We start from the raw sequence: 57,671 nt of genomic DNA on the forward strand, positions 1-57,671 counted from the left end.
GAGCCGGATGCGGCGAAAGTCGCACGTCCGGTTCTGAAGGAGAGGTGCGCCGCAGTAATGTGGACATCGACTCTAACGGATTCAAACATTAACACACTAGATGGTGGATAACTTGACTGAATGAGGATTTACGCAACCTTCTCGTGCAGAGCCGTGGCAATTCCAAGAGCGCTTGGGGCTACGCGGCCTGCTGGGGGATTGCCACGGCTCTCCCTAAATCCTATTAATTCACTATGTAGGCGCTCCGGCCCGCTCTCCTATTTGTAAAGTTTTTTATAGATCCGATCGCACAGCTTGTATTTAACGGATAATGTCTGTTTATTTATTTTTGTCCCCCAGCGATCGCCCTAGCAAAGTATTTACTTTTCTTTACAAAAAGCAGATCAAAAAACGGCGCGACAGGTAAAAATTTCCTTGCAGACTTCAAATGCGTCGCGCGATCGACTAGAGTAAAAAAAATGGCTTTATCCGTTTATTCATCGCAAAGGAAACAAAGCTCATGGTTCAACGCGGTTCTACAGTTCGGATTCTCCGCAAAGAATCCTTCTGGTATCAAGAAGTGGGCACCGTTGCTACGGTAGACCAAAGCGGCATTAAATACCCAGTTATCGTTCGCTTTAACAGCGTAAATTATGCAGGCGTCAACACCAACAACTTCGCCCAAAGCGAATTAGTGGAAGTGGCAGCACCCAAAGCAAAAGCGAAAACAGGGACTCCAGTAGCTTCCGGCGGCAAACAAACCACGCTGGACGAGAAAACGCGCAAAACCGGCAGCGGTGGCGCCCCCCAGCAGCCGAAAACTTCGACGGACAGCAAACCGGGCGCCGAAGTAACCGGCAGCGTCGAAGGTTCGCCAAATCAAGGAACAGAACAACGCTAATTGTGCCAGAACTGCCAGAAGTTGAAACTATTTGCCGGGGTTTGAATCAAGCAACTCTCGATCGAGAAATGTTGGGCGCAGAGGTGCTGTTAAACAGCACGATCGCCCGCTCAATCTCTGCGACCGATTTTTTGACAAAAGTCAAAGGAAAGTCGATCGCCCGCTGGTACAGACGCGGCAAATATCTACTGGCAGAACTATCTCAATGTAGGGGCGGTGCCCCCGTGCCCGCCCTCCCCGCGCCCGCCTTCTTCCCTCCTTCAAAAGCCGGCTGGTTGGGCGTTCACCTGCGGATGACGGGACAACTGCTGTGGGTGAACCGATCCGAACCCCTGCAAAAACACGCGCGAGTACGGCTATTTTTTGAAGGAAACCAAGAATTGCGGTTTGTAGACCAGCGCACCTTCGGGCAAATGTGGTACGTGCCTGCAGAAACCGAGGTTTCGAGCACAGTCATCGGTCTGAAACTCTTAGGCCCCGAACCATTTTCCGACGAGTTTACAACAGAATATTTGACCCGCAAGCTACACCGGCGGGCGCGACCTATTAAAACAGCTTTGCTAGACCAGGCACTGATAGCTGGTTTGGGCAATATTTACGCAGACGAAACTTTGTTTTTGTCGGGAGTGATGCCCACAACTCTGTGTGCAGATTTGACCGCAGAGCAAATTGGGCGCATCCATACAGCTATTATTCAAGTTTTACAGAAGGCGATCGCATCCGGCGGCACCACTTTTAGCAATTTTCTCAACGTCCAAGGTGTCAACGGCAACTACGGCGGCGTCGCTTGGGTGTACAATCGCGCTGGTCAACCCTGTCGCACTTGCTCCACAAGCATCGAACGTATAAAATTAGCAGGGCGATCGACTCATTTTTGCCCCATTTGTCAGACATAGGAAGCAGTCAATGGATTTTAGGCTTTAGATTTTAGATTTTAGATTTACCCCACGAATTGCACCCCTTTATTCCTTAGTCCGCTTGGAGTGGACTTCGTTTGTTTAGTAGCGATTTCAATCGCCGAGTGACTTTCAAGCCAAATCTAGATTAAAATTTGTATAGTTTTTTAAACTAAACAAAGCAAGTTATGGCAATCAAGAAAGGCAGTATAGTTCGCGCTGTACGCGAAAAATTGGAAAACAGTCTAGAAGCCAAAGCCAGCGACCAGCGCTTTTCCTCGTATATATTTGAAACCAAGGGCGAAGTGATGGATGTTCGCGGCGACTATGCCTTCGTCAAATTTGGCAAAGTTCCCACCCCCAATATTTGGCTGCGGGTAGACCAACTCGAAGATTTTCAGTAACTCACCAAAACTAAACATCACTGTTCTTAATGTAGCGAAGGGTGCACACCGCGCACCTTTCCCCAATTAAGTTGATTGCTAAAATCTAAAATCTAAAATCTAAAATCTAAAACCTAAAACCCAATGAATTCTCCATCAAACCGCGTATCAATTATTGGTGCAGGCAAAGTCGGCAGTACCTTAGCCCAGCGAATTGCTGAGAAAAATCTGGCAGATGTAGTATTGCTAGATATTGTGGAGGGTTGGCCGCAGGGCGTTGCTTTGGATTTGATGGAAGCCAGGGGAGTGGAACGCCACGATCGCCAAATTGTCGGTACAAATGATTATACAGATACGGCAAACTCAAATATCATAGTAATTGCCGCCGGAGTGCCGCGCAAACCCGGTATCAATCGGGAAGATTTAATTAAAATCAATGCTCGAATTGTCACCGAAGCCACAAAACAGGCGATCGAGCATTCTCCCGAAGCAATCTTAATCACAGTCACAAATCCCCTAGATATCATGACTTATTTAGCTTGGGAAGCTGCTGATTTGCCCAAACACCGAGTCATGGGGATGGGGGGAGTTCTCGACTCCGCCCGCTTTCAAACTTTTATTGCAATGGAATTGGGCGTTTCAAATGCTCAAGTCAATGCCACTGTCATCGGTTCTCATGGCGATTTGATGGTTCCTTTGCCCCGCTATTCTACTGTCAACGGTATTCCCATCAATCAACTTATGGATGCTGGGGCGATCGATCGACTCGTACAGCGGACTCGCCACGGTGGCGCAGAAATTGTAGAATTGATGAAGACTGGTAGTGCTTATTTTGCACCCGCATCTTCTGTCTGTTTGATGGTAGAATCTATTTTATTTAATCAGTCGCGACTCTTGCCTTGCTGCGTTTATTTGCACGGCGAATACGGCGTGCAAGATATCTTTTTAGGAGTGCCCTGCCGCTTGGGATCTCAGGGAGTCGAACAAGTAGTGGAACTTGAACTCAGCGATACCGAAAGATCGGCCTTTATCGAGTCGGGCAAATTGGTTGCCCAAAATATTGAGGAAGCCAGGGCTATACTGAAAACGGCTTCTTAAGCTTGTAGGAGTTGGTTGATCATAGCAGCCGATCGCTCGTCGCTTCAATATAGCCATCCTCGCATCATTTGTGAATTTCTTACTCCCTCCCCTTGATAAGGGGAGGGTTGGGGTGGGGTCAAAAATTTACGACTCCTGCAAGGATTGCTATATAGTAATTTATACTGAGTATGATAGTGCGATCGCTCTGTCGAAAGTAGGCTTCTCTGATTTAAACCGCCCTTTGATAAATATCATTGATCATGTTTGTTAGGCTGTATTTCAAACGCCGAAAAATGGGTAGCAAGGAACCGATCGATAAACATAAAATTTACTCTCAAAAACTTGCTGAAAATGCAAAAAAGGGCAAAAGTAGTTGAACTTGGTCTGCGCGACAATACCATCAGAGTTTCTCTAGAAATTCAAGCCAAAAACTGCCATCCTTTCTTTACTACTAAACCAACAGCAGAAGCAGTCGGTTTTGGATTATCTCTCACTCGCGATCTGATTGTCCAACAACACCATGGCACTTTAAAGGTAGAAAGCGAAATGCGACTTTCTACGGATTTTATTATTAATTTGCCCAAACTTTAATATTCGCGATCGCCATTTCTATTGCTCCAGCTTGAAATACCTTTACTTTCTCCCAAAATGTGATACCCTAAATATTTGTATTATCTAAAATTTTTACACTTGTCTAAAATCGCAAAAATCGGGAGGCAAAAAGTCTCCGCGCGTGCGGGCGCGTTGCGGTAGGAAATGGGCCTTGAGTTAAGCAAATTTAACCATAGTCTGCAACTACCTCAACTGTTTTACCGAAAACTAACCTCTGATTCGGTGAATTTAAATCAGTTTTAAAAATCCCATCTCTCGGATAAAATAACGAGAAGGCAAGGAAAAATATCTAAAACGTTGGCAGATCCTAAAGATTGTAAAAAATCTAATTTAGGAGAGATAAATCGAGCATTACTTAAAACTCTAGAAAAGGCGATCGCCTAAATTCAAACAAATTTTAAAATAGGCGAGCCCAACAGAATATTCCATCGCCAAAACAAGGAAACCATTAATCGGGTTTGGGGTAATAATAAAAAGGTGACAATTGAAACCGAAGGCGAGCAAAAAAAATGTCAAAATTAGTCAGAGACGCTCCTCCCGATCGCGAAATGGAACCGGGTTTCTTGTTTCCACTTTCGGAGATTCCCTGACTTGATTACGTTAATAAACCGGGTTTATGTGTAAGTTTTGTTAGCATTATTCTCAATAATTGATCCTTAATGAAGTAGCAAATTATGCCACTTCTTCAGTAAATATACGGGAGCTAAGATGGTCGATAGACCTCCAAATCTCGAAAAAATACGGAAATGCAGTGTGAGTAGCTGCTAAGTGCTAGCAGAAGTAGGAGAATAGGTTCTTTGCCTTTTTGACTTACCAGACTCAACTTGCAGAGCGCTATTGAGATGCCATCAACCTCGATACCAAACCGCAAAATAACTAAAGAAAAAGCATTATGTTTCATGAATACCTGTATTACGAAGTTTGCAACCTGCGCGAGAAACTAGCTCACCTAGAAAGAGAAACGCAGTCTCAAACCTGGTTCAAAAAGCTGCAAGCGCTGATGGGAGTGATTGGCAAAATTCGTGAATCCCTAGACTTAGAAACAATATTCAAAATCACAGCCACCGAAGTTCGGCAACTCTTAAATGCCGATCGAGTCGCCGTCTACCGATTCTTTCCCGAATCCGAATGGAATGAGGGCGAAGTAGTGTCCGAAGACGTACTGCCCCAATACAGCCCATCTTTGGGAGCAAGAGTCCGCGACTACTGTTTCGGCGAACAATTTGCCGCCAAGTATGCCAAAGGTTACGTTCAAGCTGTCACGGACATCTACAAAGCCCGGTTGAGCCCTTGTCACCTCAAAATCCTCAAGCGGTTTCAAATCCGAGCCAACTTAGTCGTACCCCTGCTGCAAGGGCAACACCTGTGGGGATTGCTGTGCATTCACTCCTGCGGCAATCCCCGCGATTGGCAAGAAGACGAAATCGAATTTGCCAGACAAGTAGGCGATCATTTAGCAGTTGCCATCTACCAAGCCGAACTACACTTGCAAACCCAAAGGCAAATAGCAGAAATCGAATCCGCGCAGCAGAAACTCCGCGACAGCGAGCAAAAATATCACCAAATTCTCGATTCGATCGCCGATATGGTATTAGTCAAAGGCCCCAAATCCAAAATTGTTTGGGCAAATCAAGCATTCCGCGACTATTACGGCATGACTCAAGAGGAACTTCAAGACATCCTAGACGCACCTTTCGCCGATCCCGACAATACCCTCCAGTACGTCAGAGATGACGCCTTCGTATTTGAAACCGGACAGACTCTGCAAATTTCCGAAGAACCAGTGACGCGCTACGACTCAGAAGTGCGGCTGTTCAGCACCGTCAAAACACCGATCCGCAACGCAGACGGCCAAATCGTCATGACTGTCGGCGTCTCCCGCGACATGACGGAACGCAAACAAGCAGAAGAAGCCGTCAAAGCCAGCGAAAGCAAATACCGCAGCCTGGTAGAAACCTCCCAAGACATGATTTGGTCGGTAGATGCTTCAGGACGCTACACCTTCGTCAACCCAGCAGTTAAGTACATCTACGGTTACGAACCAGAAGAAATGATCGGTAGGCCCTTTTCCGACTTTGTGACACCAGAACAATGCCAGAAAGATTTAGAAGTTTTCGCCCGCCTGTTTGCCGGAGAATCAATTTTCCAGTACGAAACCACCCAAATCGCCAAAGACGGCAGCATGAAACATTTGATGTTTAACGCGATCGCCCTGTACGACGAAACCGGAAACTTCCTCGGCACCACAGGTACAGCCGCCGACATTACCGATCGCAAGCGAGCAGAAGCAGCCTTACAACACGCCAACGCAGAACTAGAGCGCAGAGTAGAAGCGCGCACAGCCGAACTGCGACAGACTTTTGCCGCACTCAGTGCCAGCGAAACCAAGTTTCGGACGATCGCAGCCACCATGCCCGGAGCTCTGTTCCAGTTTTGCAACCGTGACGGAATTTGGCGCATTGACTACATGAGCGATCGCATCTTCGATATCAGTGGCGTTACAGCAGCAGAAATGATGCAAGACATCAATACATTCATTTCCCGCGTCCATCCCGAAGACTTGGAAGGCTACATCGCTTCGGTGAACCAGGCCATAGAAAACCTCTCCCTGTGGCACTACGAAGGGCAGTTAGTCAAGCCCGACGGCGAGATTCGCTGGTGGCAGGGCGACTCCATGCCCACCCGCAGCGAGAACGGCGAAATCGTATTTTGCGGCGTATTGTTCGACATTACCGATCGCAAAGTTGCCGAAACCGCCATCCGCAATAGCCAGCGGCAGCTCAAAGAAGCCCAGAGACTCGCCCACGTCGGCAATTGGGAACTCGACGCAGCCACCGAAACCCTCACTTGGTCGGAAGAACTTTTCCGCATCTTCGGACTCGAACCAGCCCCCATCGCGCCCAACCTAGCCGAACAGGTCGCTCAGATTCATCCAGAAGATTTGGAATTGTGGCAAACTCAAGTGCAGCGGGGACTCGAAGCGGGCATCCCCTTTGATTTTGACTTTCGCCTTTACCGTCCCGACAGCATCTTGCGACACGTGAACGCCGTGGGTCAAGCCGAAACCGATGTCAACGGCAAGGTGGTAAAAATGTTCGGTACGGTGATCGATATTACCGATCGCAAAGCCGCCGAAGCAGCCCTGCGGCAAGCAGCAGTCGAGTTAGAAGACAGAGTGAGCGATCGCACGGCCGAACTTTCCCAAGCAGTCACCCAATTAGAACAAGAAATTGGCGATCGAAAACTTGCAGAAGCAGCGCTGCAAGTTTCCGAGCAAAACCTGCGAACCATATTTAACAATGTCTACGATGCTATCTTCATTCACGATTTAGAAGGAAACATTCTCGATGTCAATAATCGAATGTTAGAAATGTACGGAGTGAGCCCCGAACAAGCAAAAAAATTATCAATTAAAAACGACTATTCAAGCGCCGACAATCCCATTGAACAAATGGAAGAACTTTGGGAAAGAGTATTAGCAGGCGAAACACCCCGCGTGGAATGGAAAGCGAGGCGTCCCAACGACGGTTCAACCTTTGATGCAGAAGTTGCCCTGTCGAGAATTAATCTCAACGGCAATCTCACCGTCATTGCCAACGTCCGAGATATTAGCGATCGCAAACAGGCAGAAGCAGAACTGCAACACGCTCAAAATTTTATGGAGTCAGTGCTCAAAACCATACCCGTAGGAGTGGTTGCCAAGGATGCCCAAGAACTGCGGTTTGTTCTGTGGAACCCAGTAGCTGAACAGTTACTCGGTTTCAGTGCAGCAGAAGTAATCGGCAAAAATGATTACGACTTTTTCCCAACAGAACAAGCTGATTTTTTCACCGCCAAAGACCGGGAAGTGATCGATAGCGGGCAAATTTTAGAAATCGCCGAAGAAGAAATTGAAACTAGCCAAGGAGAAACGCGGATATTTCATAGCAAGAAAACAGCAATACTCGATGCTGATGGCAAACCGCAATATCTATTAGCTGTCACCGAAGACATTACCGATCGCAAGCGGGGAGAAATTGCCTTAAGGCAATCGTCAGCCAGACTCAGACAGCAAGCCGAGCGAGAAAAACTGCTCAACAACCTCACTACTCAAATCCGCAATTCCCTCGATTTCGACAGCATTATTGCTGTCGCCGTCCAAGAAATTCGGGCTTTCATGCAGATCGATCGTTGCAACTTTAGCTGGTATCGTTGCGACGGAGACGAACCATACTGGGAAATTATTCAAGAATCTCGCACAAGAGAACTTCCAGATTTAATAGGTTGCTATAAAGCTTCTGATTTCGGAACTATAGGAGAACAGATGTTGCGTCTAGAAACGCTGCAAATCGATGATGTCGGAGCGATCGCAGACCCTATTTGGAGAAGCTCTCTTAACTCTCTGGGCTACCAATCTGTCTTGGCAATTCCCATGCAGGCACTTTCGGGAGTAGTGAGCGTTGTTACCTGCGCCCACTCCGCTGCAGTGCGACCCTGGAGTGACGACGAAGTAGAATTATTGCAAGCGGTTACAGTTCAATTGGCGATCGCCCTCAACCAAGCCGATCTTTACGCCCAAACTCGGAATAAAGCTCTCGAATTAGAAAAAACATTGAAGAAATTAACCAGCACTCAATCGCAGTTAATTCAAAATGAAAAAATGTCGAGTCTCGGTCAACTTGTGGCAGGAGTCGCCCACGAAATCAACAACCCAGTTAACTTTATTTACGGCAATCTCAGTCACGCCAACGACTATACCCAAGACTTGCTACACCTGATCGAACTTTACCAAAACCACTATCCCGATCCAGTCCCGGAAATTCAAGAAGAAGTAGACAATATTGAACTCGACTTTCTGATGAAAGACTTGCCAAAGTTGCTTTCTTCAATGAAAGTCGGTGCAGACAGAATTCAACAAATTGTTGCTTCTCTCCGCACATTTTCCCGCATGGACGAAGCGGAAATGAAAGCAGTCGACATCCACGAGGGCATAGATAGCACCCTGATGATTTTGCAGCACCGGCTCAAAGCTAAACACAACCATCCAGAAATTGAGGTAATTAAAGAATACGCTCAACTGCCCTTGGTAGAATGTTATGCCGGACAATTAAATCAAGTATTTATGAACATCTTGAGCAATGCTTTGGATGCTTTAGAAGAACGGGATATGCGCCGTTCTGCTGAGGAAAAGCGGCAAAAGCCCAGCAACATCCGCATCCGCACTGAACTATCGCCAGTCGGCAAAGTAATCATTCGGATTGCTGACAACGGGCCGGGAATACCGGAGACTGTCGGCACTCGGCTTTTTGACCCGTTTTTTACCACTAAACCTGTGGGTAAAGGCACCGGGATGGGCTTGTCAATTAGCTATCAAATTGTTACAGACAGACACAACGGGTCGCTGAAATGCACTTCTTCGCCAGGCCAGGGTACAGAATTGGCGATCGAGATTCCCCTCAAAGCTAATTGTTAATGGGGAATTGGTAAGTTGTAATTGGCAATTGCGAAAGCGTTACTGTGCGTCATTCGATTTTAGATTTTAGATTTTAGATTTTGGATTGACTTGCGCGAGATAAATGCTCTTGCTTGAGGATTTTCGATTTCCGATGTTGGATTGATTCCACGGATAAACCACGTGGCGGGTACCACCTTTGAAATTCGTGGTCAGTTTGGTAATTTTCAACCATATCAAATCCGGTAGCATCGTCCTGATATAGCAACCGCCAAGACAGTTAGGACGTTGTTAATGGCTGAAACGATTGATTATATTGCTTCTTCCTGCTTCCTTCTGCGATAAAATCCAGTCATATCAAATCCGGTAGCATCGGAATTACTCCTCTCTGTATTCTCTCCCTCTGCGTTCTCTGCGCCCTCTGCAGTTAAATCATTCCGATGCAACCGGAAACGATATCAATACTCAACAATCACGGACGGTACAACCGGAATTGAACTCATTTATCTGCGTGAATATCTGTTAATCTGCCCTCATCTGCGGTTAAAAAAAGAGAATGTATTAACCGCAGATGACAATGGATGGACGCGGATTCACGCAGATGAATAATTCCGATCCTAACAGATTTGATATCATCACCTAAAATCTAATTTTGATGCACAATTTATTCCCTGGTGCATCAGTTTTGAGATTAGGAGTTTGTAGCAAAAATGTCTTCACAGGGTGAGGCACTATTTACCAATCTGTAGCTCAATCAGTCCCTAATTTCTATATTACCGAGATTTATCAGGATTTCGGTCACGGCAGAACTGTCCAAAGGTTTAGAAAACCAATATCCCTGAGCTAATTCGCAGTCTAATTCTCGAAGCTGTGCTAACTGTTCGCCTGTCTCTACACCTTCGGCGATCGCATTCAATCCCAAATTGTGAGCCAAAGTTACGATCGCCCGCACAATCTGCAAAGGCTGACCCCCGTCGTCACCATTTTCGACAGCCCCCAAGCGGCTCACAAAAGATCGATCAATCTTCAGTGTATCCAGCGGAAAACGGTGCAAGTAACTTAAAGACGAATAGCCAGTACCGAAATCGTCGATCGACAATCGAATATTCCTACCTTTTAATTCGGCTAGCACAATATTGGCTTTTTTCACATTTTCTACGATCGCACTTTCAGTAATCTCCAATTTTAAACAGCTCGGATCGCAGCCAGTTTCTGCTAAAATTTCATCGATTTCCTCGATTAAATTCGGCATACCTAACTGTTTAGGAGAGAGATTGACGCTCATTGTTAATTGCGAAGGATCAATAATGGGTAATTTAAAATTCGCAATTGGTAGCTGGGAAGTTGTACTGAACGTAGCCGAAGAGTTGGTAATTGGGAATTGGGAATTGGTAATAGAGGAGTGGAAATCGGTAATCGGGAATTGGTAACTGGGAATTGGTAATTTTTTACCGATTCTTTCTTCCCTGTGACCAATACTGGGGCTACGCTCAGTAAAAGTTCCGTGTTCCTCATGCCCTGTATCTGTTACATCACTTAACTCCCCTACATTGCCCGTTGCCATCTTCCCTGTTGTTACCCTGAGCGAAATCGAAGCGCCTTCTTCCTTCTTGTTACCCTCAGCGACTTGCCCTGAGTGCAGCCGAAGCGAGTCGAAGGGCATTGTTCCAACTTCCATTTGACTTCTTCCCTGTTGCTCGGTTAACATTTCTTGCCAAATCCGCAATTGCTGACAAGCTTCCCGCAACACCCAGGCTCCCAGAGGCACGATCAAACCTGTTTCTTCAGCTACAGGGATAAAAGTAGACGGCGGAACTAGACCCCGAACCGGGTGGTGCCAGCGCACCAAGGCCTCAAAACCTTCGAGCGCACCGCTGGCGATCGAAACAATCGGTTGGTAGTGCACAATAAAGTGCGAACATTGATTCTTGCTCTCTCCTAATTCCTCCTTGCCCAAAATAGCCAACCGCAGGTCAGTTTCTAACTGCAACAGCGACATAGTTTGGTCGTGCATCGCCAAATTAAACACTTCGTGGCGGGCCTTACCCAAAGCTTTAGCGCGGTACATAGCGATGTCAGCATCGCGTAGGAATTCTTCCGGGTGAGTGTACGAATTTAATTCGCCACTGGGGGTGGCTTCGCCTCGACTGAAAACAATGCCAATGCTAGCGGTGGTAAATACTTCGTGCCCTTCGAGATGAAACGGCTTCGTCAGTTCTTTTTGTATCTTTTTAGCTGCGAGGGTGGCGTCGCTGAGGCTCTGAATGTGGTCTAGCAGGATCGTGAATTCGTCTCCCCCCAGTCTGGCGACGGTATCCGAAACCCGGACGCAGGTTTGCAGTCGCTGGGCGAGGGCGATTAGCAGTTTGTCTCCTAAAACGTGTCCTAAAGAATCATTAACGACTTTGAAGCGGTCTAAATCTAGGAAAAGTAAACCAAATTTGTAATCGGGGGACTGATTGGATCTGCGGATGGCTTGTCCTAGCCTGTCGATGAACAAAACCCGGTTGGGCAAACCCGTCAGCGCATCGTGAAAAGCGCCGTGCAGCAGTTCCCGTTCTACTCGCTTGCGCTCGGTGACATCTCGGATAATAATCTGGCCGGCCGTCGAGCCTTGATAAATAGCGGGGATACCGGCCATTTCAACGTCTATTATTTGTCCGTCGAGCCGCATTAGTTTTTGTTCGGCAAGGTCGAGTGGCTGATTTTCTGTCTCGACTAGCCGAATGCGCTCTGTGGCTATTTCCACATAGTTTGGATGGACGAAATGCAATATGGGAAAGCCAATCAGCGCTTCGGGAGAACTCGCACCGAGGAGTTTCGCGCCGGCAGCATTGATGTAGGCGATTTTCCCTTGACTGTGAACGGCGATCGCTTCGGGAGATAGTTCTACTAAACGGCGATAGCGTTCTTCACTTTCTTTGAGAGATACTATCAACTCGCATCGCTCTTTTTCAGCTTGCTGGCGTTCGATTTCCATTTGGTGAACCGCCAGAATTTTCCCAATACTTTGAGCCATCAATTCTATAATTTCTATTTCCTCGTACTTGAACTTTCTTTTCTTTATTTCTGGCGAACTAAAACTTAACGTACCATAAGTTTTATTGTTGACAAATATCGGCGTTCCGATGTAAGATTCTGATTTGCAGCTTAGATAAGCAGGATGTTCGCGCATCTCAATATTTGCTCCTATATGAGAATACGCAACTGTTTTGTTGAGCTTAATTACTGCGGCGCAGTAAGTATCGCTGAGGTTCAATTCTAAGCCTCGCACGAAGTATCCTAAATCTGTTTTCGCTGCCTGGACAATAAAAGTTTCGCGGTCAACTTCAGCCATGATGCCCATAGAAAGTCCAAACATCAAACAGCCGGCTGTTAGATAATCGTCAACCAGTTCTTCAAAGTTTTGATAATGATAAGTTGTAATCCGGTGCAAGTGTTTGAGATTAGCGCTAAAAGCTGCTAAAGCTTGAGATTTTAAAAATAATTCTTCTTCCGAACGCTGGCGGTCGGTAATGTCTGTTTGTACTCCAATAAAGTGGGTTAAGTGTCGCCGCGAGTTGTAAACCGGAGCGATCGACAATTCGTGCCAAAAAGGCGTGCCGTCTTTCCGAAAGTTGCGTAATATAACTTGAGCTTCTCTGCCTTCTTCAATCGCAATTCGCAATTCTTTGGCAGCGGGGCTGTCAGTGTCTGTGCCTTGCAAAAATCGGCAATTTTTGCCCATTAACTCGTCTCTGCGATAACCCGTAATCCGCTCAAAACTGGGATTGACATAAATAATCGGATTATCTGCAACGGTTGCGTCGGTGATTGCAATGCCGTTGCTGCAACTTTCGATCGCCCGTTCCATCATTTGTAAGCGCTCTTGCGATATAATCCGCTCGATCGCCGCAGCTAACACGTTGGCGATCGCTTCTACAAAATAAACGTCATCTTGACTGAAAACCCGCCCTTGGCTGGTATGAACCCCCAAAATGCCCCAGGCCTGCGAGGATGAACTGTCCGCTGGTTCTACTTGTCCCCAGTTCCTCCCCAGTCCCCGATTGCCGGGAATGATCACAGTAACGCCGCTGACAGCCCGGTGGTTATGCAGTAGCGGCAACTCGCTAAAGCGCGTTTCCACCCGCAAATCTTCGACGATCGTCGGTTCGCCCACTAGCAATGTGTAACCTGCTTGGGATCGAGCAGAAGCGGCAACAGTAGCGCTGCCGACGAGGCCCGGCTGCCAGCCAACCCCCGCTCGCAGCATAAAAGCATGACCAGAGGGCAACAGTTCTAACACCTGGCAATAATCAACGTCCAGGGTTTGAGCAATTAAAACCGCAGCTTTGTCCATCAGTGCGGACAAATCAGTTTCGGCCAGGGCCTGCTGCCCCAAGTAAGCGACGGCCGCTTGCTGGCGAGCTCGCGAGTGGATTGACGTGAGCAATTCCTGCTCCTTGGCGGCCGCTCGCTTCCGATCCGTAATGTCGGTGAACACCGACAGAACAGCTTTCCCCGATACCAATGTCAGATACCGCATCGATACACTTGCCCAAAACAGCGTGCCGTCAGCTTTTTTAAACCGGACTTCTGTCTCGCGGACGTGTCCGTTGCGGGCGAGCCGCAACAGCAATTCCTGGCGCTCTGCAGGTCTGTGGTAGAGCGTTTCGGCTTTTTGGCGGTCGATCGACTTAAATCCTGTGAACCCGAAAGCCTGACGACATAAATCGTTACTATAAATAATTGTGCCGTCCGCCAGACTGCTCACGATCAGGGGTATTGGCATCGAGTTGGCGATCGTCAGCAGTAATTCTTTGGCTCCTTGCAGCTCTTTGTACAAGTCTGGCTTGGAGGCCCAGCCGTGACAGTCTTCAGACTTTTCAGGGATAAAACTTTCCATTGTTTAATCGATCCATTAGCAGGACAACTTTTTTAAACTTGTGGTCAATCAATACTGCGGACGGTTTTTAATTAGCATTCGTAGAATAAAAGTTTCAAGGCGATTCGCCAATGGAGCTACCAACGGAAAATCAAGGGTTTCACACTACGAACTACAAACAGTCCAGACTATTGGTAAATGACGATTTCAGATGCAGAGGAGGATCTACAGTAGCCCACAACACATTAATCTTAACCAGAACTATGCAACTGAAGGCCCTAAACTGCTCGACTGAAGTTTGATACGCTGCTCTCTCGTTAAAGACCACATCTGTCTTTGGTATGAAAATCTACTGTTTTTAAAGTTGCGTTAAGTTTTGATGTATGGCGAGGTACTTTACCCAATGTGCAGCGGAAGCTCCTAATCTAAAAAGTAAAGCCACCTACTTGCCAACCACCGAATACTATCCGAGGAGAGAGGACAAATGCTTGAATCTTACCGCCGTACCGCGGCCGTTCGGGCCCATGAGGGAATTCCACCGCTGCCCCTAGACGCCCAGCAAACGTCGGAACTGTGTGAACTGCTGAAAAATCCGCCGGCAGGAGAAGAAGAAACCTTAATAGAATTATTGCGCGATCGCGTCCCCCCAGGCGTAGACAGCGCCGCCTACGTCAAAGCTGGTTTTTTAACTGGCATTGCTAAAGGCGAAATCCACAGCCCCCTAATTGCTCCCAAATGGGCAGTTTACCTGCTGGGGACAATGATGGGCGGTTACAACGTCCAATCTTTAATCGATTTGCTCAATCCTACTGCCGAAATCGCCATTCCCGCCACCGCCGCCCGGGCACTGAGCAAAACGTTGTTAGTATTCGACGCTTTCCACGACGTTATAGCTTTGTCTGATACCAATCCCTACGCCAAGCAGGTAGTCGATTCTTGGGCGGATGCCGAGTGGTTTACAGGCCGTCCTGTATTGCCAGAAGCGATTACCGTTACAGTCTTCAAAGTTCCTGGAGAAACCAATACTGACGACTTGTCGCCTGCACCTCATGCTACCACGCGACCGGACATTCCCCTACACGCTTTGGCGATGCTCGAAAGTAAGATGCCTGGGGCTTTGCAAACCATTGCAGAATTGAAGCAAAAAGGTCATCCCGTAGCCTATGTTGGTGATGTTGTCGGTACCGGTTCGTCACGGAAATCGGCGATTAATTCCGTGCTCTGGCACATTGGCAATGATATTCCGTTTGTGCCCAACAAGCGCAGTGGCGGTTATATTTTAGGAGGTGCGATCGCCCCGATCTTCTTCAATACCGCTGAAGATTCCGGCGCATTGCCGATCGAATGTGATGTCTCCAAAATGGAAACAGGAATGGTAATTACCATCCATCCATACAAAGGCGAAATCACCAACGAAGCCGGAGAAATTATCTCCACCTTCACCCTCAAACCCGACACAATTCTAGACGAAGTTCGCGCCGGCGGCCGAATTCCGCTATTAATTGGACGCACTTTAACCGACAAAACTCGCGCTGCTTTAGGACTAGAACCGAGCACTATTTTTACCCGTCCTACAATCCCAGTGGATACGGGAAAAGGCTTTACTTTAGCACAAAAAATGGTAGGCAAAGCTTGCGGTTTGTCCGGCGTTCGTCCCGGTACATCTTGCGAACCAGTCATGACAACAGTCGGCTCGCAAGATACCACAGGGCCAATGACTCGCGACGAATTGAAAGAACTTGCTTGTTTGGGATTTAGCGCCGATTTGGTAATTCAAAGTTTCTGCCACACCGCCGCTTATCCAAAACCAGTTGATGTCAAAACTCACCATGAATTGCCCGATTTCATGGCAGAGCGCGCCGGCATAGCTTTGCGCCCCGGAGACGGCATTATTCACTCTTGGCTGAACCGGATGTTATTGCCAGATACAGTGGGAACGGGCGGCGATTCTCACACTCGTTTTCCTTTGGGAATTTCCTTTCCTGCGGGTTCGGGATTGGTGGCATTTGCTGCGGCATTGGGCGTCATGCCTTTGGATATGCCGGAATCAGTTTTAGTGCGGTTTAAAGGTGAATTGCAGCCGGGAGTAACGCTGCGGGATGTTGTGAATGCCATTCCCTATGTAGCAATTCAAAAAGGTTTGCTAACCGTCGCGAAACAGAACAAGAAAAACATCTTTTCTGGACGGATTATGGAGATTGAAGGTTTGCCCGATTTGAAGGTTGAGCAGGCTTTTGAATTGACCGATGCGACTGCAGAGCGTTCTTGCGCTGGATGCACCATTAAATTGAGCGTGGAGACTGTTTCTGAGTACATTCGTTCCAATGTCGCGCTGCTGAAAAACATGGTGGCGCGGGGCTATCAAGATGCGCGGACGATGATGCGCCGGGTGGCTAAGATGGAGGCATGGCTGGCAAATCCGGTGCTGATGGAGGCGGATGCTGATGCGGAATACGTTGAAATCATCGAAATCGATCTGAACGAGATTAAAGAGCCAATTGTGGCTGCTCCCAATGACCCGGATAATGTTAAGTTGTTGAGTGAGGTTGCGGGCGATCGGGTTGACGAAGTATTTGTCGGTTCTTGCATGACAAATATCGGTCACTACCGCGCCACTGCAAAGGTGTTGGAAGGTGCAGGGGAAGTGAAAACTCGCCTGTGGATTTGTCCGCCAACTCGCATGGATGAACAGCAACTCAAAGAAGAAGGTTATTACAGCATTTTTGGAGCCGCTGGAGCGCGTACAGAAATGCCCGGTTGCAGTCTTTGTATGGGCAATCAAGCGCGGGTTAAAGATGCGACAACGGTTTTTTCAACTTCTACTCGTAACTTTAACAACCGCATGGGCAAAGATGCACAAGTTTATCTCGGTTCGGCGGAACTGGCTGCTGTTTGTTCACTGTTAGGTCGCATTCCTACAGTCCAAGAATACAATGAGATTGTGTCGAAGAGAATCGATCCTTTTGCTGGTGATTTGTATCGGTATTTGAATTTCGATCAAATTGCTGGTTTTGAGGATGAAGGACGAGTGATTGCTTTGGAAGATATGCCTCGCATTGAGGATATTTTGGGCATTCCCGATGGTGTGCTGAGCAAGTAAAAAGTGGGGCGGGCGATCGCCCGCCCTGTGTTTATAATAGGAGAGGGGTTCACGCCTGCATCTCTAATTCACGTCCCAGATATTAATCGACCTGCCCCCATCCCCTTTTCGTAAATCAATCAAACTTCATATAAATCTGAGAAAGGAGAAAAGTGATTATGCCTGAGCAAGCTTTAATTAGCGAAAGCCAAGCGACAGCAACTTCAGCGCCAGAAACTCGCATAGGTGAAGAAATTGTAGATTTTTTGCGGGAGATTCAGCAAACTCCGAGAGAATATTGGCCAAACTTACTTCAGATGATTCGGATATTTCGCTCCACAGTAACAATGAAGCCAGGAAGCCCCGATACTTCGATAAAAACTACAGACGAAATTAAGACCATCGATCCCGTACAGCAGCACGAAGCTCTGAGCAAATTGCTACAGTCTTGGGTTGACGATGGAGATGAACAGGAGCAAACAGAAACCGCTGAAGTTCTCCGCAAGGCACTAGAAGAAAACCCCGTGCATATATAAGAGCATTCCATGAGCAGAATAGTGTTGTTAGATTCTGGGCCTTTAGGAATTGTTACCAATCCCAAAGCCACCTCTCCTTTATATCAAGAGGGCAAACTTTGGCTGCAATCTTTGCCACAGAAAGGTTACATTGTAATGCTCCCTGAAATTGCTGACTATGAGGTGAGGCGTGAATTAATTCGTGCAGGTAAGGCGACAGGTATTAGACGACTTGATGAACTTAAATCGCAAATCCCCTACCGTCCTTTGACTACAGAAGTAATGCTTTTGGCTGCTCAGTTGTGGGCTGACGCGAGAATGAGAGGAAGACCAACCGCAGAAGCCAATGCACTTGACGGGGATGTGATTTTGGCGGCTCAAGCAATATTGGAGGCAAGTGAAGGAAATCAGGTGGTAATTGCTACAACAAATGTGGGGCATTTGTCTCAATTTGTGGATGCTCGCGAGTGGCGACTAATTCAGTAATCTTTAAATCGATCGCACTTAGCCAATCCCTGCTATACTTTCAACTACAGATATTTTTACAGACACCGTTAGCGAGATAAACAGCATGGTGGAAACAGTGGACACAATAGAAAAAATTGACGATCGCACACAAACCCGCTACTGGGGTCAAGTTACAGTCATAGACGCGGGCGATCGTTATAAGATCAATCGCATTGAAGTCAAGCCGGGGCATCACATCAGCACCCAAATGCACTATCACCGCAGCGAGCACTGGGTTGTCGTCTCCGGTACCGCTAAAGTTATCTGCGACGACAAAGAGACGATTCTCATGCAGAAACAGTCAACCTACGTTCCCATGAATACTGCTCACCGCGTAGAAAATCCAGGAGTTATTCCCTTGGTGATGATTGAAATCCAAAATGGTGAATACCTCGGCGATGATGACATTATCCGCTTCGCCCAAGATGCTCACGAGGCAGATTGATCCTAGATCCAAATATGAAGCAATCGCAGACGCCAAGAAAAAGCTTCGCACACCGAACAATCATCTACGCTACGCAGCGACCGGAAACAAGATAAATCCTACAATTAAAAATTTAGGGGCAATTTCAGAATTGCCCCTACCTTATTATATTAAGCTTGTTAAGCACCAGAATTTGATATAGCAAGTGGCGATCGTCCTACGGCAAAGAAGCGTTTTTCAAATCTACATTTGCCATATTGGCATTCTTTAAATTGGCACCTGTCAAGTCCGAACCGTTCAAATTTGCACCGTTCAAATTTGCATTGGTCAAATTTGCATCCCGCAAGTTGACTCCCTGTACGTCGATTCCCGACAAACTGCCACCTCTGAGGCTGACATTCGCTAAATTGGCTACAGACTGGCGAGCATTCCTCAGATTTGCACCCGCCAAATTGGCGCTTTCTAAATTAGCACCTATTAAATTAGCGCTGGTGAGGTTGGTATTTTTCAAACTCGCAATCACTAAACCCGCCAAACTCAGATTAGCGCGGCTCAAATCAGCACCCTCCAAATTAGCCCCGTGCATTTTAGCCGCAACTAAACTCGCACCTTGCAATTTAGCTTGTTTCAGATTTGCTTCATTCAGTTTGGCTTCGTTCAAATTTGCACCGTTCAAATTGGCACCGCTCAGATTCGCACCAGTCAAATCTGCCCCGCTCAGATCAATACCAGCAAGCTGCGCTCCTGTCAAGTCACATTGGCTACATTTTTTAGTTTCTAATAATTGCTTGACGTGGGATACGTTTTCGGCCTTTACTCCCGATGCCAAACCGATCGCAATTAGCACCCCTGTTGTTGTTAAAATCCCAAATTTCATATACCACCCTCAGCAATATCTCTCTGTTAATAATATCGCACATTATTAAAGAGGGTTGGGTGATCAGTCTCTTTGATAAACTGTGACAATCATCACCCTGTTGTGCACAAAATATGCAATAATTATTGACGTTTCAACTCCCCCAAAATTATTGTAAATAATTATTGCTTTTTCAGGAACCAAAAAGGAAAAGATTGCGTCGGTTCGAGACGGACTCCGGTGATGCTGTTCTGAGCAAAGGTATAGTCCTTATCCTGCCAAAGAGGGATGAAAGGTACATCTTGACCTAGTATGTCTTGAATTTCCGCAAACAGAGCTTTGCGGGTTTCAGGATTTGCTTCTTTTCGTTGCTTGTCGATCAGTTCATTGACCCGATCGTTATAATAGAACGAACCCTGACCTTGGCTAGCACCCTTTTCACAGCCCCCAGCCGCCGAACCCGTCGCACAATCTAAAAACGGCTGAATGTAATTATCGGCATCGAAAAAGTCGGCGTACCAATCCACTAAAACCGCAGGATAAATTCCCTTCTCTATGTTTTGAAACAAAGTCGGAGATTCAACGCTGTTAATTTCTACCTGCATTATCCCGTCCATTTTGAGTTTAGTTTGCGCCTCGATCAGACTCGCGACTAAAGCTCGTTTTGTGGAAGCTGAAGGATACCAAAGTTGCAGAACAAAAGGATTGGTGGCTGAGTATCCAGCTTTCGTTAAAAGTTCCTTAGCCTTTGTCGTGTTGGCATCGCCGTACAGTTCTTTAAAAACCGGTTTTTGAACGTCGAAGGTTGTAGGGATCAGACTGTAAAGCGGTTGTGCTTGTCCCCGCAGTACGCGCTCATTAATCAGGGGGCGATCCATCGCTGCTGCGAGCGCCTGTCTCACTTCTAACTTATCCAGCGGTTTAGACTTGGTATTCAGCGTCATGTAACTAACCGTACTGCTTTCCCCCGCGATTTCCTGCCATTTCCCTTGTTTTGCTCCCTCGCCCAAGCTTTGAACTTGGTCTGCATCCAGAGACAAATAAGCCACATCAACTGCACCAGTCCGAAAACTATTGAACAAATTTGAGGCACTAGAAAGCAGCAAAAGGTCAATTCCTTGATTAACTGGTTTTTCGCCCCAATATTTGTCAAACACGTCAAACTTGAGAGAATCGCTGCCGTAATTCGCCAACTTGTAGCGTCCCGTTCCCACAAACGTATCGGGTTTAAATTTACCCTCCCCAATCTCGTAGGCTTTTGGAGAGACTGCACAACTACCAGCAAATGTCAAGAGAGAAGGAAAAGCAGCAAAAGGCTTTTTCAGTTGAAAAGTTAATTCGTATTCGCCCGTCGCTTTCACAGACTCTACTGCATCGCTCAACAAGAAAGCCGGACGACCGCCATTTTTGATAAACCGCTGCAAGGAAAACTCCATTGCTGCGGCATTAAACGGTGTGTCGTCGTGAAAAATAACGCCTTGACGCAAGGGGATTGTATATGTCAATCCGTCTTGGCTAACTTTAGGCATTGCTGTCGCTAAATGGGGGACTAACTCAGTAGTTCCCGACTTGTAAGTATAGAGAGTGTCGCCCAAATTTTGCAGCAGTTGCCCTGAGATAATTTCGTAAGCGTCCGCAGGGTCGATCGTCCGCAATTTCAAAGTTGTGCCAATAGTAACGCGGTTATTAGCATTTTCGCCGCTCGCAGTGACCGATGGACGTGTTCTTTGTCCACAACTTGCAGTTAACAAGCAGCACAGACAGAACAGAGCTATCGCTTTAATCACTGAAGGTTTTATATGTATTCTAGGCTGCTGCTTGTTAATTCCCATCGTCTTTTTTTGACACTCCAAATTATTGATTATATTATCAGGACTTACGCACTATTAGACTAGAAACCGGATTTATTGATAGATTCTCCTGTAATATCATGTCCGAGCGATTGACCATAATATCCCGGCAGGGCGGGTTTTTGAGATTGTCAATTATTGGCAGATATTGTTGTTGAACCCGCCCCTACCTCATTTCGGGCGAAGCGAAGCGGAGGGAATCGACCGGACAGAAGATAATACAAATATCGCTGCCTAACCACAGCAACTTAAAAGCTTGGTAATGTTCGATCGGTTTGAGATCCTTGGGCTCAATCTTGATCGCTTGCTGGGCCATCAGTGTTCTTGCTAAGAAGTGCGACGATCGTCTTAATTAATTCATCCGGTTCGATCGGCTTTGCCAGATGTCGGTGAAATCCAGCTTGCAAAGCTTGCTGTTGATTAACCTCGCCCGCATAGGCAGTCAGGGCGATCGCGGGAATCAGCCCACCCCGTTCTGGCGGCAGAGCTCGCACTTGCCGCAACAGCATATAGCCATCCATCCCCGGCATTCCAATGTCGCTCAACAGGACATCTGGCTGGAAATTAGTCAAGGCTGTGAGCGCTTCTTGAGGGACAGCCACAGTCAGTACCTCCGCACCTGCATCTTCTAGCAAAAACGAAATCAACTCTCGCATATCCGGCTCATCATCTACCACAACTATCCGCATCCCGGATAACGGTTCATCCGCAGTCGATCGTTCCGAAAGTCTTGCAAGAGAGTTTTCTTGTCTTACCTTCGGTGATAGGGGCAGTCTTACGGTAAAGGTAGCTCCTAACCCTTCACCGGCGCTATCTGCCCCAACCGTGCCACCGTGCAGTTCGACTAAATGCCGCACGATCGCCAGCCCCAATCCCAAGCCACCAAACTTGCGGGTTGTAGCGCCATCTTTTTGGCGGAAGTAGTCAAACACGTAGGGTAAAAACTCCGGTGCGATGCCAACCCCTGTATCCGCCACCGTAATTTGAGCGCGATCGCCCACACGAGTTAAGCGCACCTCAACGCGCCCCCCGGCCGAGGTGAATTTGACCGCATTGGAAACAAGATTCCAGACTATTTGCTGCAAACGGCCCGAATCCCCCAAAATTTGTCCAATCTGAGGATCTAACACAGTCCGAATATCAATGGATTTGGCAACAGCAGCCAAATTGACAGTTTCGATCGCCGATTCCACAGTTAAAGCTAAATCAACTGGACGAATATTAAGACTAAGCTTGCCTTGGAGAATTTTCGAGACATCAAGCAAATCTTCAATCAATTCAGTTTGCAGCTTGGCATTCCGTTCGATCGTCGCTAACGCCTGGGCGGTTTTCGCCGCATCCAGCTTGCCAGTTTGCAGCAGCTTTGACCAGCCCAAAATAGGATTGAGGGGCGATCGCAATTCATGGGATAGTACCGCTAAAAACTCATCCTTGATCCGATTTGCCTGTCTTAGCTGTTGGGCTTGCTGCTGGAGTGAATCGTTCAGATTTGCCCGTTCCAGAGCGATAGCGATCTGGTCACAAATCGATCCCAGCAGCTCGATTTCTGCAGGCGTGAAGTGCGTCCGAGTCCGACTGGCAAATGAGAGCGTTCCTAATAACCGTCCTTGAGCGATTAACGGTTGACCCACGTAAGCTGTGATGCCCAGTTCATAGAGGGCTTTACCATTCGGATGAGTGGAAAGTTCGGCTTGATTCAAGACAAGTTGCTGCTGCGTTTGGGCAACCAATCCACAGAGATATTGCCCTACTTCGATCCAGGCGATCGCCTGCGCCCTTTCTTCAGAGATGCCATCATAGTTTCTCAAATGCAGCATCGGGCGGTTGTCTTTTTCTTCCACCATGAAGTTGTAGTAACAATGCAGATCGAGTAGCACTGCCAGTTTGCGGAATAGCGTGTCCATCAAAGCCAGAGGCTGTTCTGTCTTCATCAGATCGCGCGTAGTTTCATACAGCAATTGCAGGCGCTCACTTGCTTGCCGTTGTGCAGTCTTGTCCTGCATGATTTTGACAAATCCCTGCGGACAATCCGCTTCATTAAGCAGGGGCATCATCAATCCACTGGCCCAAAAGTGATTCCCATCTTTGCGGACGTGCCAGCGTTCGTCTTCTGCCCGTCCTTGCAGTAGAGCCATTTGCCTCTGGTACTCGGCTTGTCCTTGTTCGTTATCTTCGGGCGTGAAAATCATCCGACTCGAGCAACCAATTGCTTCTGTCTCGGTATAGCCCAACAACCTTTCTGCCCCTGAGTTCCAACTGGCAATGATGCCGTTAAGGTCGAGGGTGAAGATGGCATAATCTTTGGCGCTTTCAAAGATCAGACGGAGGCGGGATTCACTCTCGCGCAGGGCTTCCTCAGCTTGTTTGTGGTCTTCAATATCAACACAGGAGCCGATGTAGCCCAAGAACTCACCTTCCAATCCGTAGCGAGGAACAGCTTCATCCATAATCCAACGGTATATGCCATCACAGCGTTTCAAGCGATAGTCCATCTTGAACGGTTGACGGGCATCAAAGGCAGTCACATAGGTGTCTAAACACCGCTCAAAGTCGTCGGGGTGGACTCCTTCTGTCCAACCATTGCCCCTTTCTTGCTCGATCGTGCGTCCGGTAAAGTTTAGCCACGGGAGGTTGAAGTAATAACAGAGTTTATCTGTGCCCGACATCCAAATCAGCACAGGGGCGGCATCTGCCATCAGCCGGAACCGTGCCTCACTCTCCCGTAGTGTGGCTTCGGCTTGTTTGCGATCGGTGATATCGTTGACGAATGCTACAAACCCTTCAATTTTTCCCTGGCTATTGAAGCGGGGAACATAGGTGGCATTGATATAACGGGTTCCACCATCTTTGTAGGGAATTTGGCTTTCAAAGGTCACTTCCTGTCCTGCCAAGACTTGCTCAACATAAGGACGAATCCCTTCATAGCCAGTTTTGCCTAAAACCTCTTGAAGGTGCTTGCCATAGATTTGCGCTGCCGGATGTCCAAACCATTCTTCATATGCTCGATTGTTGAAGCGATAACGCTGGTCTGAGTCTACAAAGGAAATCAAGGCAGGCACGGCATTGGTGACTAAACGAAGTTCTGCTTCTCGTTGTTGCAATACCTCCTCGGCCAGTTTTCGATCGGTGACATTTCGGAAATAAATGGTAATCCCGTTCGCAGCAGGGTAGGTGCGAACGTCATACCACCGATCGTGATCGGGATAAAAAGCCGTGACTGACAAAGCCACGCGCTCGTTTGCCACGCGCCGATAAACCTGCTCAAACTCGCTGCCATTAAGTCCGGGGAATTCTTCCCACACATTTTTCCCAATCAGATCGCTGGCAGTCCGGTCTAGCAGAATTTCCGCTGACCGATTCACATAAGTGAAACACCAATTCTCATCAAGGGAAAAGAATCCATCATCAATACTCTCTAGAATGTTGCGACTCTGCTCTTCGCTTTGACGCAAAGCTTCTTCTGCTTGTTTACGATCGCTGATGTCGATTAATACGCCGCGCGTCGAAATTATCATGCCCTCAGCGTTATAGGCGCAATCGCCCTTTGCCAAAATCCAACGAACGGTGCCATCTGCCCACAGCGTCCGATACTCAATTTCAGTATGCGGTTGATTCGCTTTGAGCTCATTGAGTACGGTGTGAACGAATGGACGATCGTCGTGATGCACCGCTTCTAAAAACACCTTCATGGAAATTCCCCGATCCACGGGTAAACCAAACATCCCTTTGGCTATGTCCGTCAAACTCAGGGTGTCAGTTTCCCTATGCCAATACCACAAACCCAAATTGCCGCCTTCGGAAGCCAGTCTGAGCTGTTCTTCGCTCTCGCGCAACGCCTGGAACGATCGATCGCGCTCGAAGACGATGCTGGCAACTTGGGTGCCGAACTCCGCGAGTTTATGTTCCCAATCAGTCGGCATCCGCGCCTCGCTAAAGCAAAGCATCAGCGACCCCATAGGTAGATTGTCCTGCCTGAACACGGGCTGAGAATGACACGCTAGAATGCCATGAGCCACGCATAAATTTCGCCATGCTTGCGACCAGCGATCGTCCTTGGCAATGTCGGCGCAGGTCACGGGCTGACCGCTATACACTGCTTCGCCGCACGTTCCAATGCACAAATCGTTAATCGGAGCATTTTGGAGTCCTTCAGCAAAAGACGGTGGAAAGTCTGGAGTAATCGATCTGTTAAAAGTCAGCCCCTGAGCATCCGCTAGCATGAAGCCCGCGCGGGTACCCGGATTCAGCTTGGATACAGAGTCACACACGGCTGCCAGACAGTCGTCTAGTGGCTGTCCGAAGGCGATCGACTCCAGCAGTCGTTTCTGCTCGATTAGGAGGAGTTCCGCCTGTTTGCGATCGGTAATGTCAGCAAGCAAAACGGTCAGTCCACTGGGCGAAGGGTAAATTCGATGGTCATGCCAACCTTTCAAAGGTGAGTACAGATAATCAAACTGGAGTGGCGTTTGTTCCCGCATTGCCCGATGAAATTGCACATAAGCATCGGTGTCAACGGCTGCAGGAAATAGCTCCCAAACGTTCTCACCCAGAATCGCTGACCGCGGCATTCCAACCATTTCACAGTAGCGATCGTTGGCATAGGTGTAGCGCCAATCGCGATCGAGGATGTAAAACCCATCGTTGATGCTAGAAAGTACCGTTTCTAGCTGTTCTTTTGTCTCCCTCGCCGCAGCTTGTGCGACTTGGCCCCGAACCTGGGCTTTTTGTTCTAGGAACCTTGCCTCCTGTAAATTTTGCAAGGCTGCTTTCGCATTTTTTAGAGCATTGCGCCACGATAAACTGAGTGAAGCGCTCAATCCTGCGGCGATCGAAAACATACCGATCCGAACAATTGTCTCTACATTAACTATCTGTAAGGAATAGAACGGCTCAATAAAAAAATAGTTGATTGCCAGCGTAGATAAAATTGTTGCCAGTAACCCAGCCCCGAAACTGCCATACCACGCACTCACCATTACCGCGATGAAAAACAGGGGCATCGTGGTTGGGTAGAGCCACGGTAAAAGCAATCGGGTTAGCGCCAGTGCCAAAGCCACGGAGAGGGTGGCCACACCATAGGGAAGTAGTCGAATATCTCTGAAAATGCTGTTGATTTCCTCTACACTCACCCTTTGTACTCCTTATCCGAAAAATATCTTGCTCGCAGCGCCTTACTGCATTCGCCAAGCGTTGCATCTGGGGAATTACCTAACTCATCCAGCAATATCTAAATTTGCTTGAGTGCCAAGCGAGAAGGCTTAGCCTGTCCATTTTCCCAACGATTAATCGTGGGAAAGGTCATCCGTTCTAAAAAACTTACCCATAGCTACCCAAATCTTGACATAGCTAGACATGAGTGCTTGTGGTGTTAACTTCCTGTTTCACAGTAGCGACAACATGACTGCTGTCGGGTTTGTCTACTCCGCAGGCTGACACGGTGGAACTCACCGCCAATTCTGAACGTTCTGGAATAAATATTCCTTCAAACCAACGTTCTATATTTTTCGACGCATTCAAGTCACGGTCTTGAATATTTCCACAACTGGGACATTCAAAGGCTCGGACTCTTAATGGCATTTTATGCCGATGATTACAGCAATTTGAACAGATTTGACTGCTAGGAAAGAATCGATCTATGAGCGTCAATTTTGAGTTAAACTTTTCGGTTTTATATTCAAGTTGACGCTTGAATTCGTACATGGCGCAGTCGGCGATTGCACCAGCTAACTTGTGGTTCTTCAAAAATGCCTTAACATTCAAATCTTCAATCTTCACTTCACCGTGGTTTTTGGCGAGGTAAGTTGTTAGCTTATGAATAGCATCTTTTCGGATGTTTGACACTTTTAGGTGCAGCTTGGCTAGTTTAGCGATTGCCTTTTTGCGGTTGTTAGACCCTTTGACTCGCGCACAGACACGCCGTTGCAGACGTTTCATTTTACGGTTCATCCGACGATAGGCTTTAGGGTTGGCAAAGACTTCGCCGTTAGAACAAACAGCTAGCTGCTTGATGCCGATATCAACTCCGACAGTAGGACGGTCACGTAGAGTTGCGGGCTGCTCAATTTCGTATTTAAAAGCAATGAACCATCTGTCAGCTTTTCGACTGATTACGCAGTTGTGAACTGCCGTAATTGGTAATGGTTCGTGCAGCCTAACCCAGCCAATCTTAGGTAACTTGACACGCTTGCCGTCGTTATTAATTCCTGGCTTTGCTTTGGTTCCTTGTTCTAGGTAGAAGGAGTCCCCCGATACACCTTTCTTTTTGAATCTAGGTTGTTTAGATACCTTTTTGAAGCATCTATCCCAAGCTGTTCTCAATTCAGTTAGAGCCTGTTTTGGGCTGGCTTTGGAAGATTCGTAATACCAGGGATGCTCATGTTTGACTTCTGCCACTAAACGCTTGTGTAGATCAATTGCAGAAGGGATCTTAATAGTTTTATCCGTCTTCCTGAGTGTCAATGTTTCAAGGATGATTGAATTTGCCCAGTTGTAAGCGTGTCTTGCTACTCCGCAATGCTGCCGAAATCTAGTCACCTGTTTGTTATTAGGTTTTAATTCCGTCTTGAAACTAAGTAACATTTGCTTTTACCTCATTTCTGCCTTACTCTTATTGTATGCGGAATTAATACGGAACAAGAAAATGCCTAGAAAAAAGATTTACAGCGAGCCTAAGCGTAAGGTCAACCTCAGCCTAACCGAGACTGCTACTAAGTGGCTAGAGGAAAAACGAGTTCAGCTTACCGCAAGCAGTCTTAGTGACGTTATCGAGAGACTTGCTAGAGAGTTACCCAACAATTCCATCAATGGGTAACTTTGTCCAAGAATCACGTTACAGCTTTAAACCCTAATTCATCCGCCAACTTTTTCTGAGACAGCTTCAGCCCTTGCCGCCGTTCTCCCACCAAATTACCGAGCGCTGGTTTTTGAACCCTAAGCCGGTCTATTTTGAGAATCCTCCGAAGTAACAGGCATAAAGCTATTTATATTTTACACCTTTGACAGATGCTAGGGGTCAGTCATCTCTCTCAAGATATATAGCCATCCTTACAGGAGTCGTAAATTTTTTACCCCACCCCAACCTTCCCCGAACCCGCTCTGAGAAAGTAAGAAATTCACAAATGATGCGAGGATTGCTATATGAAGTCAATCTTAAATCTAAAATAGACTAAGTTGCTTTAAATTCCTTTGAGGAGCGATCGCCAATCCCGACAGCGTTTCAGGTAAATGCGAGCTACATGATCGCTGGGATTTGTTCGCAAACACTCTTCAAATAATTTTCCTGCTTCTCGGAATTCTTTCCGCTCGCACAGTAACATAGCTTCATTATATACAGACAAATTTGCTAGCTTTGCCGACAAACTTTCGGGCGGGTCTGCATCAAATACCTCATAAACTACCACATATTGAGATTTTCCTTTTACCTGTACTTTATCCACAATTCTAATTGCATAATCGGTGGGATTTCGCAACCGTTCCAAAGTCTGCTGAGAAATTAACAGAGGTACGCCGTAATCTTTGGTCAATCCTTCAATGCGAGATGCTAAATTAACAGCATCGCTAATCACAGTGCTGTCCATCCGGCTTTTACCCCCGACTGTCCCCAGCATCAAAGAACCCGAATTGATGCCAATGCCAATTTGAATCGGGACGTAGCCGACGCCTTGACGGTATTCGTTGTAAGTTTTGAGGATATTTAGCATTGCAATACCCGCTTTCACTGCATCATCTGCAAAGTCACTAAACAAAGCCATAATTGCATCGCCGATGTATTTGTCAATAAACCCGTTATTGCTAGTAATCGCAGGCTCCATCCGCGAAAGGTAAGCATTGATAAATTTAAAATTTTCTTGGGGAGTCATAGTTTCTGAAAGCGTCGTGAAGTCGCGAATATCCGCAAATAGCACCGACATTTCCTGCTGCACTTGGTCGCCTAAATGGACATCTATAATACTTTCATATCCCAACAGATTTAGAAATTGGTGTGGCACAAATCTACCGTAAGCATCAGTTAAGTCTGATTCGGCATCCAGGGATTTTTCTAAATTTTGGTTGAGGTCAAATAGTTCCTTAATAAATAAATGGCGCTGGGATTCAGCTTCTTTGCGTTCCGTGACATCTTGAAAAACTGCGATCGCAAAAGCAACTTTGCCACCATCGTCAAAAATTGGCCTTCCCCAAATTTCTAGGGGAACTTTCTTGTCGGTTCGATGAATTTCCAGATCGTCAGCAGTCGCGTTTTCGCCCCTTAAAGCTCGGACGAGCGGCAAATTCTCGAAAGGATAAATTGTCTCCGTTCCCGCGATATAAATTTGATAACTTTCTGACAAATCCTCAACAGAATTTAAGGGCAAAACTCCTTGACCGAGTAACTGCTGTCCGGCGTGATTTACGTAGTAAGGTTTGCCTTGAGAATCGAGCACTACCACGCCTACCGGAATCGCTTCGAGAAATTGAGCCAGCTTGATTTCGCCTTCGCGCACCGCCTCGAATGCGCGAGAGCGTAACTCAGTTTCAACCGTATCGGAATGTTCAGCAGTAGTTTCCAGCAAGATTTCCAGATCCGCTTTTTCCTCCTTCAAGTCTTCCACTTGCTGGCGCAATCTTTCTATCTCTAAAAGTAGCTGTTCTCTAGATGGTTGTTCTTCCAGCATAACTCGAGAATTTGCGCCTCGACTAACAAAAAATTGCTTAACATCTCGCACCCTAAAATTAATCGTGTTTTTATAGAAATTCCAACTGCAAACCAGGCATCAGGCGCTGAAAATTCCTCAAAGATTTACCGTGCCAAGCTATGCTTTGAGAGCCTTGCACCGCCATTTGCACCCTGGCTGTTTTGCGGATCTCGATAATAAACTTCGATAGCATATTGATGCCAGAACTGTTCAAAAATTCTAACTGCTGCAAATTGAGGGTAATTTTCGTCGGTTCCAAGTCGGCAACTTTAGTCAGAAACTGCGCTATCGGCGCGTACTCAGCAGGCCCGCTCAGCCTTAGAGATCCAATAAAACTCACGGTTGCCGTTGCTGGATCGTAACAGATCTGGTAATCTTCTGTATTAATTTCCATAGCCACAAAAAAAAGTCCCTTAGATATTATCGATCGCTAGCGTTGCTTATCAAAGAAATGGGTCTAAAACCCCGTCCTTCTACGAGGGCTTTGAGCTAGAATAGAGAAGTCTACAGGCTCAAGACGCGTTGAAATAGCTACGATGAGAGCGGAGCGCACCTAGACAGTTCGGAGGGGCAATGCTTAACTGCAACCCTGAAGACACCAAGCTTTTTGCTTGAGTACAACGAAACATAGTCGCCTAGCGGGCATTGGGAGACTATAAACGGACGTGGAGCAACGGTAAGACTACTTTGGTAGCGCGTTGCTGTGAAGCGTTAAGGAATCTTCGCTCATGAAAGGACGAGGAGGTATGTCAAACTGTTAATTGCACCATAGTTGTCACCGCAATTACTTCCGGGTCTTTGTGCACGGTCTGGAATTTCCAGCCAAGTTTGGCGGTATAATCGGTGAGCATGGTCAACAAACCCAATCCAGAATTGGTACAGTTGTCGTCAGCAGCATTTTTTTCCAACCGCTGAAGGTAAAGTTCGCTTGGCTCCGAGGCCAGCAACTCCTGAATATAAGCCTGAAACTTGTCCACAGCTTGCGGAGAGATGCTGTTAGCCACTGAGACAATCACTCCCTCGCTCTCTAATTGCAGTTTAATATCGATCGGGTAGTCGGAGGTTTCATCATTAAACTTCATGGCATTTTCCAATAACTCGTTGGCAATGTAGCTAACAGCACTTTTTATTTCAGCTTGTCTTTCAATTGTCGAGGGTTCATCTTGGTTGCCCGGAAAAAAAGTCGTCAGGTAATCAGCCAGAAAATCAGCAGACAAACCGTTGTTCCGCCACCGCTGCTTGAGAGGAACCGAACTCGGAGAAAATCCAATTATTAAGTATTCTTGGCTAGCGGGCTGCTCGATGAAATCTCCGAAAATCTGAGTCATATCGATGTGAGAGCTAAAGTTTGAGATGAGGGGGATCACTGAATATATTTTAAACTTTAGGAGGGATATTCAAGTAGTTATTTTTGTTTGAGTACCAGCAATGTGATGTCATCAAAAACTTTTTGTTCGCCGATGTGCGATCGCACGTCCTTAATTACAGCGTGCCTAATTTCGGCAGCAGAACGCTGCCAATGAATTTTTATTACCTCAATTAACCTATCTAAACCATAAAGCAGTTTATCCATATTTTTAGCTTCCGTAATCCCGTCAGTGTAAAGCACAACCACATCTCCTGAATGCAAATGCACAATTTTCTCAGCAACAAATTCAGCAATATCTACATCCAGCCCGATCGGGAAACCCAAATCGATTGTATCAAACCGCTCTACACAACCGTTACACCGCACAACAATCATTTCTTCGTGCTGGCCGCTCAACTTCAGCATCCCCTCCTCATAGTCTAGCAAGGCAAGGCTAGCATTTTTGTCGCATTTCATCCGCTGCACGTTATCATAAATTACACTGTTAATAGCACTTAAAAATCTTACTGGGTCTGGTTCATTGTAGGCGAGCAAAGTTCTTACTGCCGTTTGCACCATAATCATTAAAACACCGCTCTCCAATCCGTGTCCCGTCACATCTCCAATGCCAATTTTCACTCTACCTTTGTGTTGGAGTACGTCGTAATAGTCGCCCCCTACTTCCTCAGCAGCTTCCATAAATCCCGCAATATCTAACCCCACAACTTCATTGAGTTCTAAGTCTTTGGGCAGCAGCATCTGCTGAATCTTGCGAGTAACGTCTAGTTCAGCGCTCATTCGCATATTTTCTGCTTTTAGGCGATCGTTGAGAACAGTAATTTCTTGATTTGCACCAACTAAGGCATCGGCAATTTTGTTAAAAGCACCCACAACTTGCCCCAGTTCATCTCTGTTATCCAAAATAATTTTGTGGTCAAGATTGCCGCTTGCCATCTTTTTTGCAGCTTCGTCAAGGACAAAAACAGTTTGCATAACGCTTCTATAAAAACTTACAAATAAATAAATAACTATGGCTAAGGTTATTAACACAACAATAGAAATTATGCGTTTCTTGGCAACGAAACTATCAATGCGTTTTTGCAGGAGAAAGTCTAATTCCTTGATAGTTTTATCCCACAGTTCAAAACTATAATTCAGAACTCGATCGCTCCCATCAAGATAGGCAGAATATTCCACTAATGCTGTGGGCTTAATCAGTTTATCTAGTTGCTCAGTTAGCTGCTCTACTACCGAGTTAAAGTTTGTTAAATACTCCCTTAATTTCGGGATCAGATTCCCGTGAGGATTATTGCTAAATCCTACCTCCATATGGATAGCTAAATTCTGATTAATTTCTCTCAATTTGCCTGCCAAAGTAATCAGTTTCGCTCTTTCTTCAGGTGTGGCATCGGAACGCAAGTTGTTTATTTGAGAGATCAGCCTAATCTCTGACAATATTTTTTGGATTTCTGGAAGTTTCAGCAAAGTAGCATCCATCAAATAATAGGTATCTAGATCCGGGTCTAAAATGAGATTAGAAGTATCGCCGACGCGAGCGCTCAGTCTATCAATATCTGTAGCTAAACGTTGATAGAAAAAATCGTAAGTTTCTAAACTCCAATGGCTGTGGCGAAGTTTGAATTTGTGCCAATCTTGATAAAGATTATTAAATTTTTTACTGGATATTAATGTGTTTCCAAGCTGGCTATCTGTATTAGCCATCGCTTGAAATTTATTGTCTATCTTGGCTTTTAAATTTGTTCTTAATTCTGAATTGCTTAAACTAGGATTTAACCTCTGATTCGGATAATTTAAGAGTTGAAGTTTCGGTATATATTCCCTCAACTGGCGCAGTCGCCGCAGGTATTCATTTCCGTAGATTTCTTTTTGGGCAAAATCAACTCTGCTGTTAATTTCGGAAATTAGCAGGTACATGACCAAGGTTAACGGTATTGCAAATAGAAAACCAATTAAGGTAAATTTTTGAGGATAGCTCAGCCGATTCATTAAATGGATTCCCAGGGATTTTCTGTTCATAATCGATAGATTTTAAGAATATTGTACTAAAAAAGTAGCGATCGCTACTAAAGTAGTTGCGGGGACGATCGCTCTAGAAAACCCGAATGCTAATATAATTAATCAGCGATAAGCTGTGGAGCATTTAAACCAGTAACGAGGCTTGTAGGGTGCGTCAGGAGTGAACACTTATGCGCTTATGCGAGAAACAATTCTGTAATGACGCACCCTACTATCCTCTTTTAAATGCCGAACAGCTTAGCTGATTTAATTTCTAATGCGTTTTCGTCCAGTGGCAACAATTTTTGTGGCATCCCTGTGATATCCTTGGCTGAGCTCGCCTCCCCCAGTCTAAAACACGTTTAGCAGTTTTGGAACGAAGAATAGTAATTTGTACTGAGATTCGGGGGCAGGAGTAGAGGCTTTTAAGAATATTTACTTAAGCATAAATTTTTCTTAATACCCGGAGACAACAAGTAAAAATTAAGTAATAACTGGGTAGTGCAAGTTTCCTGAAACACAACTGCAGGCGGCGAGTAGAAAATACTTGCGCCCCACGCACCAGCAGTCAAATCGGTTCTGCACAAAGGAACCAATAGCACCAGCAATAGTGTCTAAATAAGTATCTGCAGTTGAGTGTTCAGGAGCGATCGCGCATTGTGTAAAGTGAGGCAGAGGGCATATTATGAAAAGAATCTCCCAAAATAAATTTCCAAAAAATAAAAACCGAGACCAAAAGCAGCCCAATCCAGTAATCTTGGCTTTGGTGCTCACAGGAATTCTGGTATGGGAAATGTATCCGGCGCTAAGACACACCGCAGCAGCTAACGCGGGCGCTCTCAAAGATTCCCTGGCCCAGTTGGAAAAGCAACAGCAGCAAACCGCGCAGCAATTTTCCTCAGCCGCGGTGCCCCAAAACATCAGCTATTCGGTATTGGCACTTAATACTCTCACTTCCGAACCGGGGAATTTGGCCGAGGGTACGCGCCAAAATCCCCCTAAGCAATTGCCCGCAACCGTAGCAGAAGCAGTTCGCCGACAGTTGTCGGACTCCACTGGCATTGCTGCTGACAAGTTGAAAGTAACTGAATCAAGCGGACAAAGTTGGCCGAATACTTGTTTAGGACTCTCGAAAGCCGATGAAATTTGCGGTCAAATGATTGTTGAAGGTTGGCGGGTTGTGGTTTCGGATGGTAGGCAAACTTGGGTTTACCGTACTAATGCTAGGGGAAATATTTTGCGTTTGGAAAAAAAGTTAGCTAGGTAAATTTGAGTCTGTGAAATCAAAGATAAACTTCCTTTTGGAACAGGCAAGATGCCTGTTCCAAAAAGTGTGAATTTTCTTGTGGGAAGTTTCTGGTGGGGAGTAGGGGTTGGGCTTCTAGCCCGCCCCTTGCCTTAATTTGGGAGTTGGTTTCTTTCGTTGACATCCTCACCGACCTAAAGGCGCGGTGATTCCCAAACCTCACGATTTAGGTTTCTGTTTCATAGCAACTGCCTCTACCCACAAGGAGTTTTATGGTCTTATGTTAGCTCCACAGACTAACTCCGCTAGCCCAGCGGTTTTTATGTATCGAAATTCCACAGAAGAATTTCTTTGTCGTTTTGATTCAAGGGATGCATATTTCATTGCCCCATCCTCTTTTCCCGGTCTACCGATTTTTCTTCCCCGTTGCGAAACATCGCAAACTTTGGTGTTAGGGTTTATGTCTCCATCGTCGCGGGTGGGTCATTGACCACTGAAATTATACTACGACACCGTGTAAAGCCGTCCTAGAAGGACGGGGTTTCTACCCAATTTTTTCGATGATGCCGCCGCCCAATAGCACATCGCCGTCATACCAAACAGCGGCTTGTCCGGGGGTAATGCTCAACTGCGGTTCGTCAAAAATCAACTTAACTCTTGTACCGCCGACTTTTTCCTCTGCTTGGGAGGTTTCTACAGGAATAATTGTAGCCGGGACGGGTTGCGATCGATATCGAATCTGTACCTGAGCCCGAATCGGAGTCGTCGGTGCAGCTACAGAAACCCAATTCACTTTCTGGACTGTACATTCAGATTCTACTGCCAACTGTCGATCGCCCACAATTACCCGATTGCCAGCAGCATCAAGTTCAATCACATACAGCGGTTCCGGTGCAGCAATCCCAAGTCCTTTCCGCTGGCCGATGGTGTAGTGGTGAACACCGTCATGCTGTCCGAGCACCCGCCCTGACTTGTCCACAATGTCACCCTTTTGTGGCGCAATGTACTTATCCAGAAAAGCCCGCATCGAACCGTTACTTTCCACCAAGCACAAATCCTGACTTTCCGGCTTATCCGCAGTTGTCAAGCCAAATTCTGCCGCGATTCTGCGAGTTTCTGTCTTGGTAATTTCCCCCAAAGGAAACTCCGTACCCGCCAACAAATCCTGTGTTAGATCGTACAGGAAATAAGACTGATCTTTCGCAGGGTCGATCGCCCGCAGCAACTGATAGCGACCAGTAGCAGCATCGTAAGTAATCCTAGCGTAGTGGCCTGTAGCGATTTTTTCAATTCCGAGTTCTTCGCGAGCAAACTTAAGCATCGGCCCGAACTTCACAGTTTTATTGCACTGCGAACAAGGCAGAGGTGTAACTCCTGCACTGTAACCCTCCACCAAATAATCAATAATACTTGCCTGAAAGACCTCGCGGCTGTCAACAATGTGGTGGGGAACGCCCAAATCTTCGCAAATTTTAGCGGCATCGACCATTCCCTCAGAGCAGCACTGACCTTTGCCCTTCATCAACCACAGCGTTAAACCCACCACTTCATATCCTTGATGGTGTAAAATTGCGGCTGCTGCGGAACTATCGACCCCGCCGGAGAGGCCTACAACAATCTTGTTCATGGTTGGGGAGAAATTGCTATTTTACTGTTACTTTGTTCGATCGAGCTAATTTATTATACCACAAGTATACTACAAATTGCCACTGCTGCTGTTAGCTGAAATTTTAGCATTAATATGACCATTCAAAAATTTGTTGTCACCGCCGACCAAATGCGGCAAATAGAAACGAGAATCTTTGCTGCGGGAATGCCAGTCGCAGCTTTAATGGAAAAAGTCGCGGGACTGCTTGCTAGACGCATTCAGGAGATTTTGAAAGCGGAAGGAAGTTCGGCAACTAGCAGTGTACGGGATTTAACGGATAGAAGGAAAAGGGAAGAAGGGAAAAATCTTGTTAATTCTCAATTGCCAGTTATCGGCATATTGGTTGGGCCGGGACACAACGGCGGCGATGCTTTGGTTGTTGCTCGCGAATTGCACTTTCAAGGGTTCCAAGTAGTTATTTACTGCCCGTTTTCTAAACTAAAAGAACTAACAAAAAATCACGCTGATTATGCGCGTTATTTAAATATCCCATTTGTTGATAATATTGAAAATCTGACAAACTGCGAGTTGCTCGTAGATGGTTTATTTGGATTTGGATTAGAACGAAAAATTACTAATTCCACAGCCGCCGCTATTGACGAAATAAATAATTTAAATATACCCCTTTTAAGTATAGACATTCCATCGGGAATTCATACAGATACAGGAGAAGTTTTGGGAACGGCAATCCGGGCAAAACATACATTATGTTTGGGTTTGTGGAAAATGGCATTTCTGCAAGACAGAGCGTTAGAATATATCGGAAGTTCCGAATTAATTGATTTTGATATTCCCACAGCAGATATTGCAGCAATATTGGGCGAAACGCCAGCAATACAACGCATTACAAAAGCATCGGCAACTCAGCATTTGCCGTTACCCCGATCGCCAATTTCGCACAAATACACCAATGGTCACTTACTAATTATTGCAGGTTCCCGCCGCTACAGCGGAGCCGCAATTTTGGCAGCATTGGGAGCAAGAGCTAGCGGCATCGGAATGCTGTCAATTGCTGTTCCTGAGTCGATTAAATCGATCTTGAGCAGCCAGTTACCAGAGGCATTAGTTATAGGATGTCCCGAAACCCAAAGCGGTGCAATTAGCGAGTTGCCAGTAGCAATTGATTTGAGTACCTATGATGCGATCGCCGCAGGCCCAGGTCTGACATTGGAAGCGGCAATAGCTGTAGAATCTTTACTGGAGAGCGATCGACCTCTGGTTTTAGATGCTGACGGTTTAAATATCCTCGCTCAACTCGGCACAGTCCCGATTTTGTCCGAACGCCCAGCACTGACAATTATCACGCCTCATCCGGGCGAATTCAAGCGTTTATTTCCCGAATTAGCCGAGCAAACCGGCGACGATCGAATTGCCGCAAGTCAAGCAGCAGCTCAGCTTTGCGGTGCAACGATATTGCTCAAAGGAGCCAGAGTGTGCATAAGTTGGAAGGATGAGGGCGATTCCCTACGGGATAGCTACGCTTCACGTACCATCACCTACCTCAATCCCGAAAGCACCCCAGCCCTCGCCAGAGGCGGCAGCGGCGACGTTCTCACTGGCTTGTTAGGGGGACTATTAGCAAGTGCGATCGCCCGCAAGTCCCCCCCTAAATCAGTTGCTGTAACAGCAGCTTGGTGGCACGCTCAAGCCGGAATCATGGCTGCTAAAGAACGGACGGAATTAGGAGTAGATGCCTTTACTTTGACACAGTATTTAATTCCAGCTTTGCGAGAATTTGCTGAGTAAACAATCGACATGAGTTTGTAGAGTGCGTACCCGCATCTTTGTATTGGTGTGTACCGCGCACCTTACCCCTTGGTTTGTATTGACAACGGAAGTCCTCATAAAGATATTACAACTTATATTCATTAGGAATGAGAATTAAATAACTTCCACAAGTGTGTGGGATGGGCGTCCCGCCCGTCCAAAAAGGACGGGCGGGACGCCCATCCCACAATAACAATTAAAATTGTAAGTTATTTAGGGCTTGCTGAATAAGTTAAGAAAACTCGCTATCGCAATTAATGGGTGATTCAAGCTCGGCGAAACATAATTTTTTGTTGACTATAACTTGCCCAGTTATAGCTTTTAGTAATGATTAACCCGTAAACAGGTGTGATTTTTGGTTTTTGACATAAAAACACACAAAAAACCCGTCTTAACCAGGTAGAAAGGTTCATTACTAAAAAAGTAATAGCAATAGCTGTACCAGAAGTATTATCAAGTTTTGCCATCACGCGATTCAAGCTGAATCTTCGTTTACCTTGTCCGAACTTGCCCTCAATAGAGTTACGAATTCTCTCATCTTCCCAGGCTTGTTTCTTTGTTTCCTTACTCACAATTGCTGGTGGTCTTCCTAACGGAGGCCCACTAATTCTAATTCCTCTTTCTTTACACCAAGCTCGGTTTTCCCTTGTTCGATAAATGCGATCTGCATGGACTGATTCTGGATAGTATCCTGTGTAACTTTTAAATGCTTCAAATGAGTGCTTTTAAGTCTCCTGATTCGTTAAAATTATCCCAGCTTATTCGCTCTAAAAACACATACCCATCAAAGCAACTCGCTGACAGTTTAGCTCCAAACTCTACTGGTTTTCCTGCTTTACCTCTAACAATGGGACGGATGTGGGGTTGGCTTAAACTTACTATTCTGTCCTCAATACTCTGTTTGTTATTTTCAAATAACCAGAGTTGTTGGCGATAGACTTCTGTGAGGACTAGCAAAGTTTTATATTGCTTTTTGGTCAGACTTTCCAGAGTCGCACCTGATTCGATTAGCTGATCAATATGAGCCAAGTTTCTTTTGATATATTGCAGTTGTTTTTTAATTGCTTGGATTTTTTTGTTTCTGGTCGGTCGTCGTTGTTTGGCTACTGCTAAGTAGTCTTTTCTGGCTATTTTTCTGTAGGTTCTGGGTTTTTTCTTGATTTTTACTGTGAGAGATTTATAGAGAATGTCGATGATTTTTTCGGTATGAACTCGGGCTCGGTTTAATAGCCCTAAGTCCGTCGGATAGCTAATATCCGCTGGAGCACAGGTCGCATCTACAATTAATTTTCCTTGATTGGGTGATTCATTTTTTGCGTCCGAATCCTTTTTTTTTTCGGGTTTGACTGGGATGGTTTCGCGCATTTTTTCCACCAGGCGTTCGTTCACTTTATTAATTAGATTCGCACTAATACGCCCGTCGAAAGTGAACTAATAGCGACGGGTCAAATGGGAACTCGTTGCTGTAGAGTGATTGACCGATAAAGTATTGTAGATACGGGTTTTCACGGATTTGTTCTACTGTTTCTCGCTGAGCTAATTAAGAGTTTTTCTTTGATGATTAATGCCCCCAATGCCATCCGAAATGATTTGGCTCTTAAGCCCATTTCGGTCGGGAAATTTTCAGCATATTCTGCTTCAAATTCATCCCACGGGATAAGTTCGGCCATCTTTACCCAACGGTTATCTCCTGACAACCTTCCTTCAAAGGGTAGTTTAAAGTCGGATGGGGGGCTTGGGGCAAGCTCAGCTTTTCTGTACACGATCGCAGGTGGTGATGCACGGGTTTTGAGTCATTATACCTGTTTTTCTTGCACCCTTCCACCTTTTTAGGGTAACACAACTCATACAGTGTTTACTTTTGCAACTGCTTCAGCAAACCCTATTTAATTCGCGATCCTTACGACAAACCAACGGGTAACTCAAACGAGCGACACTCACATGAGTGACACTCTAAAAAGTGACTGTGCATCCACAAATCCCACCAGTTATACCTGAAATATCAAACACCAAAACTTAAATGTTGAGAGGAACCACATTATGTACACCGAAGAAAGAAGCTTGAACAATGAAACTATGGCTCTCGTCGCCGATACTACTGCTCAATCAACTCTGGCATTTGCTGAAACCACGGGAGTAAACAAACCGACTTTGCAAAGGGGTTCAACAGGTCAAGCTGTCAAGGAACTACAACAGCTTCTATTTCATTGGGGTTATTATTTCGGGTCGATTGACGGTATTTTCGGCGTCCAAGTTTACAACGGGGTCATAGGCTATCAACACCGCGTCTTTTTAAAAGAAGATGGGATTGTCGGCCCTCTCACTTGGGAAGCACTATACTCTGGTGCACCTGTGAATATGCCGATCGTCATGAAGGGCAGTTCTGGTAATGCTGTTAAAATTGTTCAGAATGTCTTGAAAATCAATGGATACTATTTCGGATTCATTGACGGATTATTCGGGCCGATGACAGATGTAGCAGTGCGACAATTGCAACTGAGCATGGCTTTACCGCAAGATGGAATTGTCGGCTACAGAACTTGGCACGCCCTCAGCAAGTTACCGCACTAATGACTGGTTGGATTAATATCAATTCCGGTTGTACGAGCGAAATGACTGTTGACTGTTGACTCGATTTTATTATTCTGATGCAACCGGAAACGATATCACTTTCAGTAATCGCAAAAAATCTGTAGATCAATTAGGGATTTAGGCTTTGCCTAAGTCCCTAATTCTCGTTAAGGGTAAGGCAGCGCGCGGGAAGGGCGATTGATTCCCTGCGGGATAGCTTCGCTTCACGCAAATTCTGTTACCGTTCCAGGCGATGAAAAATATTCTCGACTTTTCCGTGTTTTTTTGTTAGTATATCTTGGGAAATTGGGAGTCACAATCCGGTTTTTTTCCCTTCTGATTTAGTTGTAAATAGTTGCACTCAGAAAAATATTATTTCGATACTTACCTAACAAGACTTACCGATGGCAGGCTTATTCCCGGTTTCTACGAAAAATTCCAGGTTGAGTAACGAGAAATCTAGAAATCAACCGGGTTTTTAAGCCAAGCGCACGCAAGTCCCGAACTAGCCTTTGATGAACTTTTCTAATTTGTGAGCCATCTTCTCGACAATTCCCTCTGAAGTATCTGCAGCCGATGATTCAGCTTCAATACGCTTGACCACATCCTCTGAAAGATTCAGCAACTGCACTAATTTTTGATAAGCTGCGGCTTCTTCAGCGTTAATTTTTGGTTCATCGGGAGTGCGAGAACTAGATGAAATCACTTCATAGCCTAGTTGCAAGACTAATTCCTTTTCATCTTGAGTTTCTAGTTGGCCGATCAACTCGTCAAGGGGGATATTTTGCATGATGTAATCCCGCAGTTCTTGTTGCATTTGTTGTCCGTCGGTATCTGGGGCAAACAAACGACAAAAGCGATCGAGCATTAAATTAACTTCTTCTGTGGCGAGTTCGCCGTCAGCCCAGGCCATAGAAGCAACAATTCTCAGCAGATTCATTTGGCGGGGCGTAATTGATGGAGGAGGTGGGGTTTGCATAATCAAAATGGGTAATTGGTAATATTAATTCCGGTGCAACCGGAATTATTGTTGACTGTTGACTGTTGACTGTTGACTGTTAACTGTCAGTCGAAAAACTGAATGATAGTTGAGTATTGACGGGTGATTCAATTTTACCAGGAGGATGCTAGCGGAATTGGGAATTGGGAATTGAGCTTGATTTCTTCTGGTCTTTTCTTTCCCGTTCACCTTCTGTTAGGTCACAATTTCGATAAAGGAACTCCCAGCCATCCAGTAAAGTTTTGTTTCTGAATAGCGGTGGGCTGTTCCACCGGCACGATCGAGTAACGCATCGGGCGCGGCGGGGCGAGAGTAACAGGACAAGTCCGCAGTTCGTCTTGGTGAAAAACTGTCACCGAGACGATATCCCCTGGCTTGAAATCTTTTAGTCTCTCGCCCGCTTGTTCTGAATTTACCCGAAAACCTTCGATCGCCAGCAACTCGTCTCCCGCATCAATTCCGGCCAATTGTGCCGGAGATCCTACTTCGACAAATTTAACCATTTCCCGCCCGTTTTCCGTTCCCAACGTCCAACCGATGCGAGGTATTTCGCTAGTTTCACCTGCGGTGAGTTCTAGCCCGAAAGGTTCCAGATACTTGTTGTAAGGCAACTCTTCTGTGCCGTCAATATAGCGCGCAAAAAAGTCGCTCAAATCGATGCCGGCGACCGACTCGATCGCACTTTGCAACTCTTCGGGAGTAAAGCCTATTTCTGCGGGTAGCGAAGGAGAATTTAACTGTCCGTTTGAGGTCAAATGCGCCGATTTGCCGTCTGTTCCCGACTTCAGGTCAAAATCGCCGTTTTGGGCAGAATTAGCATTGCCAAACTTCTGCCACATCAAACGCATCACATCGTCGAGCGATCGCTCATTGCGGTGTTTGGCGCGAATCAACAAATCGAGCAAAAACGAAACAACTTCCCCTTTCAAATAATAGGAAATCTGCGAGTTGTCGCTGTTAGAATCCCGGCGATAAAGTTTAATCCAAGCATCCCAGCTCGACTCGCTCACAGGCTGTACACTCCGCCCCGGAGTCGTCTGCAAGCGAGTAATTTCCTTAGCCATACCTTGGAAAAAACCTTTCACGCTGTAGAGACCTGAGCGAAAAGGAATCACCAAATCGTAATAACTTGTAGTGCCTTCAGAGAACCATAAAGAAGGAGTATAATTCTCTTTTTCGTAGTCAAATACTTCGAGAGCTTTCGGTCGAATGCGCTTGACATTCCACAGGTGAAAAAACTCGTGAGCTACCAACTGAATAAAGCGTTCATACTTTTCCTTAGCCCGAAAACCAAAACGCGGATAGTTGAGAGTGCAACTCTCCTTGTGTTCCAAACCGCCAAAACCAGAGCCGGACAAATGTAGGAAAAACACATAGCGTTCGTAAGGCAAACCGCCGAACATTTTTGCCTCAACTTCGATCACTTTTTGGATGTCTCGAATCGTGCGATCGGGTTCTAAATTGCCTTTTCCCCAAACAACTAGCTGGTGGGGTTTTCCCATCACTTCAAAATCGTATACTTCGTGACAGCCAATCTCAAAAGGACTGTCTACGAGAGTGTCAAAATCCGCAGCAGCGAAAGTAAGATTTTGGCCAGAAACAGGCGGCAAAGTAGTAACGGTGCGCCATTCCGGCTGCGGCGGCACAACGGTTACGGTGTAGCAGTTGCTCTCAAAACCGGGCAAGAAAAAGCACAAAGCCGCCGGATTGAAATAACCGTGAGTCGAGTCTAAATGATTGGTTCGCACTGTCAGTTCGTTGGCAAAAATGCGGTAGCGAACCGTGATATCTGACACCGAATCGGTCTCGATTTGCCAGTGATTTTTGCTGAGCTTGCGCCAAGGTAAAGCTCGATCGCCCGATAGCGAGCTAAAATCTTGCAGGTGGCGGGCGTACTCTCGAACCAAGTAAGAACCGGGAGTCCAGACAGGCATTTTTAAATCCAGAACCGACTCCGACCAACCTTGCACGCGCAAAGTTACTTCAAAGAGATGGGATTCAGGATTGGGCATCGCCACCGAATATTGAATTGTCGGTGCTGTTAGTTGCCCCTCACGGTTGCCGGCAGCGGACGAGGTATCCAAAGAAGTAACATCAGTCATTGACTTGCCAAATTAATCAAGTGCTTGAGGTTGAGCAAATGGATAGTTTGGTGGTCTGGATCGATATTGATCCAACCTTTACTATCGAGTTTTTCCATAATTTTGCTGGTTTCATCTAGGGTGATATCTGTGACATCAGCTAAGTCTTCATAAGGAATATTGAAGATATCTTTGCCCTCAGCAGTTTTCTGACCGTAGTTTTCTGCCAGCTCGACTAAAGTATTTGCTAGTTTAACCGCAGGCTGGCGGTTTCGGAGTTGATAGCGGAGATTGGTTTGGCGGAGTCGCCGCACCATCAGTTGCAGCATCCGGTGGTGCAATTGCGGGTCTTTAAACAGGGTTTGGATAAATCGCTGAGCTGTGACGCTCAGAAGTCGCACGGGCGATAGAGCAAGTACGTCATTCGATCGGGGAGATTCGTCCAGAATTGCCATTTCGCCGAAGAAGGCACCCCGTCCTAAAATAGCCATTGATACAGCTCGATCGTTTGACAAGCGGCGGACTTTTACCCAGCCAGACACGACAAAGTAAATCGCGTTGCCCCAAGAATCCTCCATCACCACAGCTCGGCCCGGGGGATACTCATGCTTGACGGCATTTGATAGCAGCCCTCCCAAGGTTTCTGGGTTAGCACCCTTAAATAGAGGGAATAGCTCACTGAAAGCTTCTGTCTTCATCAAAAAAATGGGTAGAAACTCCGTCCTTCTAGGACGGCTTTATATTGTCTTTTTTTGATTACTACCGCCTTGGGACTGGTTGGCGGGAGTGTGATGAAAGTGTTGCACTTTCAGCGGGACAATTACCGCCTCAAACTTCCCAGCCCTGTACGCATAGTGTTTTGCTCTTTCGAGCCTCCCTTTCGGGGTGATGTTAGCCTGCGCCTTGGTTTAGTGAGCTTGTTGGGCCCAAAGCACTGCCCCAGTGACATTAGGGCTGTTTAACCTTCAGCGACAGAGCCCAAAACTGGCTTCGCATTCAAGGAGTGTCGTGACTCAAAAAACGTAGTCAGTTAAGACGCAAGGCCCGTCAGAATCGCTTGTCAGATTACTCTTCCAAGCCTCACGCCTGATAGCTGAGGTTCCTGACGCAAACTCGCGGAGGTGGAAAATATGATTAGGCGACACCCAACAGCTAGGGAAAGATCGATGTTTGGGAACACAAACAATCCGTTGCTCCTTTAATTGATCATAAGGGTGGACAGGCCCGGTTCACGTAAAATTGGCAGATTCTTTAATCTTAAACGGGTTTACAAGCCTGCCACTGCCTTTTGAACTTTACCCAACAGAGGTTCTATGTATTCCGGCCAGCCGATCGCGATTGACTGCGTGTGGGCCAGAGTTTCCGGCTCGATCGCATCTTTACTCCACCTCAGCGGTTGACCTTGCAAGTCGCAACAAACCAATCCGGCTGCTTTTGCTAAAGCCAAAGGGCCGGCGGTATCCCACACTTTAACTCTGCCGTTGAGATACAGGTACAAACCAGCTCGACCGAAGATAACTTCCATAACTTTTAAGCCAAAGCTGCCCAGCGAGTAAAATTCTGCGCCGGGGATGCTTTGGGCGATCGCCAGGGCGTAGTTTTTCTGGTCTTTGTCTCCGAGAATAATTTTACAATTTTCCGCTGTCGGAGCCGGGGGTTTGCATAGGGCGATCGGCTGTGGCGCTTCGGTTCCGACACTTTGGAACAATCCCCAATCTTTGCCGCCAAAATACATTTGGTCAAAAGCCGGGGCGTAGAGCCAGCCGGCCACCGGGTTCCCTTCCAGCAGCAGCCCCACCATGGAAGCGTAGTGCAGTTTTCCCCGAATAAATTCTTCAGTCCCGTCGAGGGGATCGATGCACCAGAGGCGCTGGTAATTGGCGCAGTAAGCTGTTCTGGAGGCGACGTTTTCCTCGGTGATCCTGCCGTCTTCAGGAAACAAAGCGCTAAATGCTGCCGATAGTTGTCGGTCTAGGTATTGATCGATACTCGTCACGTAGTCGTTGGGCCCTTTCTCGGAAACTTCAAAAGGTTCGGCTGCTAGCTTGTAAGCTTCTTGACCGCACTCGCGCAGGGTGTAGCGAATTTTTTGGTCTTGCTCTGGAGAAATATACATGAGGTTAAACATAAATTCTTTAGCTAACTTCAGCATAAAAGCTTAAGTCCTTGGAATCGATCGGCGCGTGTCATTCGATTTTAGATTTTAGATTTTAGATTTTGGATTGACTTGCGCGAGATCAATTCGGGGGCTTGAGGATTTGAGATTTTCGATTTTGGATTGATTTGCGCGAGATAAATCACGTGGCGGTACCATCTAGAAATTCTTGGTCACTGTTTTTGATTCGTACAGGATTTGGGCGCGGGTGTCGATAAACCCGGTTTCCTAACCGTCAGCGCGGTTGCGATACAAGCCCCAGACAGGATCGATCTGATGTGCTGCACCATTGTCAATAATCCTTTTACGAACAGGCTTTCCGGCCTGTTCCACAAGAAATTTATCTTTTGTAGAACGGGCCCCAGAGCCCGTTCTTGAGAATGGTGCAAGATGTGAGATTGATGGAACTCAAAAAAATTTACACATGAGGGAGAACCCCCCAGATTTATCTAAAATCTAAAATCTAAAATCGACCGATCGATCGCACTAGCACTTTCAACAGCAGAGGATAGAATCTTCTGAGGTTAGATAATTTGTCCCAGCCCCAGGATAATTATAAGGAGAATACTTTGAAATACCATTTGGCATTAGGTCGCAAAATAGACCTAGATGGAATTGACCGCGATGCACAACTAGGCAAATGTCCTCGCCACGTCCTGCGAGCCCTCAGAGACAGCTTAAATGCCACCGTCCACGCCCCGGATGGCGAAGCGATATCGTTGAGCGACAAGCTGCGATCGAAAATTTCTTCTAAACCCGAACATTGGGCCGCCGCGCGCAAATTGTCCGAGCAAGTCAGCAGCGACGACGTGATATTTTGTAACGGCGAGGACATTGGGATTCCAGTGGCGGCGGTGTGTGGCCAATTGCCAAATCGCCCTAAAATTTTTGTACATTTCCACAATATCGATCGGCTGCGCGGCCGCGTCGCCCTGAAACTATTTGGTTTGGCTGACAAAATTGACGTGTTCATGGCTTGCGCCAGCCCTCAAACTGACTTCCTCCGCAGTTATTTAGCTTTACCTGAATCCCGGATTTTAGTGCATCTAGACCAGACAGACACTAAGTTTTTCACACCCGGCCCCGTTTCTGGCGATAAAAAGCGGCAAACGATTGTTAGCGTCGGGTTAGAAAAGCGCGACTACCGACTCCTAGCAGCAGCAACTGCTGACTTAGATGTTGACGTAAAAATTAGCGGTTTTTCTAAAGATGCCAAAGCTTTATCGCAAGCTTTCCCCGATACTATGCCAGAAAATATGTCCCGCAAGTTCTACGAATGGCCGGATTTAGTGCAGCTTTATCGCGATGCAGACGTAATTGCAGTTTGTTTGGCAGAAAATAAATATGCTGCTGGAGTGCAGGGTTTGCTAGAAGCAATGGCCTGCAAGCGGCCGGTCGTCATTACTCGGACTCAAGGTATGGTCGATTATTTAGCCACCCCGGATATTGCCAAAGTGGTAGATGTGGGAGATGCAGCAGGTTTGCGCGAGGCGATCGTCCATTTGCTAAAAAATCCTCAAGAAGCTGAATCTCAAGCGCAGCGGGGGTACGAAATGGTTGTGAACCAGCACAGCAGCGAACCTTATGTCGATGTTTTAGCCCAGAAGCTGCGATCGCTTTAAACTCGTAATATCAGCAACGGGCTCTCAGGCCCGTTCCACAAAACAGAAACTTGGTTGTGGAACAGACCGGAGATCCCGTTGATTAAAAACTGGTAAAACAAGCCGGAAAGCCTGTTGATTAAAAATCACGACTCGCGTCCACTCGCCCACTTATCCCGCCATTTCACAGTCCCTTCCGAAACTAAAACCCAGCGGCGACAAACCAGATTTTCTCGCAGCGGCGACAGTCCTTCCCGTAGCAGCGCATACTTATAAGAAATCAACTTCCCCGCACTTTCATTAAAAGGAATTTCCCCAAACCAAGTATTAGTATTGATATACTCCAAGGGGTAGCCCTTACTAATATCCCAATTCCCCAACTCAGGACAATCTCCAATCACCACAATTCTTTCCCCAGGCTGAGTTCTAACGCTGTTAAGCTGCGCCCGCACAATAGTTTTCGCCTTAACTCGTTCTCCGACGCGACTAAAAATCATTACTTCCCGCGAACCCAACTCTAAATTATACAGCATCCCGTCTTTAACTTCAAACTTGCGGCGCGATAAAACCTCCGTATGCTCTCCATCAGGCAACTCAGTATCCACCTCTTTAAGTGTCACAGAATTGCCACGATTCATCGCTACAAACACCACAGAATCGCGATAGCGGCGCACGTAACAATAAACATCAGGAGTTAGATACTTTTGCCACTGACTCCCCATCGAAATAGCTGGATTCAGCCGTCGCAATCCCGACAGCAAACGCACATCTCGGTAAATCGGCGCATCATTATCCCACTTTTCCATCATCGGGCGGTTGTAAGGGTCATTCCCCCCATCTGTATCATCGTGCAGATACTGTTCAGTGCCGTAATAAATGCAGGGAATACCGCGAGTCGTCATAATTAAACATATCGCCAAATGCAGCATTTCTGGATCTGGATTCAACGACTGAAACCTCGGCATATCGTGGTTGTCAATAAAAGTAATTAACTCCGTCGCCCCGTAGTAGCGGTGATCCAAATTCAGGACATCTTGGACTAACTTAAATCCCGCGCCCGCACCCTTCCCCAATACTTCTCGAATTGCCACGCACAGACCAAAATCTAAAATAGTCATCCCCGACTCGTTGACAAATTCCACAGAACGATCGTTTCTAGGGTCGCTGTAAATCCATTCGCCAAAAATGAAAACATCAGGTCTGTGTGTTAAAATGTCAGCATTAAATTCCTGCCAAAACCAAATAGGCATATGCTTGACTGTATCAACCCGCAAAGCATCAACACCTCTGTCCAGCCATTGTTTAATTGCTGACTTAATGTAATTGCGGTAGGCAATATTGTTTTCGTTAAAAGTTGCTAAACCAGAAAGTTCGCAGTTTTGGACTTGCCATTCATCTTCCCAGTTTGTGACTTCGCCGTAGTGGTGATACCAGTCATCTTCATCGTCGTTAAAGTCAGCTATTTTTACGCCATCATCGTAGAGTTCCCCTTTTTTACCGCTAAAATCTGGGTTACTGTGATTGCAGACAATATCAAGTACGAGTTTCATGTTTCGCTGGTGCAACTCGTGTACTAATTTGTCAAATACGGTATCTTTAGTTTCTTGTGTTTGGTTGATAGAAGGATTGTCGCCTGTGGCAATAAAGCGGGGATTTAATCGCTTGAAATCTTTAGTCCAGTATCCGTGAATTGCAGCTTGTTCGACAAATAATGCTTCCACTTGCTCGAACAGTGGAGTCAGCCAAACTGCAGTAACTCCCATATCTTTTAAGTAATCGAGTTTGTCGATAACTCCCTGCAAGTCGCCGCCCCAATATTTGCCCCAATCTTTCCCTTCTGGATCGTAAAGTTCTGGGTTGGGGCCTTCGTTATTTTCGGGGTCGCCGTCGTAAAAGCGATCGACTACAATGAAATAAATTGTTTCTTGTCGGAATTCAATGTCTCTGGTGTAGAGAAACTCTAAATCGATTTCGCTTTCTGGCTTAACTTCTTCTACCAGAGACTCAATTTTTTCTTCGGGTTCGCTAACTTCATATTGAGAGGAAGTTTGATTGGGAGTGACTGATGTCATGAGATGTATTTTTTTTTATTGTAAGATTGGTCAGTTATTCGGAGCTAGAGTCGGAGATAGCTTTCCCATCTGACTGACTTTTACAGCATCATACGGAATTTACTGGTTTAATGAAATCTTCCTTTAGAGAGAGGGCAGACTCATCCTTGAGGATTATGTGGATGAGAGTTAATATTTGGTTTCATTCTCAATCAAAGAGGCAGAGCGTCAAAAACCTGCGCTACCAGGCTGATCCTAGTAGGGAGAAAAGGTGTACTAATTGTGCGATCGCACTTTTTCCCTTCCTTTCTATTCCTCCCGCAATTTTTGGATATCTTCAACGCTCAAACCCGTAGTTTGACTAATAGTTGGATTATCAAGAACATTGAGAAGTTGCCTAGCAATTTCTAGAGCTTTTTCTCTCATTCCTAGCGCGAGTCCTTCTTCTCTGCCTTCTTCTCTGCCTTCTTCTCGCCCTTGTGCGAGTCCTTCTTCAATTCCCTTTCGCAAGATTCCCTGCTGATCCAGAATATACCTTTCGCGTGCTTCTAAATCTGCCAACTCTTCGGGATTCAAGTTAGTTTCATTAGCAATAGCAAAGGCTTGCTGTATTTCCGAGACTGTTTCCATTGTTTGCGGTACCACTTCCAAACTGGGAGCATTTTTCATAAAATAAACCCACTTGTCAGTCAAAGTTTCTAATTCATCCAATTGTTTAGTGAATTTTGGCAACTCGATAAAGATCAGTTCTATCTCTGGATCGACATAATCAAATAAACGCTTTTTCTCCTTGAAGACAAAGTGAGAAATTACTTCTCGGTCATTGTCAAACATTTCAAAATCAGTAATTGTCAAAGCAATTACAGGTTTTAACTTAAAGTAACCTTCACCGCGCATCAGTTGTGTCGAGTAAGTTTTCGCAGTATTGTAAACCACCCGTTTAGAAAAAGATTCTACATTTAAAACTTGCATCTCGATAATTACAGTTGCGCCTCCTGCAAGTCTGGCTTTGACATCCAGGTAAGAGTCTTTGAGATACTGGACTCTCGATGCTAAATACGGGTCAATAATTTCTAAGTCGGTGATGGTGGGATTACCATCATAAATCATGGCATTGAGAAAGCTGATTAAGATTGGTTTGCTTTGATTGGAGCCGAATATTTTTTTGAATGCAAACTCGATTTTGGGGTTAATGAATCTCATGGTGATTTTTCGTTTTCTGAGCTTTTTAACGATTCAATCTATCTGGTAATCAGGAGCAAAACATTCTTATTCTGTCAAATCGACTTGTCGAATCTCTTCTAGCCTCAGATCCAAGCATTGCGCGATTTGCTCATCGGTCAAGCCTACTGCTTGCAAGCGTTGGATCGCCTCAATTTTCGCCCGCTGCTTTCCCCGCAAAAACTCAGGCGACTCTTCCTGTGATGTGCAGACATTCAGAGCTCCGATTACATGACCACGAGCAACATGATTTCCACTAATAACGCTACCAGTAACGTTGCTAATTCTCGACTTGCGAATCAGTGCCGATCGCAAGTTTAATTTATTAACCTCTTCTCCAAAAGCATCAGAGAACAACTCCCATAACTCGTAGCCCACATCTTTAGCATAACCCTCAGTACAATTCAGCGCTTGGGCAATATCGCCATACTTTTGCCGCTTCAGAACGCCCTCAATCACACCAACTTGCATATCATCTAAATGCTTGCCAGTTTTCGCAAAGACAACTTCATCCGCAAAAGCCAGTGCTTCCTTAACGTTCACCCGCGCCTCCTCACAATATCCGAGCGATCGAACTAAAACCGTCTAGATCCGACTATTTTCGCCTTGAATACAAAAACGATTAAAGCTTTATCAAAACTTTTTATATTATACGACTTTATCCGACCTTTTTCGACTATACAAATTAATTGGCAAGCTGTAGCATTGTGAAAGTAAAACAATCGCTCAAAAAGACTAACTTATGACGACTACCCAACTCGCTCTAGACAAAAAAGCAAATCCTTTGATGATGCACCTGAGCATCTTGCCCAAGTACGGCATCACCGCCGAGGAGACTTTTAGCTACGATCCCACCACGCAGACCTCCAACATCACCTCCATGAGTGGCTCCTGGTGTAATCGCAGTGGCTCCACTGTTAGGCAGTTTGACGAGAATGATGATGACCAGCAAGAGGACGACTAGAATTTGCTCTGGCTAAGGTCGTCTTTTGCTTGCCATCTGATTTCTTGAAAGACCTGCATGAATTTTTGCATGACAGGTCTTTCACTGTCAATTTTATTTCAATTGGTTTGGTTGTGATACCCGTTTCCAAAAATAATGCAATCCCCTATAAGATCCAAACCCATACAGAATCCGTAATTTTTCATCTCAAATCTCAAATCTCAAATCTCAAATCTCAAATCCTATGACTGACCTTTTAATCGTGACTTCCGAGACAGACATTCATGCAGATGTCGTTATCAACGAATTGCAAAAATCAAATATTCGAGCAATTCGATTAAATTCAGAAAGTTTTATTCAAAAAAGCAAATATGCTTACTCGTGGCAAGCTTCTGGCAATCCCACTCAAAGTTTTTTGTCCTTTGAAGACTCCTTGAAAGAAGCTCAAGAAATCGGCGTGATTTGGTGGCGAAAACCTAACGACTATACAATTTTTCCAGAAGTTGATGATGCTTGGGCAATCAAGTATTGTCAAGAAGAAACAGAATCTTTGATGTACTCTCTGTCTGGCTTATATCCTAAAGCGAGGTGGGTCAATAACTACTACAAGATTAGATTGCCATCCCATCGCATCAACCAAATTCCCATTGCTCAAAAATTGGGAATTACTATCCCTCCAACTCTCGTCACAAATTCATACGATGCTGCTTGCAACTTTGTAACAGAACAGGGCCTGTGCATTGTCAAACCCATGCGCTACTCTGGATTCTTACATGATGAAAAGCAGTATGCGTGTTATACTCGCCCCATTGATGTCGAAACACTTGAGGAATTTCGAGAGAGTATTCGATTGGCACCTGTTTTTATTCAAAAACGCATTCAAAAGAAAGCAGAATATCGCGTTACATTAATCGGTAAACATGATTTTGTCTGTCGCATTGACGCCAAACATACCAACGATTCAGATGTAACCTTGGATTGGCGCGTCACCGAACCAGATAAACTCGTTCACGTTCCCGACAAGCTACCAATGGATTACCTCAACAAACTTCATCAAATGCTTGACGAGTTCGGCTTAAATTTTGGTGCATTCGATATCATTCGCGACGAGGATGATACGCTCTATTTTATCGAACTCAATCCCAACGGACAATGGTATTGGATCGAAATTCTCACTAAAATGCCTATGGTTCGCGCAATGGTGGAACTCATCGAAGATTTAGCGCTTCAATATCAACAGGATTGCTGAATTCGATCGCGAGATTGATTCGTTACTAGCACAGTGCTAGACGCAGGGATAGTCAGAAACCGGGTTTTTTTACGAAAATCCTTGGCTGTAGCAACGAAGATTAGGTAAAAAACCCGGTTTCTTTAGTATGAGTGCATCCAGGACTGTCGCGATCGCAAAGAATCAGCGCTGGGATTGCTTCGTTCCTCGTGGCGGACAAGGAATCAGATCGACCATAATATCGTGGTCGGGGCGGGTTTATTATATTGTAGATTATAGGCAATTATGGTTGGTGAACCCGCCCCTACAGGACTTGTGGTCCATTGACCCGACATGATATGAGATTGCTTCGTTCCTCGTGGCGGACAAAGCATCAACGAACTACAGCCACATCCTCAACTCCCACCTGAGAATGCTCCACCCGGAACACATTCGCGCTCAGATTAGCAACAACTTGTTTCCCCTGCTGCGTCAGTTCCAAATAGCCGATCGCATCCTTCACATACCGATAAACCACATTCCAATAAAACTTCGGATAACCATCCCGCAACTCCCCCGGATTCTGATAGCCCAAAACCAGATTTTGCCCAGTCTCCTCAAACTCATAAAACAGCGCCGCAATCTTTTGCAAATATCGTGGGTCGCTCAACTGACCGATTAAATCGGCAGCCCGAACTAAACCAGGATAATTGACAGTATCTTGATAATCTTCATCTGCAGGAACTGGAAAACGAGTCAGCTCAATATTATGCTTAACCAGCTCAGCATCAATCAGTTTATGACCGCCAAAACGCTCATCAATAAACATTTTTCCGCGATCGACATGATAAAGCATCAAACTAGCATCCGTCGCCCCCGGAGGCAGCGTTAATTTCTGGTCGCCTATGCCCGTAGCATACAGTCCCAAATCTGTTCTATCTTGCCGGCAAACACCTTTAACATACCCGATATCGTGACATAGCAAAGCAATGTGGAAGTGCAGCCAATCTTCGCAGGAAACACCCCCTTCGCGGATGTGCTTCCCACCCAGAATTGCTTGTCCCACCAAAGTCACTAAAATAGTGTGTTCGACATTATGGTAAAGAGCATCGCTATTAGCAATATTTTCTAAAGCCATACTCGCAACCCAAGCAATAATCTCACCATAGTCAGATTTAAACCCGCCATAAGTGTGGCGGTAACCTTCAATCAGGCGATTGACAAAAGCCTTAATCAGCAGTTCAGTTGCGTTAAACATATTCACTTCCCTGAGCCCACATAGATTATTAAATTATTTTTATAGTTATTGTTTTTGCTGCTACCGTTTGATGTTATTTTTGGCTTAAGCGCCACGATGGATACCCACTCCTATCGAGAGGCATCCATTGATATTATCAACAATTATGGCTTAAATTATGGCTCTCGCAACTACCAGAGCGACAGACCCCATAAATAATTGAGCTCAATGGGCGATCGAGGTATGACACCCCTCAATCAGTAGTACAGGGTTACATCTTCGGCGCATACCTCAGTAGATTTTAGATTTTAGATTTACTCCACAGATACATCTGGGGGCGGGAACTAATATCTAAAATTTTGGGTTGCTCACTATTGTTGTCGGAAACTTGTATCTGTTATGGCTGACCCCGCCCAACAACCAGAGCGAGCGAAAGCGTAACCCCATTAATTCCTCATGGACAGGATTAAGCTTGCACATAGGCAGTATGTGGAAAAAATAGTGTCCCAATAACTAGATATATCTCTGACAAGAACACCGTGCGAGTATAAGTTAGCACACCACTGAGTTACTGGTGGCTTTCCCACTGCAATGCTATCGAGCCACTGTCGCATTTGTTGCACGAGGATCTCGCAAAAAGTTAAGTCTTGGCACTGATTTTCCGGGAAAATACTTGTAGTCAACTTCACGATCGATCTCAGTAATGATTACTAACAAAAACTTATGAATCACCCGACTTAATCCTCAACGAAACCCACTGTTGCTCCAGTGACGTGAATAAGTTTTATGGGTGACACTCACAGTCGCAAAATGTGATGCGAAAAGCTAGCATTTGTGATTTAAAAGTCGCTAAAGTGTGAGACAGATCACGCCCTCTGTTCCCTCCAGAATGTATATTTAGATAGATGGCAATAAAATAAGACAGAATAACTGACCGCCTCCCTCGCATATCTCCTCTCCCATCATCTGCGATCGACGACTCTGTATACTTACTAATATAAGGTTTCAGGCAATGATTAAACAAAAACATAAATATGCCGACCTTGCTCAACTCCCCCACACAGATACCGTGCTCCAAAAACTCCCTGTAGAAGTTAAAGAATGGGCCCAAAGCTTGCCTTGGAACCAACGGCGCTATGTCTTGTCTCTCTGCTACATATTGTGTGCATCTACTCCCGACTTGCAAGCAGAATTTTTAGATAATTATACAGCCGACGGTTTAGTTTCAAAAATGTTTGAAGATGTAGATACTCTACACCGAGTCAAAGAGTATTTAATCAGATTTCGGGTCAAAAAACAATTAAACGAATCAGATTTAAGAAGCTACATCAAACAATTTTATATCCACTCAGCTCAACAATCGCTCCGAGAAACTGACCAATATTTAGAATCTGCACTCCGCTTCGTCTTGAGTACAGAAGAACGCAATAATGTTTTTAACTACATTTTGGGCTTTGAATTTATTAAAATTGTGTTTCAAATGAGCTGGTTGCAACACGAAAGATTAGCGAGACTCCAAAAAAATCAGTCGCAGTTTATTGAGGCCTATATCAAGCCGATTCAACACGCACACAGAATTAATGGCATAATTCTCCCGAAAGATGAGAGAATATTTTTTGCCAGACGCACCTATTACGTTCAACTACCTAACATTTCCTATAGAAGACTTATTGAGTTAGTCATGGCAACTTTTACTACAGAAATGGTGAGTAATTGCGGATTTTCTATCAGTCGCCACTCTCAAGCTCTGCGTTTTGACTGCGATTACATTTATGATCCAGAACCAGAAGAAGAAAGATTTCCTACTGACTTGCAATTTATTCATTAACTTGACACAGTAAGGTGTATCCTAAGTTGCTGTTTTCTATTTACTTTTATTGGCGCTTTGGGCACAGGAGAGTTTTTGAAGCATGGGACTTCTAGTCGGCCGGTTAAAATCGGATGTTGCAGCCTGATTTTATAAAATAGGATGGCTGTATCCATTAACCTTCCGCTTGCATTTCTTCAATGTCAAACCAGCTAACTATCACTCCCGCTAGCGGAATTGCTAGAAATATGCCTAAAAGTCCTGCTGATCTTGCCCCCACTAACAGTGCAAAAAATACCACTACCGGATTGAGGTTAAGGGAATTTTGCATCAGTCTGGGATGAATAAAGTTGTCTTGAATTTGCTGCAAAACAATGCAAGCTGCCAATACTTTTAAAGCTAGCCACACATTTTGAGACAATACAATAAAACAAACTAAGCTAATCCCCAGCGTGGCTCCAATCCCTGGAACTAAATCAAACAATCCGATAATAAATGCTAAAATTAAAGGAAATCTCACATCTAACAGTAGGAAAATTCCAAAACTAGCTGTTGTCAAAAATAACATTAACAGAATTTGTGCCTGAAAAAATCCTAAAAAGTTTTTCTCTATTGTTATACTTAAACGCCTGTGCAGGTGTCGAGGTATAAACTTGAGAACTAACAGCCACAGCCTCTCTCCATCAAGTAACATGAAAGAAGCCACCACCATAATTAATATTAAATTTAATAAATTGGTTAAAAATACTTGTAAGAAAGCAATACTCCAAACAACTCCAGATAAAGCTTGATTTCGCAGTTGTTCCTCAATAACTCGCAGGTTAACTTGCAGGTTTCTCGCCCGCAGGAATGCTTCGAGGCGCTCGGACAGAGGCGCCAGAGCATTCACAAATTCAGTCAGGCTGTCAATTAATTGCTGTCCTTGAGATAAAAGAGTGACGCCTACAGTGACGGTGAGACCGCCAAAAACTAAAATGGTGAGCAAGACAACGAAGGCGACAGCTAAACTTCGCGGTAAAAATCTTTGGAGAGTTCGCACCGGATAGTTGAGCAAAAAAGCCACGAGTGCAGCAATGGTGAAAACCGCGACTGCAGTTTCAAAGTAAGCTAAAAGTTGCAGTCCAGCCCAACCAGAAGCAAATAAAAGCAAAAACCGGACTAAGGCTAAATTGCTTAGCATATTCCAAAAATTGGGAGGAGTTCTGTCTTGCTCTTTCACAGGGATTTTTAGGGGTTAATATTATAGCTCAAAAATATTGCAGAGCTCTCTTTTAGAATCGCACCCAATATATATCTGCGGCTATCCCCCTCAAGGCAGAAAACAGATGTCGAACTGAGGCAGGAGTGGGTTCTATTCACCATAAGTTCGATCGCCCCCAATACCGAATCAAACACAAGCGCGATCGAACAAACAGCCTTTCTGAGTCTAAAACCGCCTCGGAAACTCTTTGTCATGGCAGTATTTGTCGTGGCAGGCCCCCAACTAGGAAACAAATGCTCAAACAAGCTGGCGCAGAAAAACCCCGTTTCAGTGCCAGTCGCGAAAAAAGTCAACTCTGCCTCGTGGGAGATAGTATGAACAGGTCAATTTTTGGGATACTAGAAACTAGCACTCAACTTAGCTGAGGAATAAACGTGCTGCTATCAAAAGGCTTTGAAGTAGAAATGTATACCGGCACTCCCGAAGGTGAGGTTGTCGGTCTCTCCGATCGCATAGTCGCCG

Annotated in this window: 39 protein-coding genes and 1 pseudogene (1 of these 40 running past the window's edge); 18 read left to right on the forward strand and 22 right to left on the reverse strand. The window is 45.7% G+C overall.

Annotation, left to right across the window (positions count from 1 at the left end; genetic code table 11):
- Positions 1-499 precede the first annotated feature (499 nt).
- The 6 genes from QT987_RS17515 to QT987_RS17540 all read left to right on the forward strand — a co-directional run bounded on the left by QT987_RS17515 (position 500) and on the right by QT987_RS17540 (position 9,303).
- Positions 500-880: a photosystem I reaction center subunit IV gene (locus QT987_RS17515; protein ID WP_333242176.1), complete on the forward strand. Its 381-nt coding sequence runs from the start codon at positions 500-502 to the stop codon at positions 878-880.
- 2 nt (positions 881-882) lie between these two features.
- Positions 883-1,776 carry a DNA-formamidopyrimidine glycosylase gene (locus QT987_RS17520; protein WP_333242179.1) on the forward strand — a complete coding sequence of 298 codons (894 nt, stop codon included), beginning with the start codon at positions 883-885 and terminating at the stop codon, positions 1,774-1,776.
- A gap of 188 nt (positions 1,777-1,964) precedes the next feature.
- The gene (locus QT987_RS17525; RefSeq protein ID WP_333053996.1) at positions 1,965-2,180 is read left to right on the forward strand and encodes an NAD(P)H-quinone oxidoreductase subunit O; all 216 of its coding nucleotides are present in this window, start codon (positions 1,965-1,967) and stop codon (positions 2,178-2,180) included.
- A 123-nt stretch (positions 2,181-2,303) separates the two neighbouring features.
- Complete coding sequence (gene mdh, locus QT987_RS17530; protein ID WP_333242182.1) at positions 2,304-3,257, forward strand: malate dehydrogenase; 954 nt, start codon at positions 2,304-2,306, stop codon at positions 3,255-3,257.
- Positions 3,258-3,503: 246 nt separating this feature from the next.
- Positions 3,504-3,830: an ATP-binding protein gene (locus QT987_RS17535; protein WP_333242186.1), complete on the forward strand. Its 327-nt coding sequence runs from the start codon at positions 3,504-3,506 to the stop codon at positions 3,828-3,830.
- Positions 3,831-4,743: 913 nt separating this feature from the next.
- The gene (locus QT987_RS17540; RefSeq protein ID WP_333242189.1) at positions 4,744-9,303 is read left to right on the forward strand and encodes a PAS domain S-box protein; all 4,560 of its coding nucleotides are present in this window, start codon (positions 4,744-4,746) and stop codon (positions 9,301-9,303) included.
- A gap of 733 nt (positions 9,304-10,036) precedes the next feature.
- Here the strand turns inward: QT987_RS17540 and QT987_RS17545 are convergent.
- A complete protein-coding gene (locus tag QT987_RS17545) occupies positions 10,037-14,167 on the reverse strand; it encodes an EAL domain-containing protein (protein ID WP_333242192.1) in 4,131 nt (1,376 codons plus the stop codon).
- Positions 14,168-14,630: 463 nt separating this feature from the next.
- On the opposite strand from QT987_RS17545, the gene acnB reads away from it, so the two are divergent.
- The 4 genes from acnB (at position 14,631) to QT987_RS17565 (ending at position 18,692) form a co-directional block, all read left to right on the forward strand.
- Positions 14,631-17,246, forward strand: a complete 2,616-nt coding sequence (gene acnB / locus QT987_RS17550; RefSeq protein WP_333242195.1) for a bifunctional aconitate hydratase 2/2-methylisocitrate dehydratase — start codon at positions 14,631-14,633, stop codon at positions 17,244-17,246.
- A gap of 158 nt (positions 17,247-17,404) precedes the next feature.
- Positions 17,405-17,761: a hypothetical protein gene (locus QT987_RS17555; RefSeq protein WP_333242198.1), complete on the forward strand. Its 357-nt coding sequence runs from the start codon at positions 17,405-17,407 to the stop codon at positions 17,759-17,761.
- Positions 17,762-17,770: 9 nt separating this feature from the next.
- The gene (locus QT987_RS17560) at positions 17,771-18,226 is read left to right on the forward strand and encodes a nucleic acid-binding protein (RefSeq protein ID WP_333242201.1); all 456 of its coding nucleotides are present in this window, start codon (positions 17,771-17,773) and stop codon (positions 18,224-18,226) included.
- 85 nt (positions 18,227-18,311) lie between these two features.
- Entirely contained in the window at positions 18,312-18,692 is a 381-nt protein-coding gene (locus QT987_RS17565) for a cupin domain-containing protein (protein WP_445251729.1), read from the forward strand.
- Between the two features lie 196 nt (positions 18,693-18,888).
- On the opposite strand, the gene QT987_RS17570 is transcribed toward QT987_RS17565, so the two are convergent.
- The 9 genes from QT987_RS17570 to QT987_RS17610 all read right to left on the reverse strand — a co-directional run bounded on the left by QT987_RS17570 (position 18,889) and on the right by QT987_RS17610 (position 33,434).
- Entirely contained in the window at positions 18,889-19,548 is a 660-nt protein-coding gene (locus tag QT987_RS17570) for a pentapeptide repeat-containing protein (RefSeq protein ID WP_333242205.1), read from the reverse strand.
- A gap of 161 nt (positions 19,549-19,709) precedes the next feature.
- Positions 19,710-21,359 carry an ABC transporter substrate-binding protein gene (locus tag QT987_RS17575; RefSeq protein ID WP_333242207.1) on the reverse strand — a complete coding sequence of 550 codons (1,650 nt, stop codon included), beginning with the start codon at positions 21,357-21,359 and terminating at the stop codon, positions 19,710-19,712.
- A 184-nt stretch (positions 21,360-21,543) separates the two neighbouring features.
- The gene (locus QT987_RS17580; protein WP_333242210.1) at positions 21,544-21,693 is read right to left on the reverse strand and encodes a hypothetical protein; all 150 of its coding nucleotides are present in this window, start codon (positions 21,691-21,693) and stop codon (positions 21,544-21,546) included.
- Complete coding sequence (locus QT987_RS17585; RefSeq protein WP_333242213.1) at positions 21,668-26,506, reverse strand: PAS domain S-box protein; 4,839 nt, start codon at positions 26,504-26,506, stop codon at positions 21,668-21,670. The genes QT987_RS17580 and QT987_RS17585 overlap by 26 nt, the downstream gene beginning before the upstream one ends.
- A gap of 217 nt (positions 26,507-26,723) precedes the next feature.
- Positions 26,724-27,956 carry an RNA-guided endonuclease TnpB family protein gene (locus tag QT987_RS17590; protein ID WP_333242216.1) on the reverse strand — a complete coding sequence of 411 codons (1,233 nt, stop codon included), beginning with the start codon at positions 27,954-27,956 and terminating at the stop codon, positions 26,724-26,726.
- 596 nt (positions 27,957-28,552) lie between these two features.
- Positions 28,553-30,028: an adenylate/guanylate cyclase domain-containing protein gene (locus QT987_RS17595; protein ID WP_333242219.1), complete on the reverse strand. Its 1,476-nt coding sequence runs from the start codon at positions 30,026-30,028 to the stop codon at positions 28,553-28,555.
- 70 nt (positions 30,029-30,098) lie between these two features.
- Positions 30,099-30,443 (reverse strand): slr1659 superfamily regulator, encoded by a 345-nt coding sequence (locus tag QT987_RS17600; protein ID WP_333156933.1) that lies wholly within the window; start codon positions 30,441-30,443, stop codon positions 30,099-30,101.
- 355 nt (positions 30,444-30,798) lie between these two features.
- The gene (locus QT987_RS17605) at positions 30,799-31,377 is read right to left on the reverse strand and encodes a DUF6272 family protein (protein WP_333242223.1); all 579 of its coding nucleotides are present in this window, start codon (positions 31,375-31,377) and stop codon (positions 30,799-30,801) included.
- A gap of 77 nt (positions 31,378-31,454) precedes the next feature.
- Complete coding sequence (locus QT987_RS17610; RefSeq protein ID WP_333242226.1) at positions 31,455-33,434, reverse strand: SpoIIE family protein phosphatase; 1,980 nt, start codon at positions 33,432-33,434, stop codon at positions 31,455-31,457.
- Between the two features lie 664 nt (positions 33,435-34,098).
- On the opposite strand from QT987_RS17610, the gene QT987_RS17615 reads away from it, so the two are divergent.
- A complete protein-coding gene (locus QT987_RS17615; protein ID WP_333242229.1) occupies positions 34,099-34,680 on the forward strand; it encodes a hypothetical protein in 582 nt (193 codons plus the stop codon).
- Between the two features lie 523 nt (positions 34,681-35,203).
- On the opposite strand, the gene mnmA is transcribed toward QT987_RS17615, so the two are convergent.
- Positions 35,204-36,286: a tRNA 2-thiouridine(34) synthase MnmA gene (mnmA, locus tag QT987_RS17620; protein WP_333242231.1), complete on the reverse strand. Its 1,083-nt coding sequence runs from the start codon at positions 36,284-36,286 to the stop codon at positions 35,204-35,206.
- Between the two features lie 114 nt (positions 36,287-36,400).
- Here mnmA and QT987_RS17625 point away from each other — a divergent pair, with 114 nt between their 5' ends.
- Positions 36,401-38,053: an NAD(P)H-hydrate dehydratase gene (locus QT987_RS17625; protein ID WP_333242234.1), complete on the forward strand. Its 1,653-nt coding sequence runs from the start codon at positions 36,401-36,403 to the stop codon at positions 38,051-38,053.
- Between the two features lie 287 nt (positions 38,054-38,340).
- Here the strand turns inward: QT987_RS17625 and QT987_RS17630 are convergent.
- A pseudogene (locus tag QT987_RS17630) lies at positions 38,341-39,837 on the reverse strand (IS5 family transposase).
- 277 nt (positions 39,838-40,114) lie between these two features.
- Here QT987_RS17630 and QT987_RS17635 point away from each other — a divergent pair.
- Positions 40,115-40,645 (forward strand): peptidoglycan-binding protein, encoded by a 531-nt coding sequence (locus tag QT987_RS17635; RefSeq protein WP_333054016.1) that lies wholly within the window; start codon positions 40,115-40,117, stop codon positions 40,643-40,645.
- A gap of 505 nt (positions 40,646-41,150) precedes the next feature.
- Here the strand turns inward: QT987_RS17635 and QT987_RS17640 are convergent.
- The 4 genes from QT987_RS17640 to QT987_RS17655 form a co-directional block, all read right to left on the reverse strand.
- Positions 41,151-41,624, reverse strand: coding sequence for a TerB family tellurite resistance protein (locus tag QT987_RS17640; protein WP_333242237.1), 474 nt, complete (start codon positions 41,622-41,624; stop codon positions 41,151-41,153).
- A gap of 221 nt (positions 41,625-41,845) precedes the next feature.
- Positions 41,846-43,747 carry a M61 family metallopeptidase gene (locus QT987_RS17645; RefSeq protein ID WP_333242240.1) on the reverse strand — a complete coding sequence of 634 codons (1,902 nt, stop codon included), beginning with the start codon at positions 43,745-43,747 and terminating at the stop codon, positions 41,846-41,848.
- Complete coding sequence (locus QT987_RS17650; RefSeq protein ID WP_333242243.1) at positions 43,744-44,424, reverse strand: Crp/Fnr family transcriptional regulator; 681 nt, start codon at positions 44,422-44,424, stop codon at positions 43,744-43,746. Before QT987_RS17650 ends, QT987_RS17645 begins: the two co-directional genes overlap by 4 nt.
- Positions 44,425-44,993: 569 nt before the next feature.
- Positions 44,994-45,878 carry an inositol monophosphatase family protein gene (locus QT987_RS17655; RefSeq protein ID WP_333242246.1) on the reverse strand — a complete coding sequence of 295 codons (885 nt, stop codon included), beginning with the start codon at positions 45,876-45,878 and terminating at the stop codon, positions 44,994-44,996.
- A 572-nt stretch (positions 45,879-46,450) separates the two neighbouring features.
- Between QT987_RS17655 and QT987_RS17660 the strand changes: the two genes are divergently transcribed.
- Positions 46,451-47,503: a glycosyltransferase family 4 protein gene (locus tag QT987_RS17660; protein WP_333242248.1), complete on the forward strand. Its 1,053-nt coding sequence runs from the start codon at positions 46,451-46,453 to the stop codon at positions 47,501-47,503.
- 125 nt (positions 47,504-47,628) lie between these two features.
- Here QT987_RS17660 and QT987_RS17665 read toward each other — a convergent pair whose 3' ends face one another.
- The 3 genes from QT987_RS17665 to QT987_RS17675 form a co-directional block, all read right to left on the reverse strand.
- Entirely contained in the window at positions 47,629-49,554 is a 1,926-nt protein-coding gene (locus QT987_RS17665) for an alpha-amylase family glycosyl hydrolase (RefSeq protein ID WP_333242251.1), read from the reverse strand.
- A gap of 288 nt (positions 49,555-49,842) precedes the next feature.
- Positions 49,843-50,736 (reverse strand): Rpn family recombination-promoting nuclease/putative transposase, encoded by an 894-nt coding sequence (locus tag QT987_RS17670; RefSeq protein WP_333242254.1) that lies wholly within the window; start codon positions 50,734-50,736, stop codon positions 49,843-49,845.
- A gap of 66 nt (positions 50,737-50,802) precedes the next feature.
- On the reverse strand, positions 50,803-51,297 hold the full coding sequence (locus QT987_RS17675; RefSeq protein ID WP_333242257.1) for a hypothetical protein: 495 nt from the start codon (positions 51,295-51,297) through the stop codon (positions 50,803-50,805).
- A 199-nt stretch (positions 51,298-51,496) separates the two neighbouring features.
- On the opposite strand from QT987_RS17675, the gene QT987_RS17680 reads away from it, so the two are divergent.
- Positions 51,497-51,718, forward strand: a complete 222-nt coding sequence (locus tag QT987_RS17680) for a hypothetical protein (RefSeq protein ID WP_333054024.1) — start codon at positions 51,497-51,499, stop codon at positions 51,716-51,718.
- A 223-nt stretch (positions 51,719-51,941) separates the two neighbouring features.
- On the forward strand, positions 51,942-52,946 hold the full coding sequence (locus tag QT987_RS17685; protein ID WP_333242260.1) for an MvdC/MvdD family ATP grasp protein: 1,005 nt from the start codon (positions 51,942-51,944) through the stop codon (positions 52,944-52,946).
- Between the two features lie 352 nt (positions 52,947-53,298).
- Here QT987_RS17685 and QT987_RS17690 read toward each other — a convergent pair whose 3' ends face one another.
- Positions 53,299-54,162, reverse strand: a complete 864-nt coding sequence (locus tag QT987_RS17690) for an Npun_R2479 family HD domain-containing metalloprotein (RefSeq protein ID WP_333242264.1) — start codon at positions 54,160-54,162, stop codon at positions 53,299-53,301.
- A 330-nt stretch (positions 54,163-54,492) separates the two neighbouring features.
- Positions 54,493-54,651 carry a Mo-dependent nitrogenase C-terminal domain-containing protein gene (locus QT987_RS17695; RefSeq protein WP_445299734.1) on the reverse strand — a complete coding sequence of 53 codons (159 nt, stop codon included), beginning with the start codon at positions 54,649-54,651 and terminating at the stop codon, positions 54,493-54,495.
- Positions 54,652-55,153: 502 nt separating this feature from the next.
- Between QT987_RS17695 and QT987_RS17700 the strand changes: the two genes are divergently transcribed.
- Positions 55,154-55,969: a cobyrinic acid a,c-diamide synthase gene (locus QT987_RS17700; RefSeq protein ID WP_333054027.1), complete on the forward strand. Its 816-nt coding sequence runs from the start codon at positions 55,154-55,156 to the stop codon at positions 55,967-55,969.
- 154 nt (positions 55,970-56,123) lie between these two features.
- Here the strand turns inward: QT987_RS17700 and QT987_RS17705 are convergent, their stop codons facing one another.
- A complete protein-coding gene (locus tag QT987_RS17705) occupies positions 56,124-57,167 on the reverse strand; it encodes an AI-2E family transporter (RefSeq protein ID WP_333054028.1) in 1,044 nt (347 codons plus the stop codon).
- 416 nt (positions 57,168-57,583) lie between these two features.
- On the opposite strand from QT987_RS17705, the gene gshA reads away from it, so the two are divergent.
- On the forward strand, positions 57,584-57,671 hold the start of the coding sequence (gene gshA, locus QT987_RS17710; RefSeq protein ID WP_333242270.1) for a glutamate--cysteine ligase. Its footprint extends 1,064 nt past the window's final position; 88 of the gene's 1,152 nt are visible here — the first part of the coding sequence; the start codon lies at positions 57,584-57,586; its stop codon lies beyond the right edge, outside the window.

The sequence above is a fragment of the Microcoleus sp. SVA1B4 genome, from assembly GCF_036700545.1.
In the GTDB taxonomy this organism is placed as follows: Bacteria; Cyanobacteriota; Cyanobacteriia; order Cyanobacteriales; family Microcoleaceae; genus Microcoleus.

Bases quoted from the DNA above. Each gene is read 5' to 3' on its own strand.
- QT987_RS17515 (WP_333242176.1), top strand. From the start codon at position 500: ATGGTTCAACGCGGTTCTACAGTTCGGATTCTCCGCAAAGAATCCTTC.
- QT987_RS17525 (WP_333053996.1), top strand. From the start codon at position 1,965: ATGGCAATCAAGAAAGGCAGTATAGTTCGCGCTGTACGCGAAAAATTG.
- mdh (WP_333242182.1), top strand. From the start codon at position 2,304: ATGAATTCTCCATCAAACCGCGTATCAATTATTGGTGCAGGCAAAGTC.
- QT987_RS17540 (WP_333242189.1), top strand. From the start codon at position 4,744: ATGTTTCATGAATACCTGTATTACGAAGTTTGCAACCTGCGCGAGAAA.
- QT987_RS17545 (WP_333242192.1), bottom strand. From the start codon at position 14,167: ATGGAAAGTTTTATCCCTGAAAAGTCTGAAGACTGTCACGGCTGGGCC.
- acnB (WP_333242195.1), top strand. From the start codon at position 14,631: ATGCTTGAATCTTACCGCCGTACCGCGGCCGTTCGGGCCCATGAGGGA.
- QT987_RS17555 (WP_333242198.1), top strand. From the start codon at position 17,405: ATGCCTGAGCAAGCTTTAATTAGCGAAAGCCAAGCGACAGCAACTTCA.
- QT987_RS17560 (WP_333242201.1), top strand. From the start codon at position 17,771: ATGAGCAGAATAGTGTTGTTAGATTCTGGGCCTTTAGGAATTGTTACC.
- QT987_RS17565 (WP_445251729.1), top strand. From the start codon at position 18,312: ATGGTGGAAACAGTGGACACAATAGAAAAAATTGACGATCGCACACAA.
- QT987_RS17570 (WP_333242205.1), bottom strand. From the start codon at position 19,548: ATGAAATTTGGGATTTTAACAACAACAGGGGTGCTAATTGCGATCGGT.
- QT987_RS17575 (WP_333242207.1), bottom strand. From the start codon at position 21,359: ATGGGAATTAACAAGCAGCAGCCTAGAATACATATAAAACCTTCAGTG.
- QT987_RS17580 (WP_333242210.1), bottom strand. From the start codon at position 21,693: ATGGCCCAGCAAGCGATCAAGATTGAGCCCAAGGATCTCAAACCGATC.
- QT987_RS17590 (WP_333242216.1), bottom strand. From the start codon at position 27,956: ATGTTACTTAGTTTCAAGACGGAATTAAAACCTAATAACAAACAGGTG.
- QT987_RS17595 (WP_333242219.1), bottom strand. From the start codon at position 30,028: ATGCTGGAAGAACAACCATCTAGAGAACAGCTACTTTTAGAGATAGAA.
- QT987_RS17600 (WP_333156933.1), bottom strand. From the start codon at position 30,443: ATGGAAATTAATACAGAAGATTACCAGATCTGTTACGATCCAGCAACG.
- QT987_RS17605 (WP_333242223.1), bottom strand. From the start codon at position 31,377: ATGACTCAGATTTTCGGAGATTTCATCGAGCAGCCCGCTAGCCAAGAA.
- QT987_RS17610 (WP_333242226.1), bottom strand. From the start codon at position 33,434: ATGAACAGAAAATCCCTGGGAATCCATTTAATGAATCGGCTGAGCTAT.
- QT987_RS17615 (WP_333242229.1), top strand. From the start codon at position 34,099: ATGAAAAGAATCTCCCAAAATAAATTTCCAAAAAATAAAAACCGAGAC.
- mnmA (WP_333242231.1), bottom strand. From the start codon at position 36,286: ATGAACAAGATTGTTGTAGGCCTCTCCGGCGGGGTCGATAGTTCCGCA.
- QT987_RS17625 (WP_333242234.1), top strand. From the start codon at position 36,401: ATGACCATTCAAAAATTTGTTGTCACCGCCGACCAAATGCGGCAAATA.
- QT987_RS17635 (WP_333054016.1), top strand. From the start codon at position 40,115: ATGTACACCGAAGAAAGAAGCTTGAACAATGAAACTATGGCTCTCGTC.
- QT987_RS17640 (WP_333242237.1), bottom strand. From the start codon at position 41,624: ATGCAAACCCCACCTCCTCCATCAATTACGCCCCGCCAAATGAATCTG.
- QT987_RS17645 (WP_333242240.1), bottom strand. From the start codon at position 43,747: ATGACTGATGTTACTTCTTTGGATACCTCGTCCGCTGCCGGCAACCGT.
- QT987_RS17650 (WP_333242243.1), bottom strand. From the start codon at position 44,424: ATGAAGACAGAAGCTTTCAGTGAGCTATTCCCTCTATTTAAGGGTGCT.
- QT987_RS17655 (WP_333242246.1), bottom strand. From the start codon at position 45,878: ATGCTGAAGTTAGCTAAAGAATTTATGTTTAACCTCATGTATATTTCT.
- QT987_RS17665 (WP_333242251.1), bottom strand. From the start codon at position 49,554: ATGACATCAGTCACTCCCAATCAAACTTCCTCTCAATATGAAGTTAGC.
- QT987_RS17670 (WP_333242254.1), bottom strand. From the start codon at position 50,736: ATGAGATTCATTAACCCCAAAATCGAGTTTGCATTCAAAAAAATATTC.
- QT987_RS17680 (WP_333054024.1), top strand. From the start codon at position 51,497: ATGACGACTACCCAACTCGCTCTAGACAAAAAAGCAAATCCTTTGATG.
- QT987_RS17685 (WP_333242260.1), top strand. From the start codon at position 51,942: ATGACTGACCTTTTAATCGTGACTTCCGAGACAGACATTCATGCAGAT.
- QT987_RS17690 (WP_333242264.1), bottom strand. From the start codon at position 54,162: ATGTTTAACGCAACTGAACTGCTGATTAAGGCTTTTGTCAATCGCCTG.
- QT987_RS17700 (WP_333054027.1), top strand. From the start codon at position 55,154: ATGATTAAACAAAAACATAAATATGCCGACCTTGCTCAACTCCCCCAC.